Origin of the sequence: Flavobacterium sp. (assembly GCF_025352425.1) — a bacterium.
GTDB lineage: Bacteria > Bacteroidota > Bacteroidia > Flavobacteriales > Flavobacteriaceae > Flavobacterium.
Genome location: NZ_JANXTI010000031.1, coordinates 115,344 through 173,014 on the forward strand (window position 1 = coordinate 115,344; position 57,671 = coordinate 173,014).

The window sequence follows — 57,671 nt, forward strand, 5'->3', positions numbered from 1 at the left end:
TAGCATTTGACATTTCCGTAGCGATAATGTTTTTCTTATCGTCAAGTATAGATACGCTTGCATTTGGCAAAATTTCGCCTGTTTTAGCGTTTGTAACGACAATTAATACATCAACAGCACAAAGTGGATTAACGATAAAGATATCATCGTTTCCGTTTCTGTTACTGGATAAGAAACCAATTTTTTTACTTTCGTTAAATGTGAAAGCAAAATCATCTTTTTCAGTATTTACCGGTTTGCCAAGATTAGTTGCTTCTGAATTATTTGACAAATCAACTTGATATATGTCTAATCCGCCTAAACCTTGTTTTCCGGCTGAAGCAAAATATAATGTTTTGTTATCATCAGCAATAAATGGGAAGTTTTCGTTTCCTTCAGTATTTACTTTGTTCCCTAGGTTTTGAGGTTCTCCATAGGATCCGTCGGTATTAACAGCTACTTTCCAAATGTCGTTTCCGCCAAGGCTTCCAGGTCTGTTAGAAGAAAAGTACAATGTTTTGCCGTCTCTGCTTAAACTTGGATTTCCTGTAGAATAAGCTTTGTCATTAAATGGTAAGGCAGAAATGCTTCCCCATGAGTCTCCATTTTTAGTGGCGCTGAAAAGATACACTTGACTAAATTTGGCATTTGCTTTTTTATCCTTTGGTGTAGCCTCATGCTCTTTGTAGCTTTCACTCGAAAAATAAGCTGTTTTCCCATCAGAACTTATAGTTATTGGCCCATCATGCCATTTCGAATTTAACTCGGTTACAGTTGAAGCATTGGTAATTGTTCCATCTTCATTGTAATCTGCTTTATAAATATCTAAGAATGGTTCATCTGTCCAGCCGTAGTTTTTACGTGCACCATTTCTGGCACTGGCAAAATACAAACTGTTGTCATACAACACTGCTGCGAAATCAGATTTGTCGCTACTGATGTCAGAAGATTTAACATCAAATAATTTTGTTTTATCCAATAATCTAGGAATGTAATTTGGATTTTCATTAAATGCTTTTGCTCTCAAATCATTTGGAACTGCCGTAGCAAATTTTCTCATTTGTTTGTTAGCATCTTCATATTTTCCTTCTGCTTTCAACATTTGAGCATAACGGTAGTATGTTTCTGCATCTTGTTGGGTCTCGGTAGCTTTTGCATACCATTTAACCGCTTCAGCCGAATTGAACATGTTATAATTGGCATCTGCTAGCTGCTTGTAAACATAAGGATCGGCTTTCCCGTTTTCCACCAGTTTCTGATATTCTTTGGCAGCGTCGATATATTCAAATCGGGCGAATAATTTATCTGCTAATTTGGTGTTTTTATTTTGCGCCGAAACCGTAAAACTGATGGCTACAAAACTTAATACTATATATAAATTTTTCATTTTTAGAATTACTTTATAGGTTAGAAATATCTTGGTGAACGTGATACTTTTTTCGGGAAGTTTAAATCAAATAACAGCATTACTTCATGTGAAGCTGGTGTTACAACATTTAAATCTGAAATAATGTGATCATACGCATATCCGATTCTCAGGCTTGGCGTTATGGCAAAATTTACCATTGCTCCAAATGAGTCTTCCAATCTATAAGTTGCTCCTAATTCTAGCTTGTCAAAAAACATAAAGTTAGTGGAAACATCAAAAGATGTAGGTGCATTTAAGGACGATTTAATCATCGCAAACGGTTTGAACTTTAAGTTAGGATTGATATCAAACACATAACCTCCGGTTAGGAAATAATGAATTACATCGGTTCCGTATTGCCTCCCGTCGAAATCTAAATATTTAGATTTTAACATATTTGGCACCGAAAAGGCGATATAATATTTATCTGTATAATAGAAAAGTCCGGAACCAATATTTAAAAAAGTATTATTTGGGTTTCCAGATCCAAAAACACCATCATTAGGATTAGGTAACGTTGGATAAATAGTGTTGAAATCAATTTTGTGCATAGTAGCTCCGGCTTTTAATCCAAATGCCAATCTACGTTCGCCACCTAAATTCAGAGTATAAGAGAAATCTGCGTAAAAATTATTCTCTTCTACCGGCCCGATTTTATCTGAGATAACAGAAAGTCCCAAACCAACATTTCTACCAACAGGAGCATGTATAAAAAACGTACCAGTAGTAGGTGCATCTTCAATTTCAACCCATTGTTTTCTGTAGAGCAATCCTCCGGATACACTCTCTTTTGAACCAGCATAAGCTGGATTCATCACACTCATATTGTACATATACTGTGTGTAATGCGGATCTTGCTGTGCTCTTAACTCTGTAATCGCTAAAGCCAATATCGCAATGAAATATACTTTCTTCATTTTGTTTTGTTTTATTTTGAATGTAAATTATATATTATGTTATTGTGCTCTATTGATGTAAATCCATCCTGTTTTTGTATCACCATTATTTCTATCAATGATGAAATAATAAGTTCCATCAGGAAGTTCTTCACCTCCATCTGATTTTCCGCCCCATTCATTAACATAATTATTGCGTGAATAAACTTTCATTCCTAAACGGTTAAATATAGTTAATTTTTTAACATCAAAACCTGTTAAGTCAAAAGTGTCATTCAAACCATCGTTATTAACTGAAATACCTTTTTGTATAATACAGAACACTGAATCTACATTGAAAGGAATTGACTGGGTAGAACAGCCATCCACAGTTATCGTTACAGTATATTTTCCAACGACTGTTACTGTTAAACTTTGTGCATTTCCAACGATAGCCCCATTAGCATTTTGCCAAACATAACTTGCTGTTTCAGGAACAAATGAACCATTAACCGGCGTAGCAGTTAATATATAATTCACACTTTGACATCCACCCGTAAGTTCAATAGTAACCGGAGCTATTATCATTATTTGTGTGCTGTTAGTTCCAGCCACCTGACACGTTGCGGTATTGGCGGCAATTGCATAGGTAATTGTATAAGCTCCCGGCGTGCTGTTTGGAATATTTATTTCTCCAGTTGTGCCATTAATTGCCAATCCTGTAGTTGAACTAAATGTTCCACCTGTTGTAAACCCTGTAGCTAATGTAGGTAATTGCAAAGCAACACTATCTGAAGAACAGAAAGGGGTGTCATAGCTAAACCCTGTTACCGGCGTAATTACAGGATTGATAACAATATCGAATGTATTAGTACCACCAACTAAGCAGGTAGCAGCATTTGCATTTGATGTGTATGTTATTGTATAACTTCCAGCAGTACTTGTTGCCAAATCTATCACACCAGTTGAACCGTTAATTGACAATCCAGTTGTGGAGCTAAACGTTCCGCCAGTTGTAAAGCCGGCGGCTAAAGTTGGTGATAAAGTAGCCTGGGCATTTTGACAAATAGGAGTTGTATAACTAAATCCAAGGACAGGGTTTATAACAGGATTAATTACTATTGTAGCATCACTAAAACCTGCAGAAACACATGTTGTCGTATTGAAAGCAACGCTATATCTGATAGTATGTAATCCAGGTGTTGAATTAGCTAAATCTATCTCACCAGTAGAGGTACTAACAAATACTAATCCGGTAGTTGTAACTTCAGAATATGTTCCTCCAGTTGTAAACCCAGAAGCAGAAGTATTTGGCAATGGATTAGGCGTTGCATTCTGGCAAACGGGAGTTACATAAGTAAATGTGGTTACAGATGGAGTAGGATTCACAACATCTATAAATACATTTACAGGTGCGGAAAAACAACCAGTTGATGTGTCTTTAACCACTAAAACATGATTTCCAGGCGCTAAATTACTAAATATTATTCCAGATGTTGTTCCGGTTAGGAAAGGGCCATTGTCAATGCTATATTGATAATTAGAAACTGTATAAGAATAACTTCCTACATTGGTATAATCTTCCGGGTCTAAAGCTGTCCAATCAGCAGCATTCCAAGTTGTATTAGGAATTGTTGAAGTGTTTAATCTTCTATAGGTATAACCGGGCTGACCACTTGGAGTAAATGTCGAACCATCGGTAACACCCCATACATCAACTTCAACATCAGCTGATGTTGTCAACCTAATATTATCATTATTATTTACTCCACCACATCCTGCAAAAGTTTGATTCGGAACAACACCAACGATATTTGAATCATTACTTACTTTAATTACATTGGTAGCATTATTAGCAATCGTTCCTGTTAAATTTAGGTTACAAGATAAATTTTCTGTGGTTGGAGGTGAACCCCATGTGTAGAATTTCAATTTGTAATTAGCTAAATTTACCGGTGCACCAGTTGCATTATATATTTCAACATAAGTTAAAGAACCAGCATTCGCATCGGTAACTTCAGAAATGAACAAATCAGAAACTGGTGAACCACCAACAGAAGCTGGTGAAGTGACACTAATTGATCCTGTTGGCGTTGTACAAGTAGACTGCGTAACAGTATACGTTGGTGCCGGAACAGTATTTATTGTCACGTTAAATGATTTTTCTGTGATACAACCATTTGTTCCAACAGCGTATATGTATACAGGTTGAGAACCGGTTAGTGGAATACTTATATCCAAAGGAGTTCCAACTCCACCAGCAGCAGCATAATAATCACCAACCGCTAATGCAGGTAAAGTAAATGTATCACAAGCAGTTACTGAAGGCTGTAAAACTATAGGGGAAGCCAATATTTCAACCTGAGTTTGAGTAGTATAAGCTACGCAACCACCCGTTGCCGGAATAGTATAAGTTACTGTGTAAACTCCAGCGGTACTGGCAACAGGTATAATTTCCCCTGTATTTTGATTCAGCAATAAACCAGCAGGTGTTGAAGAATATGTTCCTCCGGGAGTACCCGTTCTTACAACACTTTGAGATGAAGTTATACTATTACAATATGTAGCTGCAGGATATGAAATAGTTGCACTTGCAGGCGCAGTTATAATAACAGTTCTTGTAGTTGTAATAAATGGTATTGTAGTACAAGGTCCACCAATAGTCGTTGCCGATGTACTAGTAACTACGTAAGGACCTGGAGTACTTGCCAATAAATCAATTGTTCCGGTAGCAGAATCAATAACTAATCCCGGAGTAGATGTATATACCCCTGCAGAAGCGCCAGGTGCTAGGACCGGAGTAGGATTAGCTGCATTTTGACAATAATAGGTAGAAGGATAATTAAATGTATTTATAGGGAAACAAGCTGTTGTCCCTCCTCCTGAATTGGTTTGAGTAAATGTTACGGTTCCCGCTTGATTTGAAAAGTTTGTTATCATAATAACATAAACCTCACATAACTGAGCATTAGGGATACACATAATTTCAGTCGGTGCTGCAGAATAACTACAAGCATGAAGAGTTCCATTACAACCTTGGGCAGGTGTTAAAGGCGGTTGTTGACCCGCAAGCGGATTCGCAGGAACTCCTGAACAAGCAGTACTTAAGTCTGTAAATGGTCCCCAAGCAACATAATCAACGTCTCGTGGAACCCCACCAGTATCAACTTGCGATATTAAATAACTCAATGGGCCTGCTTGATTTACCTGTAAAAAGAAGAATGCAGGATTAGGGGAAGTGAATAAGCATCCTATTTGACCCAAACTAGGGACATTGGTTGAATTTGCGTATGTAACGGTCTGACCAGTACAAAATGCCGGTGCTTCTGTACAAGGTAATGTTCCTATACACAAATCAAAGTTTGTAAATACAGGAACTGTGCTTGTTGAAAAAACTCTGATATAGTAAGTTGTTCCGGGAACTAAGTTTGCTCCTGAATTACAGCCAACTTGCGTTAAGCCACCACAACTACCTTGGTAAATAGCATAACTCAAAGCTGTAGCAGGAATAACGTTATTAAACGAAATTATATGAGTAACAGAAGTAGCGGTAAATGTAAACCATACGTCATCATTAGCAGCACCCGCGCCTCCACAAGTTGTAGTCGGAAGTGATGCTGTTGCTCCTGATAAGGTACCATGAGTTGTTTGAACGCAGTTTAAATTTTGATTAACTATAGCAAATATTGCATTCGCACACTCATCATTAACAGGCAATGCTGCAAAATTAAAGGCTGACCATTCACTCGTATCTGTTGGAGAGCAAATTGCTCTAACATAAAACACGTATGCTGTTCCTGCTGATAAACCATTTGCAGTGTATGGACTTGTTGCCGGAATACCGTTTCCTGTTGGAACTGGTGAACCTGCCGGCAATACAAGTATTTCCCAAGCTGTTGCTGTTGAACCATCAGGATTCGGTAACTGAGTCCAGTTCAATACAGCAGATGTTTGAGTTATGTTAGTTGCTGAAAGTAAGGTTGGTCTTGCACAGGTTGGAGCGGGAGAACAAGTTACATTTGCAACCCATCCAGGATTGTTTACTGAGCCATCGCTTCTGAAAACAAAAGTTAAACAGCCCTCAGGAGAGGTAGAAGTAAATGGACCAGGAATAGTTGTACCCCAATATGACCCTGGAATACCACCAGGCACGTTTGCTGGAGGATTTGCAGTTGCGATTTGAGTCGAAGGATTAACTGTATTTCCGTCATAAACATACAGACCATCCCAGTTTGCTTCCGTATTAAAAGCGGTAAAGGTTACTGTTACTATTTCACCGGGAGTTGTTGGACAAATAATTGTGGTAACATTCGAATTGTTATTGTAATTTGCTGTAGGTCCTCCTTCATCGGTAAAAGTACCACCGCAAACAGGTGGAGCTACCAGCGTAGTGACTGTTCTTGGTCCGCCCCAAGTACTACTGTCTGTTGTACTACAAACTGCTCTGATATATATATCATAACATGTTGCAGGGGTTAACCCTGTAAGGGTGAAAGGATTTGTTGAGACATTCACAAAACCTGTTGAAGCAGCAGTTGGAGCTGGTGAACCACAAGGTAAAGCTAAAACTTGCCAAGCTGATGCGACAGTGGTATCAGGATTAACAGGTTGTGTCCAGTTCAATATAACAGAATTATGAGTAAGCGTATTAGATGTAATTGCCGCGGGAGTTCTACAAGTGGGCGGCGGAGCGCACGTTACATTTGAAACCCATCCAGGATTATTAATTGAGGCATCACTTCTAAATCTGAAAGTTAAGCAGCCATCCGCACTTGTTGAAGTGAAAGGGCCAGGAATTGTTGTTCCCCAATATGATCCTGCCAATGCTCCGGGTACATTTCCAGCTGGATTTGTACTTGCAATTTGTGGTGCTGTAATTGAGTTTCCATCAAAAACATATAAGCCATCATAAGTTGCTTCCGTATTAAACGATGTGAAAGTTACCGTTACAACATCACCTGTATTTATAGGACAAATAGTTACAGTTGAATCTGAAGTATTCGGATAATTTGCAGCCGCACCACCAGCATCAACAAAATTGCCGCCACAAACAGGCGGTGCAACTTGAGTTGTTACGGTTGTTGGTCCTCCCCAAGTACTACTATCAGTTGGACTACAAACCGCTCTTATATATATATTATAACATGTTGCAGAACTTAAACCGGTAAGGGTAAATGGATTAGTAGAGGCACTTACAAAACCTGTCGACGCAGCAGTTGGCGCAGGGGAAGCACATGGTAAGGCTAAAACTTCCCAGGCTGATGCAACAGTTGTATCAGGATTTGCAGGTTGTGTCCAGTTTAATATGACTGAACTCGAAGTAACAGTATTATTAGTTATTGCCGTTGGAGCTATACAAGTCGGTGGCGGACCACAGGTTACATTGGAAACCCATCCAGGATTGTTCACTGAGGCATCACTTCTAAATCTAAAAGTCAGACAACCGTCAGGACTTGTAGAGGTAAAAGGGCCAGGAATTGTTGTTCCCCAATAAGAACCAGCTAGACCGCCTGGTACATTTCCGGCCGGATTTGCACTTGCGATTTGCGGAGCTGAGATTGAATTACCATTAAATACATATAAGCCATCCCAGGTTGCTTCAGTATTAAATGAAGTAAAAGTCACTGTTACGATATCTCCAGTATTTACGGGACATATAGTCACCGTTGAATCTGAATTGTTCGCATAATTGGTTGTTGGACCAGCAGCATCCACAAAATTTCCACCACAAACAGGCGGCGCAATTTGAGTTGTTATTGTTGCAGGACCAGTCCAAGTACTATAGTCTATTACACTACAAGATGCTCTTACATATATATCATAACACGTTGTAGGCGATAATCCAGTAAGAGTAAAAGGATTGTTAGAAGTTGTCACAAACCCTGTTGAAGAACCAGTTGGAGCAGGCGAACCACAAGGTAGAGCTAAAACATGCCAAGAAGTTGCAACAGTTGTATCAGGATTTGCAGGTTGTATCCAGTTTAACACAACTGAAGTAGATAAAACACTACTTGTTGTTAGTGTTGTTGGATTTCTACAAACAGGAGGAGCACCACATGTGATATTACTTACCCATCCCGCTGCAGTAGTCGTAGCATCTGAGGTAAACACAAATGTTAAACATCCACTAGCAGCAGAAGATGTAAATGAAGGAGGCAAAGCCGTTCCGGATAAGTTGGCCAAAAGAGGTGCGGTTGCATCATTTCCATCATATATTTTTAAAAAGTCAGTACCAGCTTGTGTATTGAATGAAGTAAACGTTACAGTTACAACATCTCCCGTGTTTACAGGACAGATAGTAGTTGTTTGATTAGCATTACTAGGATAATTAGCAGCTAATCCACCAGTATCCACAAAATTACCTCCACAAACAGGTGGTGAAAGCTGCGTTGTAAATGTTGTCGGACCTGCCCATGTACTGCTGTCAGTAACGCTACAAACCGCTCTTATATATACATCATAACATGTTGCAGATGTTAATCCCGTGAGCGTGTAAGGATTGGCAGAAGTATTAATAAATCCTGTTGAACTGGCATTCGGAGCAACAGAACCACAAGGCAAAGCCAAAACTTGCCATGCCGATGCAACACTTGTATCAGGATTTGCGGGCTGTGTCCAGGTTAATGTTGCTGAGTTGGAAGTCACAGCACTTGGAATTATCGCGGTAGGCTTTCTACAAGTTGGTGGCGGAGCACAAGTTACATTACTTGCCCAGCCTGCAGCATTAGTTGTGGCATTTGAGGTAAACACAAAAGTTAAGCATCCTGAAGTTGAGGAAGCCGTATACGCAGGAGGTAAAGCTGTCCCAGAAAGTGTAGCTAATAATGGTGCAGTTGCACTATTACCATCATATACTTTTAAAAGGTCAACACCATTTTCCGTATTAAACGACGTAAAAGTTACAGTAACTAAATCGCCCGGATTTGTGGGGCAGATAGTTGTTGTGATGTTGGCGTTATTGGCATAATTTGCACTAACACCACCTGAATCAACAAAGTTACCACCACAAATTGGAGGCGCTACATTGGTTGTAAAGTTGGTGGAAGCCACAGACCATGGACTCGAGATTCCGGTTGTACACACTGCTCTGACCTGATATGAATATGTTGTATTTGGCGATAATCCAGTAGCAACAAATGGCAAGGCACCCGTATATAGAGGATATGTAATGGGAGAACCTACAGATGGAGTAACAATTATTTCCCAACCGTTCACTGTCCCATTAGGATTTGTCCAATTTAAAGTAGCACTATTTGAAGTTATTGTACTAGATGGTAATGTAGTTGGAGTTAAACACGCAGCATCAATGCTTACATCATCCACTAACCATCGGTCACCACCCAGATTTCCATCGGGCTGTGTATATACTTTCACAAAAGCAACATTAACAGTCAGACCGGCAAAGCCGCTCAGGTCGACAGTCTTTTCAGTATAGATATTAAAATTAGAAGTTGGTATAATTAAGTCATCCTCTGTCCATTGTTGCACTAGTGAATATGCGGAAGGATTAGTTTGCGACCCAGAAGGTGCTATTTTTATTTGATAAATTGTCCCCTGGTTTCCGCTGGTAAACATTCTTGTGTAAAAATGCAATACACCATTAGTTGGAATTAGCACAGTCGGAGTTGCTAAATATTCTTCGGAAGTATTTCCGGCATCAATATTTTCCCGGTTAACATATGCCGCGTTAGCGCCTTGGTAAACAGTCGGAGGAGTTGTTACGGCACTATTAATGCCCCAACGCACACTTGACCCTACACCATTATCAAATACAGCCCAGTTTCCTGTTCCTAAAGTCCAGTTTGTTGAAGGAGGCGTGTCAGGACCTGTAGTGTTCTCAAAACCTTCTAAAGCCATCTGAGAATAACCGCTTAAAGAAATGAATAAAAACAGTAATAGTAAAGTAAATTTTTTCATAAATGAAAATTTAGTTGTTGTTATATTTAATGAAGAAAATTGAAGCCCAAATTTAATAAAATTTATGAATTATTTAAGAATTGTTTCTAAAAAAGCGCACATTTAACAAAAACCCTTAAAGCAATCATAAGAATCGTTGGTAATTATGTGATAAATTAATTCTCAAATGTCTAATTTTGCCAAAGAATCGAAAAAAATGTTAGAAAAAGAAGTTATAAATTTTGAAAGAACCGTAATTGTTGGAATAGTTACGCAAAATCAAAGCGAAGAAAAGTTAACAGAATATTTAGACGAGCTAGAATTTTTAACCTATACTGCTGGTGGAGAAGTTATTAAAAGATTTTCCCAAAAATTAGAGAAGCCGAATCCCAAGACCTTTTTAGGAACAGGTAAAATGGATGAAATTAGTTTGTACATCAAAGAAAAAAATATTTCTACTGTAATTTTTGATGATGAATTGTCTCCATCCCAACAAAAAAATATTTCTAAAATACTTGATTGCAAGGTTCTTGACAGAACAAATTTGATTCTGGATATTTTTGCTCAAAGAGCAGAAACTTCTTATGCAAGAACACAAGTAGAGTTGGCACAGTGTCAATATTTATTGCCAAGACTTTCCGGAATGTGGACACACTTGGAACGCCAAAAAGGTGGAATTGGTCTTCGTGGCCCTGGGGAAACAGAAATTGAAACCGATAGAAGGATTGTTAGGGATAGAATTGCGTTATTAAAGGAAAAAATAAAAACCATTGACAAACAAATGTCTGTACAAAGAGGCAATCGGGGCGCAATGGTTAGAGTTGCTTTGGTGGGATATACCAATGTTGGGAAATCAACGTTGATGAATGTAATTAGCAAAAGTGAAGTGTTTGTTGAAAATAAATTATTCGCTACGTTAGATACAACAGTTCGAAAAGTGGTTATTAAAAACCTGCCTTTTTTGCTTTCAGACACCGTGGGATTTATAAGAAAATTACCAACTCAATTGGTAGATTCATTTAAAAGCACGCTTGATGAAGTTCGTGAAGCTGATTTATTACTGCATGTTGTTGATATTTCTCATCCCGATTTTGAAGAACATATTAGTTCAGTAAATCAGATTTTGCAGGATATAAAAAGCAACGATAAACCTACGATAATGGTTTTTAATAAGATAGACGCTTTTAAAAATCAAGAAATCGAAAATGACGATTTAATTACCGAAAAGACAGCAAAGCATTATACCTTAGAAGAATGGAAGTTGACCTGGATGAGTAATGTAGGAAAAAAAAACACCTTATTTATTTCAGCAACCAATAAAGAGAATTTTGAAGAATTCAGAGAAAAAATATACGAATCAGTTAGAAAAGTACACATTACAAGATTCCCATATAACAAATTCCTGTATCCGGATTATAAAGATGCTGTTGAAAAAGAATAACCTTTAATTTTCTATTGCAGGTAATAAATATACCCAAAATTGAACCAAACATTCCAGTCGTTTGCCCTATTCTCAGGATATCTGGTAGGGTCAGGATTTAAACCGTCAACCCAATTTGAAAAGTAATATTGCAATCTAAAATCAACCATCAAATCTGATAACGCGGTTAATTTGTATCTGCAACCAACGCTGGAAACGATAGACCAAACGGTTCCGCCTTGATTTGTGTATCCATCCTGATACTTGACTGGTAATGTAAATGGACCTATTGGACCAAGTGTTGACCAAGCCTTAGGCTGATAAAAACTAAATTGCCCACCTAAACTGATAAAGGGCGCAAACGAACCTAAAGTGGCTGTAAATTCCCTAACACTTAACGGAAAAAACTCCAACTGCATGCCAATATTGGTCACAGCGGTGCTTCCTCTCATTGCTCGTAATTGATCTGCAATTTGCCCTGTCCTGCTTGGGTCTACATATTTTCCAAAATGTTGTAATTCTGTTTTATTGTAGGAAAGCTCACTTCTTAACTTGAAATGATCATTAAAGTAAGTCTCCGGAGTATAACAATTACATTCAGCTCGGTAGGAGAAATTCAAATAATGAATAATCCCTATAGCATACCCCGTATTTCCCGCATTAGTAGAAAAATCGTGACGTTCACCGTAATCTGATTGAAAAGCAACTGGTCCAAGTATAGCGCCAATTTCATGGGAAAATCCAAACTGAGCATTTACGCTGTTTGATAATCCAAATAACAATAGTAAGGTTATGATAAAATTTTTGGGCATTTGCATTCTAATTTGTTCAAATCTCGACAAATATATAAAAACATAATCAGTTATAAAATAAAATAAAAAATACTTGGCTTATATACGAAAAAATAAAGAAGAAGTTTTAAACGCCATAGGTTTAATTGATTTTCTCCAGTTTTCTTATCATATCCATAAAAACTATGATAATTAAGAAAAATATATTCGGCTGTTTTTGAATAAAATGTATATTTGTCCGATTTTACGAAATCGATTTCTTAAAAATATAAATAGTATAATTTATGTCACAAAGTATTAACGCATTTATGGAATTGGTTGCAAAAAGAAATGGTCACGAACCAGAATTTATGCAGGCAGTTATGGAAGTTGCTGAAACAGTAATTCCGTTTATTGAACAAAATAAAAAATACGAGGGCAAAATGCTTTTGGAAAGAATGGTAGAACCGGAAAGAGTAATCATGTTCCGTGTTACCTGGATCGACGATGCGGGAAATACACAAGTAAACCGAGGTTACAGAATTCAGATGAATTCGGCAATCGGTCCATACAAAGGAGGAATTCGTTTTCACCCTTCTGTAAACTTGAGTATCCTGAAATTCTTAGCTTTCGAACAAACTTTCAAAAACAGCTTAACAACATTACCAATGGGTGGTGGAAAAGGCGGTTCTGATTTTGACCCAAAAGGGAAATCCGATATCGAAATCATGAAATTCTGCCAGGCATTCATGACTGAATTGTCGAAACATATTGGTGCTGATACTGACGTTCCTGCGGGAGATATTGGTGTTGGAGGAAGAGAAGTTGGCTACATGTTCGGTCAATACAAAAGAGTAAGAAACGAATTTACCGGAGTTTTAACCGGAAAAGGAATCACTTTCGGAGGTTCATTAATCCGTCCGGAAGCTACAGGTTACGGCGATGTTTACTTCGCTCAAAGCATGTTGGCTACCAAAGGTCAAAGCTTCGACGGAAAAACGGTTGTAGTTTCAGGTTCCGGAAATGTTGCTCAGTATGCATGCGAAAAAGCAACTGAACTTGGAGGAAAAGTAGTTACACTTTCTGATTCATCAGGTTATATTTATGATGCTGATGGAATCACGCCCGAAAAATTGGCTTACGTAATGGAAATCAAAAACGTAAACTACGGAAGAATCAGTGATTACGTGGGAAAATATCCAAATGCAAAATTCGTTGCAGGCAAACGCCCATGGGAAGTTAAATGTGATGTGGCTTTGCCATGTGCTACTCAAAATGAATTAAACGGGGATGAAGCGAAAACACTTATCGCCAACGGATGTATGTGTGTTGCCGAAGGTGCCAACATGCCTTCAACCCCGGAAGCAGTTACCGAATTCCTAAAAGCAAAAATTCTTTTCGCCCCAGGAAAAGCTTCTAACGCCGGCGGTGTTGCCACTTCAGGTCTTGAAATGTCACAAAACTCATTGCGTTTGAGCTGGACATCAGAAGAAGTTGACCAACGATTGAAAAATATCATGGCAAACATCCACGAAGCCTGCGTAAAGTATGGCACTGATGCAAATGGCTATACTGATTACGTGAAAGGAGCAAACATTGCCGGTTTCGTAAAAGTAGCCGATGCCATGTTAGCACAGGGAATAGTATAATATTAACCAACATAAACCCTAAAAATGCCGTCAGAAATGATGGCATTTTTGATTTAAATATAACAATTAGATAGTTTTTGCGTTATATACTATATTTGTATGCTAATTTTTTTCAGATGAAAAAGTGCTTTTTCTGGCTTTTACTGCTTTTTTACCAAATTTGTTTTTCTCAACCGTTTCAGAATTGGAAAGGTTATTTTTCATACAATCAAATTAAGGATATTTCACAGTCAAGCACTAAAATTTATGCTGCCGCCGAAAATGCTTTGTTTACCAAAAACCTCACTTCCAACGATATTAAAACCATAAATACTATTGATGGTCTTTCGGGACAAACGATTTCAGCCATTTATCACAGTGACACTTTCAACAAAACAATAGTTGGCTACGAAGACGGATTGATGATTGTCATTAACGATGCCGATGGAACCATGTTAAATGTTGTGGATATCATTAATAAAAACATTCCCGCCAATATAAAAAAAGTAAACCATTTCATGGAATATGATGGCATCATATACGTTTCATGCGATTTCGGGATTGTGCAATATAAATTGGCTACCTTAGAATTTGGCGACACGTATTTTATTGGTCCGTCCGGACAGGAAATTAAAGTCTATCAAACAGCAGTTTTTAACGGTGACATATATGCGGTGACACAATATTACGGAATCAGAAAAGCAGCCATAACAAATCCAAATCTGAACGATTATGCACAATGGCAGGTTTTTGATAGTGGCTATTGGAGTGGATTGGTAACTTTCAATAATCAGCTGATAGGAATGAGCGTTAATAATAATATCTATAAATACAATGGTTCTTTTTTCGAACAGATTGGAACAATTGGCCAACCCGGACTTGATATTCGTGCCGCCGGCAATTATATGGTTGTAACTTCGTTAAATAAAGTCTTAGTATTTAATCAATCTTTAAGTCAGATAGTAACAATTCAAAGCAGTCAGATAACTTTAATTCCTGTAACATTTTGCTGTGCTACTGTTGCCAACGACACTATTTATATTGGCACAAATGAAAACGGAATCGTTTCGGCACCCATTACTTCTCCAACCAGTTTTGAATTTATTATGCCCAATGGACCGCAAAGGAATAATATATTTGCGATAGACACTTCATCATCTAATTTATGGGCGGTGTATGGGGGTTATAATGGCGATTATAATCCTTATACTTATTTAAATATAGGGCAACCTGCAAGTTTTGGAATTAGCAAATACAACCAATCGGGTTGGCTGAATATTCCCTATAGTGATGTTTTACAAGCAAGAGCTTTAGTTAGGATTGCCGTAAATCCAAATGACGAAACACAGGTTTATTTTGGCTCTTATCACAACGGATTATTAAAAATCGAAAACGATATTCCAACAACCCTTTATGATAACACTAACAGTACATTGGAGATAAGTGTCGGTACTGAAATATGGGTAAATAGTACAACTTTTGATAAATCCAGTAATTTATGGATGACCGACAGCAGAACAAAAAAAGCACTACAAGTTTTAAAATCCAATGGAACATGGCAATCTTTTGATATGGAAACTATTTTAACCGATTATGCAAGTAACGATTTTTGTAAAATAGCAATCGATAAAAGTGGGACAAAATGGATTGCCTCTTCTAAAAATGGCGTTATTGCTTTTAATGAAAATTCGAGCGTCGGGTTTAAAAAGATAGCAGAAGGAGTCGACTTAGGAAATCTTCCTTCTCAAGATGTTCGGGCAATTGCCGTAGATAACAGAAATCAGGTTTGGATTGGCACAAATAAGGGATTGCGCGTATTGCCTAGCACCGGAAACTATAATAGTGGCGAGCAAATGAAAGCCAATGCAATTATAATTCTGGAAGATGGCCTGGCACAAGAACTTTTGTACGAACAATTTATTACCGATATTGTCGTTAATGGTTCTAATCAAAAATGGATAGGAACAGCCGATTCGGGTGTTTTTCTGTTTTCTTCAAATGGTCAGGAAACGATTTATCATTTTACAAAAGACAATTCGCCCTTACCCAGTAATGTGATAAATGACATCGATATCAATTCAGTTACTGGCGAAATTTTCTTTGCTACCGATAAAGGAATGGTTTCTTTTCAAGGTACATCCACAAGACCTGCGGATAATCTGGACGCGGTATATGTTTACCCAAATCCGGTTCGGCCCGAATTTGTGGGAACAGTTAAAATCGCCGGATTAATCTCGAAAGCCAATATCAAAATCACCGACATAGAAGGGAATTTGGTTTACGAAACCACTTCCGAAGGCGGAACGGTCGAATGGGATACCAAAGCTTTCGGAAAACACAATGTAGCCTCAGGAGTTTATATGATTTTCATTGCTGCTGAAGATGCTTCCGAAACTGCCGTAAAAAAAGTGATGATTATCAGATAATGCTCGTCAAAACCAAAGCCATCGTTATTTCATCTTTAAAATATCAAGAAAAAAGCCTGATAGTGAAATGCCTGACACAGTCTGATGGTTTGAAAAGCTATTTTGTACCCAATGCTTTTTCGGCAAAAAATCAATCCCGAAGTTTCGGGAAAAAAATAGCGTATTTCCAACCTTTATCTATTCTTGAAATCGAAGGTAGTCACAAGAACAAAGGAACACTCGAACATTTCAAAGAAATAAAACTCGCACACGCTTATCAAACTATTTCAACCCATATCGTCAAAAGCACTATTGTGATGTTTCTTTCAGAAATCATTCATCACAGCATACACGAAGAGGAAAAAAACGAAAACCTGTTCAATTTTCTGGAATCGGCACTACTTTGGCTCGATGCCCATAATGAAATGGCAAATTTCCATTTGATTTTGATGTTGGAGATGACAAAGTTTTTGGGGTTTTATCCCGACACTTCTGAAAGTGGTTTTAAATTTTTTGACTGCAAAGAAGGAAACTTTACGGCCTTTCAGGGAACTAATTGCCTTTCCGAACACGAAACTTTTCTGTTTAAAAAACTAATCAATCTAAAATTTGACTCCGATCAAAAAGTCTTTTCGGGCATAGAGCGTCAAATACTACTAAAAATACTGCTCGACTATTACGCCATTCATCTCGATGGATTCAGAAAGCCAAAATCACTTGAGGTTTTAAAAGAGGTTTTTGCTTAAAGTTCTTTGGGCGTTTACCTTCGGGTCGTGCTTTCCGTTCCAATCTTTTTTGTTTTGTCTCCCTGAGCGCAGTCGAAGGGCTTTTTACAAACAAAAAAGGATTTCCTCTTCAATCACTAACGCAAAAAAACCGCAGTCATAACCCATAACTCATAACAATTTATTACTTTCGCAGACTTGATTAAAGAAGGCGACAAAAATGAGTACTAAGTTTACTGAATACAAAGGACTTGACTTGCCTACTGTGGCATCAGAAGTACTGGAGTTCTGGAAAGAAAATAACGTCTTTGAACAAAGCGTGACTTCCCGTGAAGGGGCTACACCTTATGTGTTTTTCGAAGGGCCACCATCTGCAAATGGTTTGCCTGGAATTCACCACGTAATGGCACGTGCTATCAAAGATATTTTCTGTCGTTATAAAACTCAAAAAGGTTTCCAGGTGAAGCGTAAAGCAGGTTGGGACACTCACGGTTTGCCAGTCGAATTAGGCACCGAAAAAGAATTAGGAATTACCAAAGAAGACATCGGGAAAACCATTTCCATCGAAGAATATAACGAAGCATGTAAACGCACCGTTATGCGCTACACCGATGTATGGAATGACCTCACCGAAAAAATGGGATATTGGGTTGATATGGAAGATCCGTATGTGACCTACAAATCCAAATACATGGAGTCGGTTTGGTGGTTATTGAAACAGATTTACAACAAAGATTTATTATACAAAGGTTACACAATCCAGCCGTATTCTCCAAAAGCCGGAACCGGGTTATCTTCACACGAAGTAAACCAACCCGGAAGTTATAGAGATGTAACAGATACCACAGTTGTGGCGCAATTCAAAACTTTAGCAGAAACCTTACCGAGCTTTTTACAAGGATTCGGAACGGTTCACATTTTAGCCTGGACGACAACGCCATGGACGCTTCCAAGCAACACTGCATTGACAGTTGGACCAAAAATCGATTATGTTTTGGTTGAAACTTTCAATCAATATACTTTCCTACCGGTAAAAGTCATTTTGGCTAAAAACCTAGTCGGAAAACAATTCGGGAAAGGATTTTTTGCAAGCACAGAAGCTTCTGATTTTGAAAATTTCAAAGCTAACGACAAACAAATTCCATTCAAAACTTTAACCGAATTCAAAGGAAAAGATTTAGTCAACATTCGTTACGAACAACTGATGCCATTGGTATTACCATATCAAAATCCACAAGATGCTTTCCGAGTAATTTCAGGAGATTTTGTTACTACTGAAGACGGAACCGGAGTTGTCCATACTGCGCCAACTTTTGGTGCCGATGATGCTAAGGTTGCCAAAGAAGCAAAACCGGAAGTTCCACCAATGTTAGTTTTGGATGCAAATGGAAATCCAGTGCCGTTAGTTGATTTACAAGGGAAGTTTATTCAAGGTTTAGGCGATTTATCTGGCAAGTATGTAAAGAACGAATATTACGAAGTAAATGAAGCACCGGAACGTTCTGCAGATGTTGAAATAGCCATCCAGTTAAAAGAAGAAAACAAAGCATTCAAAGTAGAGAAATACGTTCACAGTTATCCACACAGCTGGAGAACTGACGAACCATTATTATATTATCCATTGGATTCCTGGTTCATCAAAGTAACTGAAGTTAAGGACAGAATGTTCAACCTAAACGAAACCATCAACTGGAAGCCAAAAGCAACAGGTGAAGGCCGTTTCGGAAATTGGCTGAAAAATGCCAACGACTGGAACTTATCGCGTTCGCGTTATTGGGGAATTCCATTGCCAATCTGGAGAACAGAAGACGGAACAGAAGAAATCCTTATCGGTTCGGTTGAAGAACTGTATAACGAAATAGAAAAAGCAATTATAGCCGGAGTTGAAACCGTAAATCCTTTCAAAGGTTTTGAAATCGGAAACATGAGCGAGGAAAATTATGATTTAGTTGATTTGCACAAAAACGTTGTTGACGCGATTACGTTAGTTTCTCCATCCGGAAAACCAATGAAACGCGAAGCAGATTTGATTGATGTTTGGTTTGATTCGGGCGCGATGCCTTATGCGCAATGGCATTATCCATTTGAAAACAAAGACAAGATTGACCAGAACAAAGATTTTCCAGCCGATTTTATTGCAGAAGGTGTTGACCAAACTCGTGGTTGGTTTTATACCTTGCACGCTATCGGAACTTTGGTTTTTGATAAAATTGCCTATAAAAATGTAGTTTCAAACGGTTTGGTTCTGGACAAAAACGGACAAAAAATGTCCAAGCGTTTAGGAAATGCGGTTGATCCGTTTACAACATTAGCAGAATATGGCCCAGATGCCACACGTTGGTATATGATTTCGAATGCAAATCCGTGGGACAACCTGAAATTTGATATTGAAGGCGTTGCCGAGGTACGTCGCAAATTCTTCGGGACTTTATACAATACGTATTCGTTTTTTGCGTTATATGCTAACATTGATGGATTTAAATATGCTGAAGCCGAAATTCCGTTAGAAGAAAGACCGGAAATTGACCGTTGGATTTTATCAGAATTACACACTTTGATAAAAGTGGTTGACGAAGCTTATGCGGATTACGAACCAACAAAAGCGGCTCGTGCCATTTCTGATTTTGTTCAGGAGAACCTGAGTAACTGGTATGTTCGTTTGTGCAGAAGAAGGTTCTGGAAAGGCGAATACGAAAAAGATAAGATTGCGGCATACCAAACATTGTATACTTGTTTGATAAACGTGGCAAAACTATCGGCACCCATTGCTCCGTTTTTTATGGACAAATTATATCGCGATTTGGTTAAAACCACTAATAGTGAGGAATTTACCAGTATTCACTTGGCAAAATTCCCTGTTTCGGTTGAAAACTTTGTTGATAAATCACTCGAGAGCAAAATGATGAAAGCGCAAACAGTTTCGTCACTAGTTTTATCGCTTCGAAAGAAGGAAATGATAAAAGTGCGTCAACCGTTGCAAAAGGTTATCATTCCTGCCTTTGACGCTAATTTTAAAGCTGAAATCCTTGCGGTTTCTGATTTGATAAAAGCCGAAGTAAATGTCAAGGAAATCGAACTTTTAGACGATGCGTCTGGGGTTTTAGTGAAGCAGATTAAACCAAATTTCAAAACACTTGGCCCACGCTTTGGTAAAGACATGGGATTGATTGCCAAAGAGATACAGAATTTTTCAGCGGAACAAATTAACGAACTGGAAAGAAATGGGGAACTAATGCTTGTTATATCAGGAAATAACATAATTTTAACATCCGATGATGTAGAAATTTCTTCACAAGATATTCCGGGATGGTTAGTCGCAAATGCAGATGGTATAACAGTTGCATTAGATATTACCTTAACAGAAGAATTGGTAAAAGAAGGAATAGCCAGAGAATTGGTCAACCGAATCCAAAATCTTAGAAAAGACAGTGGTTTTGAAGTAACAGATAAAATTAAGGTTCATTTGCAGCCAAGTGAAGGTTTAGAAAAAGCAGTTGTTGCCAATGAAAAATATATCAAATCGGAAACATTAACAGAAACATTAGTTTTTGTAGATGATTTGACAAACGGAACAGAAATAGAATTTGACAATATAAAAACAAGAATATTAATCTCAAAATAGAATTAAGATGACAGAAGAAAAAATGAGATACTCAGATGCAGATTTAGCAGAGTTCAAAGAAATTATTATAAACAAAATGGAAAAGGCAAAAGTTGACTTAGAGTTGATAAAAAGCGCCTATATGAATGACTTAAACAACGGAACGGATGATACATCGCCAACGTTTAAAGCATTTGAGGAAGGCAGCGAAACCATGTCTAAAGAAGCCAACTCGCAGTTAGCTATTCGTCAGGAGAAGTTTCTTCGCGATTTAAAAAATGCGCTTTTCCGTGTTGAGAATAAAACGTATGGCGTTTGTAAAGTAACAGGAAAGCTTATCTCTAAAGAAAGATTACGTGTTGTTCCTCATGCTACAATGAGTATCGAAGCAAAAAATCTGCAACGATAACAATTTTACTATTTAATAAAGGTAACGCTCCAAAAAGGGGCGTTATTTTTTAGAAAATAATACTATTTTTGCGCCATCAAAATTCAAAAAATGTCATTAAGAAATTCTATTTTAATCATTGCCATTATTTTATTGGTTGACCAATTCGTCAAAATTTATATCAAAACCAACTTCGTTTATGGCGAAGCCGGACAAATTGACGTTGCCAGTTGGTTTAAAATATTATTGATTGAAAACGAAGGAATGGCTTGGGGAACAAAAATTCCCGGAGCTTACGGCAAGTTAATATTGACTGTTTTCAGAATCTTAGCGGTATTTGGAATTGGCTATTGGCTGTATGATGCGAGCACAAAACACAGTACTAATTATTTGATGGTCGCCATTTCACTGATTTTTGCAGGAGCAGTTGGTAACATAATAGATTCAGTTTTTTACGGAGCTATTTTCGATAACAGCTACAACAATGTAGCTACTTTATTTGCTGAACAGCCTTACGGAACCTGGTTTCATGGCAAAGTAGTTGATATGTTGTACTTTCCAATTTTAGAAGGCAATTTTCCGAAATGGCTGCCTGTTTGTGGCGGATATCCATTCAAATTCTTTAATGCTATTTTTAATATTGCCGATATGGCGATTTCTACAGGTGTTGGAATTTTGATTGTGTTTAACAAAAAAGCATTCGCAAAGAGAACGTCGCTTGGAACTAACGGAACGAATGAATAGTGTTTGGCGTAACACAATAATCTAACCGAATATCGGAAGGAGAAACACCGTCAATAACATCTTCAGGTTCAAAGAAGGAAAGTCCAATTTTGACAACATCATCCCGGCATTTTGCTAAAAAGGCATCGTAGAATCCTTTGCCATAACCCACTCTGTTTCCCAGTTTATCATACGCCAAAAGCGGTACAAAAACCACTTCAATTTTAGAATTCGGGACTTCTCCCGAAGCGTCGGGACCATCTATAGGTTCGTAGATATTGTGTTGATTTTTTTGAAATTTAGTATTATCCGTCAGAAGAAAATTCGTCATTTCAAGAGTGTCAAAATTGCTTTTCGCAACAACAATTTCTTTGTCTTTCCCTGCCAAAACCTGAAGCAAAAATTCGGTTTCTACTTCCTTTTGCTCTTCTATCGTGAGAAATAAGTGAAAATAGGTTTTCTCCCAAACATCAAGCTGCAGCATTTTATTGGCAATGGCTAAGCTCTTGTCTTCAATTTCCTCGATTGATAATTGCTGCCGTAAGGCTTTATATTTTGCCCTGAGTTCTTTTTTATTCATACTCTAAATTACGATTCTTTCTTTTTTCTCTTTCCTGTTTTTGGAAAAAAACCTTTAAGGGAAATAATTTTTTGTTCAAACCCATTTTGGTTGCCAAATCTATTTTTATAACCACAATAACGGTAATCAAGTAAGGCATCATTAAAATTATCATAATCGTGCAAAATTTTAATATTCAGCAATAGTGTAGCTACCGATTCGAGTTGGTTGAGTTTATTAGCAGCATACTGTCTTGTTTGGTAATCGGCTTCAAACTCATTCCAGTTTATATCTGGTGAACACAAGTTGGTTTGCGTTTTCTGAATGTCACGCACCTTGTCAATAAAAAGTCGTTTCTGATCACCAATTTTTCCATATCGGCTGCGCTCTTTTGGGGTAAGATTATAGGTATGTGCCTCCACAATATTTAAAATAGTAGTAATGGCTCCGTCAAGCTGCTGTTTTTCGGTTGCTGTAAAATGATTTTTGGCTAAATTGTCTAATGGCATCGCTAAAAAGATTGGTTTTATATGTAAAATTAATAATTTTATTTAAAATATAAATAAAAATTATTATAATGTTAATGTTTTTTATTATTATGATATTAGAAAGTATTAAAATATAAATAAATAGTATTATATAATTAATGAAATTTATTAATATTATACGTTGCCGAAGCATTTTACATCCTGTGAAATAGTATTTGGCAGCTGAAGAATTTAAAGTTAAATTTGTTTGAATTAAATGGTACTTCACACTCTCTGAGAAAATCGCTCCAATACAGAAAAAACCCAAATCCGCAATCTAAATTATAATGAGATTGCTTCATGCATCGCAATGACAATGGAAATCCCTTCACTTGAACTTCAAATACAAACGCTTCCGGACAATCCCGGCGTGTATCAGTATTATGATAAAGAAGGCAAAATCCTGTATGTGGGCAAAGCTAAAAACCTCAAGAAAAGAGTTTCCTCTTATTTTAATAAAAACCATGATAATGCCAAAACGAATGTCATGGTTAGGAAGATTGCTACCATTAAACACATCGTAGTTTCCTCTGAACAGGATGCGCTTTTGCTGGAAAACAACCTGATAAAAAAACTGCAGCCACGTTATAATGTGCTATTGCGTGATGACAAAACCTACCCGTGGATCTGCATCAAAAAAGAACCGTTTCCCCGAATATTTCCAACACGGAGAATGATAAAAGACGGCTCAGAATATTTTGGCCCGTATACCAGTTTCAAAACCGTGCATACCATTATGGATTTGATAAAGGAATTGTACCAACTGCGAACCTGCAATTATGATTTGAGTGAAAATAACATACAAGCCCATAAATTCAAAGTGTGCCTTGAATATCATATAGGCAACTGCAAAGGGCCATGCGAAGGTTTGGAAACACTTGAAGCATATCAGAAAAAAATCGATGCCATCCGACAAATACTCAAAGGCAACTTTAAAGACAGTTTACGCGATTTCAAACGACACATGAATGACTGTGCTTCACAAATGAAGTTTGAGGAAGCACAAAAAATCAAGAATAAGATAGATGTACTCGAAAAGTATCAGTCCTATTCTACAGTACTGAATCCAAAAATTTCCAACATTGATGTTTTTTCGATTGTTTCCGATGAAGCGACCGCCTACGTAAACTTTTTACAAATATCGCATGGTGCTATCATTCGGTCGTTTACATTGGAACTCAAAAAGAAACTGGATGAAACCGATGCAGAATTGTTAGAACTTGCCGTGGTAGAACTTCGGGAGCGGTTTAATTTAACATCCAAAGAAATTATCCTGCCTTTTGCATTGGATTTTGGTCCGACGATAAAAATTACGGTGCCGCAATTGGGTGACAAAAAACAGATATTAGACCTTTCAGAAAGAAATGCCAAATATCAACGACTGGAACAGCTAAAACAAATTCAGATTGTTGATCCCGAGCGGCACACAAACAGAATCATGGCACAGATGCAAAAGGATTTACGTCTTTCGGTTGAACCAAGGCATATTGAGTGTTTTGATAATTCCAATATTCAGGGAACCAATCCTGTTGCGGCATGCGTTGTTTTTAAAGACGGAAAGCCAAGCAAAAAAGACTATCGCCATTTTAATATCAAAACCGTTGAAGGGCCAAATGATTTTGCTTCGATGGAGGAAGTGGTTTACAGAAGATACAAGCGCCTTTTAGATGAAAACCAACCGTTGCCACAATTGATAATTATTGACGGAGGGAAAGGGCAACTGTCATCGGCATTGAAAAGCATTGATGATTTGGGTTTACGTGGGAGAATCGCAATCATTGGCATTGCAAAACGATTGGAAGAATTGTTTTATCCGGGTGATTCTGTTCCGTTATATTTGGATAAAAAATCAGAAACGCTAAAAATTATCCAGCAATTGCGTAACGAAGCACATCGTTTTGGGATAACCCATCATCGGGACAAAAGAAGTAAAACAGCATTAAATTCAACCATAGAACTCATTCCGGGAATTGGCGAAAAGACAATGCTCACGTTACTAAAACATTTTAAAAGTGTCAAAAGATTGAAATTAGCCACCGAAAAAGAAATTTCTGAAGTCGTTGGGGTATCAAAAGCAAAAAAAATTTCCGACTTTTACCAAAACGAATAGTAGATGCATACAGAAGAAAGAGAAAAGAAGCAAGAGCCAAGACCTAAACCGCTTATGCGACAAAAGTCAAGGAAATGTTATTGCGTACTTTTTATTTCTTTCTTCTTTTTTCTTTCTTCTTTTTTCTCCTCAATTGTTGCGCAAGACACGATTAAAAAGACCAGGCCAAAAATTGGTTTAGTTCTTAGTGGCGGTGGCGCCAAAGGATTTGCTCATATTGGGGTGCTGAAAGTACTGGAACAGGCAGGAGTAAAAATAGATTTTATTGGTGGCACAAGCATGGGTGCGGTTGTTGGCGGTTTATATGCTTCGGGCTATAACGCTACTCAAATAGATTCAATTTTTTATAATACCAATTTCAATGAATTGCTTCAGGATTATATTCCGCGTTCATCCAAAAGTTTTTATGAAAAACGGAACGATGAAATGTATGCCCTAACGCTTCCCTTTAACAAACTAAAAATCGGAATTCCTATAGCCCTTTCCAAAGGAATGTATAACTATAATTTGTTGTCAAAACTTACCCATCAAGTGAGATATGTTGGTGATTTCAGTAAACTTCCTATTCCGTTTTTATGTATCGCTACCGATATTGAAAAGGGCGAACAAGTGGTTTTGCGAAACGGTTATTTAGCGCAGGCCATGTTGGCAAGTTCCGCTTTTCCTTCTTTGTTTTCGCCCGTTGAGATTGATGGGCAACTTTTGATTGACGGCGGCGTTACTAATAATTATCCGATAGATGAAATTAGGAAAATGGGAGCCGATATTATCATTGGCGTTGACGTACAGGAGAATTTAAAGGACAGAAATTCCTTGAAGGACGTTACCCGCATTTTGGTCCAAATCACAAATCTGGACATGATAAAAGTGATGAAAGACAAAGTTAGACTCACGGATATCTATATCAAACCCGATATTTCTCACTATGGCGTCATTTCTTTTGATGAAGGAAGGGAAATCATTAAGAAAGGAGAAGAAGCCGCATTTGGAATTTATGAACAACTTAAAAAACTGGGTGATACCACGGGAAGTTATCAGCGTAATTCGGTTAAGATTAAAAAAGAGTATTTACAAGTCAAAAATATCTCAATTAACAAATTAGATAATTACACCAGAGCGTATGTTATAGGGAAACTGCGTTTTAAAAATGGAAGTAAAATAAGTTATGACGATTTAAAAACAGGAATCAATAATATAAATGCGACCCAAAATTTCAGCCGAATTAGTTATACGCTTGAAGAAAATCAAGGCGAAGATGGAATAAAACTGAGTTTGACCGAGAATCCAACAAAGACTTTTTTGAAATTTGGACTTCATTATGACGATTTATATAAAAGTGCTATTTTGGTCAATATCACCCAAAAAAAATCATTATTTAAAAATGATGTTGCCTCTTTAGATATAGGGCTTGGGGATAATATTCGATACAATTTTGATTACTATATTGACAATGGTTTCTATTGGAGCTTTGGTTTCAAATCACGGTACAATGCGTTTAACAGAAACCTTAAAACCGATTTTAGAAATGGAGAATTACTGGCTCAATTGGGTTTAAACAGTATAAACATTGACTTATCGGATTTGACAAATCAAGCGTATCTACAAACAGTTTTCATCCAAAAGTTTTTATTTGGCGCAGGAATAGAGCACAAATTTTTAAAAATAAAATCAGACAATTTAGGACAAATAAATCCCACTTTGGAAAAAAGTAGCTATGCAAGCGTTTTTGGATATATGAAATATGATTCTTTTGACAATAAACTATTTCCCAAAAAAGGATGGTTATTTTGTGGCGACTTTCAATCTTACCTATTTTCGTCTGATTACACTCATGAGTTCAAAAGATACTCTATTGCAAAAGGAGAAATAGGGATTGTCAAATCTTTTTATAAAAAAGTAACATTAAAAGTACAGACAGATGCGGGTTTTGCTATTGGCAATGACAGTGTGCATTTCTTTGACTTCGTTTTAGGAGGTTACGGTTTTAACACTATTAATAATTTCAAACATTTTTATGGTTACGATTTTTTAAGTATTTCTGCCGATAGTTATATTAAATCATGTTTCACTGTAGATTATGAGATTTACAAAAAAAACCATGTGAATTTTGCGGCGAACTATGCAAATATTGAAGACGATTTATTTACGAACGGTGATTGGCTGTCAAAGCCAAAGTATAACGGATATGCTATTGGTTACGCGTTAGAATCGGTTATTGGTCCAATAGAAATAAAATATTCCTGGTCGCCTGAATTGCATAAAGGATTTACTTATTTTACTGTTGGTTTCTGGTTTTAAAAACCTAAAAACTTTTTTAATAAATTTTACACATAAAAAACTATATTTGAAACTATTAATTAACTAAAAAAACCACGATATGTCTATTTGGAAAAGAAAACCTATAGCGCTATTACTTGCCGAAGCGTCAGAATCTGAAAAGGGATTAAAAAGAACATTGACTGCCTGGTCACTTGTTGCTTTGGGAATCGGAGCAATTATTGGTGCCGGACTTTTTGTTAGGACAGCAACAGCCGCAGCTCAAAACGCCGGACCATCAGTTACAATAGGATTTATTGTTGCAGCCATTGGTTGTGCTTTAGCAGGATTATGCTATGCGGAATTGTCTTCTTCTATTCCAATTTCCGGAAGTGCCTATACTTACACTTATGCAACTATGGGGGAATTATTGGCATGGATTATTGGTTGGGATTTAATACTTGAATATGCGGTTGGTGCTGCGACTGTTGGAATTGCCTGGAGCGAATACCTCAATAATCTGCTGGTCAATGTGCTGCATGTCAGCCCAATTCCGTATGAGTGGTGTCATTCACCGTTTCAACATTCAGCAGATGGTATTAATGGTGTAATGAACTTACCGGCATTGGCTATTGTGGCGGTTATTAGTTTGCTTTTGATTAAGGGAACACAAGAGTCAGCATTTGTAAATGGTTTAATTGTAATTACTAAAGTTGCGATTGTTGTAATGATTATTATTTTGGGATGGCATTTTATTAACCCTCTTAATCATACTCCTTATATCCCGGAAGCAACTACTTATACGGATAAAAACGATATTACATATGATTTTGGTGGATTTTGGGGTGTCATTGGTGCTGCCGGAACTGTCTTTTTTGCTTTCATCGGATTTGATGCCGTCAGTACAGCTGCACAGGAAACTAAGAATCCAAAACGTGATATGCCAATTGGGATTTTAGGCTCATTAGCGATTTGTACAGTTTTGTATATCCTGTTTGCGCACGTTTTAACTGGTATTGCAACTGTGGAAGATTTTAGAGGAGAAGGAGGCGAAGCATCAGTGGCGTTTGCAATCCAAAAATATATGATTGGTTATGAATGGCTGGCTCAATTAGTGACTGTAGCGATTCTTTTTGGATTTTCTTCCGTTATTTTAGTAATGTTATTGGGGCAATCTCGAGTATTCTACTCTATGGGTAAGGATGGTTTGTTGCCGAAATTCTTTAGCCACGTGCATACAAAATTCCAAACACCATACAAAGCTAACCTTGTAATTCTTGTTATTGTTGGACTTTTTGCAGCGTTTATTCCTGGAGATATCGTTGGTGATATGACCAGCATCGGAACATTATTTGCCTTTATTTTAGTTTGTATATCAGTATTGGTTCTCCGAAAATCAGAACCGGATATGAAGCGTGAATTTAAAACACCTTTTGTGCCGTTTGTTCCAATTTTAGGAGCTTTGGTTTGTTTCCTTATGATTTTAGGTTTGGGTTGGACGAACTGGCTTCGACTTGGTGTTTGGTTAGCCATCGGATTAATTATTTATTTTACTTACAGCAAGAAAAACAGTAGACTGAATAATCCTGAAAAATAAAGTAAGGTTAAAATAATTGAAAAAGGATTAAAGGGTTTACTCTTTAATCCTTTTTTGTTGCATTAAAAATTGATAATTATCATTTCTGAAAGTTATATTTTTCCGATATTTGTTAGATGAAAAAATGGGATAATCTATTAGCTCACTTAAAATTCCTTATCAAGAGAAATCCGGAATGAATTTATGAATCAATATCATAAATTTAATATCTAACATCTAATATTTTAATAATGCCACTATACCATAAACTCGGCGATTTTCCACAAAAAAGACACACGCAGTTTGAAAAACCAACCGGCGGCTTGTACTACGAACAGCTTTTTGGCACCGAAGGATTTCATGGACATTCTTCTTTGTTATACCACGTTCACAGACCAACCCAAGTCAAGGAAATAACCAAATCATATTCAGTTGAGCCAAAAATTGCTATCGGTAAAAACATCAAATCATTACTTCTAAAAGGGTTTGAATTAAAACCCGAAGACGATTTTCTTGACAGCCGAAAAGCAATGCTTGTTAACCGCGATTGTATTATTGGGCTTGCTGCTCCACGAAAATCATTGACAACTTATTTCTACAAAAACGCCGATGCCGATGAAATGCTTTTCATTCACAAAGGAAAAGGAAAACTCCGCACCATGATGGGAAATATCCAATTTGAATATGGAGATTACCTCATAATTCCACGTGGAATGATTTATCAAATCGAATTCGAAACTTCCGATAATAGATTGTTTTATGTAGAATCTTATGCCCCGTTTTATACACCTAAACGTTATAAAAATAACTCAGGGCAACATTTAGAACATTCACCATTTTGCGAACGCGATTTCAAATTACCAACCGAATTGGAAACACACGATGAAAAAGGGGATTTTTTAATCAAAATCAAAAAAGAAGGCATGATACACGAAATGGTTTATGCCACACATCCTTTTGATGTTGTCGGTTGGGACGGGTATAATTTTCCATACGGTTTCAGCATCCATAATTTTGAACCAATAACCGGTCGTGTACATCAACCGCCGCCAGTGCATCAAACTTTTGAAACGGCGACTTTTGTGGTTTGCTCGTTTTGTCCAAGACTTTATGATTACCATCCAAAAGCAATTCCGGCTCCATACAATCACAGCAATATCGACAGCGATGAGGTGCTGTATTATGTTGATGGCGATTTTATGTCGAGAAACAATATCGAAGAAGGTCATATTACATTGCATCCAAAAGGAATTCCTCATGGTCCGGCACCCGGAGCAATGGAAAGAAGCATTGGCCACAAAGAAACACAGGAATTAGCTGTTATGGTTGACACGTTTCGTCCGTTGATGGTTACAGAAGAAGCCATGCGATTAGACGACGGGAAATATTATAAATCATGGTTAGAATAAGAAGCTAATCCCGCTATCCGTTCCAATCTTTTATTGCTTAGTCACCCTGAGCGCAGTCGAAGGGCTTGTTTCTAAAAGCAATAAAAGGATTTTCACTTCTATCGGGGCTAAAAAATTAAACTTAAAATACAACTCTTCATAACTAGATTACTATGTCAAAAGAAATTAAATCCGTTGAATACGGACTAGAAAAAATATTCGAAGGCGCACAGGATTTCCTTCCGCTTTTAGGAACAGATTATGTAGAATTTTATGTTGGTAACGCTAAACAAGCCGCACATTTTTATAAAACAGCTTTCGGCTTTCAATCGCATGCCTACGCAGGTCTGGAAACCGGAATGAAAGACAGAGCGTCTTATGTTTTAAAACAAGATAAAATCCGATTGGTTTTAACCACAGCTTTAAACAGCGATTCGCCAATTGGAGAACACGTTAAAAAGCATGGCGATGGTGTAAAGATAATAGCACTTTGGGTTGAAGATGCACGTTCGGCATTTGAGGAAACTACTAAGCGAGGTGCAAAAGTATTTATGGAGCCAACTGTTGAAACTGATGAATACGGAGAAGTAATACGCTCCGGAATTTACACTTATGGCGAAACGGTTCACATGTTTGTTGAACGCAAAAATTACAAAGGAGCCTTTTTACCTGGCTATAAAGAATGGAAATCAGATTATAATCCAACTTCAGTTGGTTTAAAATATGTTGACCACATGGTAGGAAACGTAGGTTGGAATGAAATGAACATTTGGGTAAAATGGTATGAAGACGTTATGGGATTTGTAAACTTCCTTTCGTTTGACGACAAACAAATTACTACCGAATACTCTGCCTTGATGAGTAAAGTGATGAGTAATGGCAACGGAAGAATTAAATTTCCAATCAACGAACCTGCTGAAGGGAAAAAACGTTCCCAAATCGAAGAGTATTTAGATTTTTATGAAGGTTCTGGCGTACAACACATCGCAGTAGCGACTGATGATATAATCAAAACAATTGCGGATATGCGTTCAAGAGGAATTGAGTTTTTAAGTACGCCGCCACAAGCTTATTATGATGCAATCCCAGAGCGCCTGAAAGATCACATGCACAAGTTCAAAGAAGACATCAACGAACTTCAGAGATTAGGAATTATGATTGATGCTGACGAAGAAGGTTATTTATTGCAAATATTTACCAAGCCTATTGAAGACAGGCCAACTTTATTTTTCGAAATAATTCAAAGGATGGGCGCCAAGGGTTTTGGTGCTGGAAATTTCAAAGCATTATTTGAATCTATTGAAAGAGAACAAATGTTGCGGGGAACTTTGTAAAACTTTAATTTATTTGAACATAATTTAAAAAAAAGTAATCAAAACTGCTATACTTTATAAGTAACTGTTAAAGTAAATAAATCGCTTGTAACTACGCAAGAGTTTGAATTACATTTGCATCAATCAAAAAAACGGGAGTGGTTTCCTCAATTTTTGGATAAGTTTTCATAATTTATAGTTTTTTGGTTGGTTAATAGCATAAAAACCAGGTCATTATTTGACTGGGTTTTTTTGTTTTAATACATTTGGAACAAAAATTGTAATTACAGTTCAAAAAATAAGTAAAACATGAAAAAAGTCCTCTTCTTATTGTTACTTTTAATGACTGTAAGTTTCGATAACCAAAAACCCGATGCATACGATTCAGGGGAATGGTTCAAGTTTAGAATACATTATGGGTTCATCAATGCAGGCTATGCTACTCTCGAAGTAAAGGAAGCCGTCATAGGAAATAAAAATATATATCACGCTATTGGTAAAGGATATACTGTCGGAATGTCACGGTTTTTCTTTAAGGTAGATGACAACTACGAAAGCTATTTTGATAAAGTTACCAACAAACCTTTTCAATTTGTTAGAAAAATTGATGAAGGGGGTTACACTAAAAATCAGGAAGGGTTCTTTAATCAGGACAACAATAAAGTTTTGGTAAAAGATTATAAAAATAAAACGGAGAAAACGATTTCAGTTACCGAGAATGTTCAGGATATAATTTCGACTTTTTATTTTTTAAGGAACCATCCAAATATCGATAAATTAAAAGTTGGAGAGTCCATCGTTGTAGATATGTTTTTTGATGACGAAGTCTATAAGTTCAAGTTAAAATTTATAGGAAGGGAAAATCTAAAAACTAAATTCGGAACTTCACCAACTATGATTTTTAGGCCGATAGTTCAGTCGGGAAGAGTTTTCAAGGAAGAAGAAAGCCTAACGGTTTGGATTTCAGATGATGAAAATAAAATTCCGTTGCGAATAAAAGCGAGCTTGGCCGTGGGTTCTATAAAAGCCGATTTAGAAAGCTTCAAAGGATTAAAAAATCCATTTATGGTTAAATCAAAATAATTAATGATTAACAAGACAGATTCAGCAGATTCAATATTTGAAGCATTAGATCAAAAATTTGATGCCATAAATCAAAAAACCGAAACCCATCTTGAAGGGTTACTTTGGTCAAAGCCAATAACTTATTGGGATTATATTCAAACCGACGCTTTACTGAATTTGCAAATTCAAAGAACTGTTCTTCCTGATGAAATGGTTTTTATCATGTACCATCAAGTCAATGAATTGTTATTCAAAATGATTCTTTGGGAAATAAATCAACTTTGTAATACCGAAAACCCAAAAACGGATTTCTTTACGGAAAAACTTAGAAGAATCAGCCGCTATTTTGATATGTTAACTACTTCATTCGACATTATGGGAGACGGAATGGAAGTCGAGCAATACATGAAATTCAGGAATACATTAACTCCGGCCAGCGGATTCCAAAGTGCGCAATACCGATTCATAGAATTTTCTTCAACAGATTTAATTAACCTGATTGATTACCGATTCAGGGATTCTATTGACAGAGACACACCTTATTCCCATGCTTTCGAACACTTATATTGGCAAGCTGCGGGAAAAGATTATCAAACCGGACAAAAATCGTTTTTGATTTTAGAGTTCGAAAGAAAATACCGTGAAGAATTTCTTCGCTATATGGAGAAGTACAACACCATCAATATTTGGCAAAAATTTAAGCAATTGCCAGAAGCTGACCAAAAAAACAGCGAATTGGTAAAAGCCATGCGTCATTATGATCACACGGTAAATATTACTTGGGTTATGGGGCATTTAAACGCTGCGAGAAAATATATTGACAGCGGCAAAGGTTCGGGCGAAGCAACTGGCGGAAGCGATTGGAAAAAATACATGCATCCAAAATACCAGCGGAGAATATTTTTCCCGGAATTGTGGAGCGATGAAGAATTGAAAAACTGGGGCGAGGGAGCATAGATTAAGTATGGTGTCAAAAATCTTTCAAAAATTCATTCTCGTTTTTCTTTTGTCAACATTCGTAATCTCGTGTAATAAAGCCACAGAAGAAGAAATAGCTGTTCCAAAAGCCAAACCAAAATTGGTAGAATTCGGATTCAATATGAATGATTTTAACATGGTCAATGATACCATAAAATCAGGTGATACTTTTGGGAGTTTGCTGGAAAAACAAAACCTTAACGGAAGAGAAGTTTACGATATTGTAGACAAAGTAAAAGACACTTTTGACGTTAGAAGTATCCGAAAAGGGAAACCGTATACCATCCTAAGAAGCAAAGACAGAACCAATAAAATTCAGGTTTTTATTTATCAGCCCGACAAATTGAATTTCTATATTGTAGATTTTAGGGATTCAATAATAGCGCATAAAAAAACAAAGCCACTAACGTTTAAAACCCGAACAATTGCCGGCGCATTAAACGGATCGCTTTCTGAAACCCTTCAAAATCTAGAGGTTGATCCTGCGTTAGCTCCACGAATAGCTAAAATTTATGCATGGTCCATTGACTTTTTCAAATTAAAAAAAGGAGATAAGTTTGCCTTAAAGTTTACAGAAAGATATATCAATGACACTATTTATGATGGCGTCGATAGTTTAAAAGCCGCCTTTTTTGAATACAAAGGAAAGAAAGTCTATGCGTTCCCTTTTGCCCCGGATGCAAATACAAAAAAGGAGCAATACTTTGATGAAGAAGGGAAAACCTTGAAAAACTTTTTCCTGAAAGCACCCTTGAAATTTGTAAATATCACTTCCAGATATACTAAAAACCGATTCCATCCGGTTCAAAAAATATGGAAAGCCCACAACGGAACAGATTATGCAGCACCAATAGGAACGCCCATTATGACAACAGCCACCGGCGTTGTTGAGCAAGCAGGTTACACTACAGGTAATGGAAATTTCGTCAAAGTAAAACACGACAAAACCTATTCGACACAATATTTACACATGTCAAAAATATTGGTGCGACGAGGCCAAAGAGTAACACAAGGACAAATCATTGGCAAAGTCGGAAGCACCGGACTAGCTACCGGACCTCATGTTTGCTATCGTTTTTGGAGAAATGGCGTGCAGGTTGATGCGCTAAGATTGAAATTACCAACCTCTACGCCTATGGATTCAAGATACCGAAAAAAATATATGGAATACATGAATCCCTTAAAAATAGAATTGGATAGTGTTTCAGAAGCTTCAATAAAATAATTTTCACTACTACAACGTTGGCGTAAAAGATTACTAAATTTTATACCAATCATATTTGTAAATTTGTCATTCAAAATCTTAAAAATGGGGTTACCAAACATAAATCCAACTACAACAAAGGCTTGGGAAAAACTCAATCAGCATTATGCTCAGATGAAAAATGTTTCCATGACGGAAATGTTTGCCGGAGACAAATCGAGAGCCGAGAAATTTCACATTCAATGGAATGATTTTTTAATTGATTATTCCAAAAATAGGATAAATCAGGAAACACTAAAATTACTTCAGGATTTAGCAAAAGAAATAAACTTAAAATCAGCAATCAACAGTTATTTTTCTGGAGAAAATATAAATAAAACCGAAGACAGAGCAGTGCTTCACACGGCGCTACGTGCTCCACAAAAAGCAACGGTTTTAGTTGATGGACAAAACGTACTACCAGAAATTTTTGAAGTAAAAAATAAAATTAAAGCATTCAGTAACGAAGTTATTTTAGGAACCAGAAAAGGATTTACAGGAAAAGCATTTACTGATGTTGTAAATATCGGAATCGGAGGCTCAGATCTTGGTCCGGCAATGGTCGTAGAAGCTTTACAATTCTATAAAAATCATCTGAATGTTCATTTTGTTTCCAATGTTGATGGCGATCATGTAAACGAAATCATTAAAAAATTAAATCCCGAAACGACACTTTTTGTAATCGTTTCCAAAACATTTACTACGCAGGAAACCTTAACCAATTCAGAAACAATAAGAACCTGGTTTTGGAAATCAGCAAAGCAGGAAGATGTTGCCAAACATTTTGTGGCGGTTTCAACCAATATTAAAAAAGTAACGGATTTCGGCATTAACTCTGAAAACATCTTCCCAATGTGGGATTGGGTTGGTGGAAGATTTTCTCTTTGGAGTGCCGTTGGTTTGTCTATCAGTTTGGCGGTTGGATTTGATAATTTTGACGATTTATTAAAAGGCGCTAATGAAATGGATGAACATTTCAAAACGGCAGATTTTGAAGAAAATATTCCTGTAGTTTTGGCATTGCTTAGCATTTGGTACAACAATTTTTTTGGAGCTGAAAGTGAAGCGCTAATTCCGTATACACAATATTTACAAAAACTGGCACCTTACCTGCAACAAGGCATAATGGAAAGCAATGGAAAAAGCGTTGGCCGTGACGGGAAACCTGTAAATTACCAAACGGGAACCATTATTTGGGGCGAACCGGGAACGAATTCACAACATGCATTCTTTCAGTTAATCCATCAGGGAACAAAATTAATTCCAACCGATTTTATTGGATTTGTAAAACCACTGTACGGAAATCAAAATCATCACGACAAGCTGATGTCTAACTTTTTTGCACAAACGGAAGCCTTGTTAAACGGTAAAACGGAAGCACAGGTAAAAGCCGAATTTGAAAAGCAAAACATAACCGGAGAAAAAGCGAATTTTCTACTACCATTCAAGGTTTTCAAGGGCAATAAACCAACCAACACTTTTTTAATAGAAAAACTCACGCCAAAAAATTTGGGTTCCTTAATAGCGTTATATGAGCATAAAATATTCGTTCAGGGAATTATCTGGAACATTTTTAGTTATGATCAATGGGGCGTAGAATTGGGAAAACAATTGGCGACCACGATTTTGGACGAAATTCACGATTCGAAAGTAAAACCACACGATAGTTCAACAGAATTTTTGCTAAAGCACTTCCTGAAAAACAGATAATTATCAAAAACGACAATTTTATTTGCTGGTTTTGTATGCCTTTTTAGTTATATTTGTTACTCTAAAAAATAAAAAAATGTACAATATCGTTCAAAAATTCCATTCAGGCTGGGCTTATATAGCGTTGTTATTATTAATTTTTGCAGTGGTAAATTCATTTCTTGGAAAATCCTCTAAAAAAGAATTTGCCCCAAAAGACAGAAAAATTGCCCTCTTCGGACTTATCGCTACACACATTCAGTTAGTAATTGGTTTAATTTTATATTTTGTATCCCCACTTGGCTCTGCTTCCATAGGACAAATGGCAGAATCGGATGTAAGGCTAACCTGGTTGGAGCATCCATTGGTAAATGTCATTGCGATTGTTCTAATAACTGTTGGCTGGTCAAAACACAAAAAAGCGACAACAAACGAAGCAAAGTTCAACAGTATTTTTATATTTTACGGATTAGGATTACTGTTAATTTTAAGTCGACTTCCTTGGAAACTATGGTTTTAAAAAGCACCTTGAAGTCCTGAACAGGACTTATTCTCAAAGCACACTTTTTAATCCGGCCATCAAATTAAAATACCCTTCATGAGTAACAAGATATTTATACTATTTTTTTCAATGTTTACTGCTTTATCTGTTTTATCCGGGAGCGAGACCCTACAGAAAGACAAAAACAAAGATAAATCAGCAAAAACTTCTGAGAGCACCACAAAAGAGAAGGCAGTATCTTCAGCTAAAATAGACAGCCTAAAAATCAAACTTAAAAACGTTAAATCAGAATTGGATTCATTAATCCTTTCAGATGCAAACCTAAAGTTTAAACCTCTAAAAAAGAACGCCCACGCATCCTACTATCATGACCGGTTTAACGGCAGAAGAACAGCAAGTGGCAAAAGATTTGACAATAATGGATTCACTGCAGCCCATAAAAAACTTCCCTTTGGAACAATAGTAAAAGTGACTAACGAAGCCAATGGAAAATTCGTAATAGTTGAGATTACCGATCGTGGACCCTTTTCAAAAGCACGTGAAATAGATTTAAGCCGAAGAGCATTTATGGACATTGCCTCAAACAAGAATTCAGGCGTTGTAATCGTAAAAATCGAAGAAGTGATTCAGCCAAAATAATCACCAGCTTTTAAAAGGTTTTTTACTCAAATAAACATTATAAAAACGTTCATCATCAGTCACTTCCTTACCAAGCCAACTCGGTTTTTCAAATGATTCATCTTCCGATTGTAATTCGATTTCGGCAATAATCAAACCTTCATTTTCTCCCGTAAAAACGTCAACTTCATAAATGTGATTTCCCACTTTTACTTCGTGGCGAGTCTTGTCAATAGTGCCAATTTCGCAAATAGATAATAGCTTTTCAGCATCGGGCAATGGAATTTCGGTTTCCCATTCAAGCCGCGTAGTTCCTGTTGAATTTCCTTTTCCCTTAATCGTTAAATACGCCTTGTCTTCCTTAATCCTTATGCGAACAGCTCTTTCCGGATTGGAATTCAGATAAGCTTGTACAATCCTTTTTTTGGCGAAAGCCTCATTTATAAAATCATCCGAAAGCACCAAAAATTTACGTTCTATTTCTATCATTTTTTAGGAGCTATTTCCAGCTTTCCACTATATCTTTTTTGGTTTAAAAAAACCAAAAAAGGATGCCATTTCAATCTGGGCTATTTACTTCGTCAGTTTGTTGCACCCGTGTCTTCAAATGCGAAGCATTCACCGAATACTAATAACAAATAAACACTTGGTGAGGTAAATATATTATAAATTTGCGATATGGCTGAACCAATTTCATACCGAAAAATTATCCATATTGACATGGATGCTTTTTATGCATCGGTGGAACAATTGGACAATCCCGAGTTGAATGGGAAGCCTTTGGCTGTTGGCGGAAACGAAACCCGGGGCGTCGTTTCAGCAGCAAGTTATGAGGCCCGAAAATTTGGCGTAAGAAGTGCCATGAGTGGCGTTCAGGCGAAAAGAAATTGTCCCGATCTAATTTTCGTGCCGCCCAGATTTGAGCGTTATAAGGAAATTTCGAAAAAAATCCGAACTATTTTCCATGAATATACCGATTTGGTTGAACCTTTATCTTTAGACGAAGCCTATCTCGATGTCACGCAAAACAAAAAAGGAAATCCAAGTGCATCACTAATCGCAAAGGAAATCAGAAATAGGATATTTGAAGAAGTCGGGATTACGGCTTCAGCCGGAATTTCAGTGAATAAATTTGTCGCAAAAGTAGCGAGTGATTATAACAAACCCAACGGGCAAAAAACGGTAAATCCCGAAGAAGTGGAAAGTTTTCTGGAAAACCTGGAAATAAAAAAATTCTATGGAATCGGTAAAGTAACCAAAGACAGAATGTATCATTTGGGAATTTTTACAGGGAAAGACCTAAAATCAAAACCTAAAGAATTTCTTGAAGAACATTTCAGCAAAAGCGGTTTGCACTTTTATAATATCGTTCGAGGCATTCACAACAGCGAAGTAAAACCCAATAGAATTACAAAATCGGTTGCGGCGGAACACACATTTAACGAAAATCTCACCTCTGAAATTTTTATGATTGAAAAGCTGGAACGTATCGCTTCGGAACTTGAAAACCGACTGAAGAAATATACCATTTCAGGCAAAACCGTAACACTCAAAATCAAATACAGCGATTTTACGACACAAACCCGAAGCAAGACGCTGCCATATTTCATTTCGGATAAAGGATTGTTATTAGAGACCGCTAAAGAGCTTCTCTTTCAGGAACGAATGAAAGAATCAGTTCGGTTGCTCGGGATTTCGCTGAACAACTTAAACACCGAAATCAAGAAAGCCGTTGTGGTACAATTGCGTTTTGATTTTTAGGTATAAAAAAACCAGTCTTGTATAAACGAGACTGGTTTTATATTTATTTAAAAGATTATTTTCTGCTAAGTTTTGATAACAATCGTAAGAACTCGATATACAACCAAACCAGTGTAATCATTAATCCCATGGCGCCGTACCATTCCATGTATTTAGGCATTTTTTGCTGTACGCCTTTTTCAATCTGGTCAAAATCCAAGAATAAATTTAATGCCGCAATGACAATCACAAAAGCACTGATTCCAATACTGAACATAGAGTTTCCATAATGAACAGGTTGGAAGCTGGTAAACATTGACAACAACCATGAAAACAAATAATAAGTTGCAATTGCCAACGTAGCTGCAAGAACTACCGACTTAAATTTCTCAGTAACTTTTACAATTTCATATTTATACAATCCAAAACACACCATAAATGTCACGAAAGTGCAGCTTACTGCTTGTATGACAATTCCGGGATACATTGCTTCAAAAATGGCGGAAATTCCACCGATAAAAAGCCCTTCAAAAATGGAATAACCAGGTGCTAAAAATCCGGAATATTGTGGTTTGAAAGTAGCTATTAGTACTAAAATAAAACCAACAATAGCTCCGCCAATTGCAAAAATAATTGGATTAGCCATCGACCAGGTTACAGCAGCACTAGCCACTAACAAAATCAGCATCAGGAAACTTTTATTTATAGTTCCCGAAACGGTCATCGTTTCATCGCGGTCAATAATCTTTGCTTCATGAACAACTTCCGCAGCTGCTGAAGTGTTTGTAAATGTTTTGTTTTTAAAAAACGGGTTGTTTGAATTCATAATTTCTTGTTTTTAAAATATAAAATTATTCTATTTCCGAAACTCTTAGAGTGTTCACCATTCCCTTATCAGCAACCGGCATAGCTGCAAGATTGATAAGCATATCACCTTTTTTTACGTATCCTTTTTCTTTGGCAATATCATTTACATCGCCAACAGTATCATCAGTGCTTACAAATTTATCATAAAAGAAAGCGTTAACGCCCCAAAGTAAACTTAATTGCGTCAAAATTCTTCTGTTAGAAGTGTACACTAAAATATGCGATTTTGGTCGCCATGCCGAAATCTGGAAAGCGGTATAACCACTATTGGTTAAGGTTGAAATTGCTTTTGCTTTTATTTCGTTAGCCATAATCGCCGCGTGATAACAAATCGATTTGGTGATAAAACGTTTGGTTCTTACGTGAGGCGGGTTTTGCGGTACCAAAATTAACGGAGAATCTTCAACAGCTTCAATAATCTGTGTCATTTTTTCGATTACTTCTACAGGATAATTTCCAACTGAAGTTTCTCCCGAAAGCATTACTGCATCGGCACCATCCATAACAGAATTCGCAACGTCATTCACTTCAGCACGAGTTGGTGTTAAACTGGTAATCATCGTTTCCATCATTTGTGTTGCCACAATTACCGGAATTCTTGCTGTTTTCGCTCTGTGAATTAATTTTTTCTGAATCAACGGAACTTCGTGCGCGGGGATTTCAACTCCCAAATCGCCACGGGCAACCATTAATCCATCGCAGAAAGCAACAATTTTATCAATATTTTCTACGGCCTCGGGTTTTTCTATCTTGGCAATAATCGGAATTTTATAAGAAGAATTTTTGGCAATCAAATCTTGTAATTCTTCTAAATCCGCCGGTGTTCTGACGAATGAAAGCGCGATCCAATCTACTTCTTGTTCTATCGCGAAAAGCGCATCTTTAATGTCTTTTTTGGTCAAAGCAGGAAGTGAAACTTTCGTGTTCGGAAGATTAACACCTTTTTTAGATTTCAATGGTCCGCCCTGAATTACTTTACAAACTACTTCTGTTGTTCCGTTGGTTTCCAATGCTTCAAACATTAGTTTCCCATCATCTAAAAGAATAAATTCGCCTGGATTTACATCGCGCGGAAACTCTTTGTAGTTCATATAAACACGTTCCTTAGTTCCCGGAACATCTTCGGCAGTTTGAAAAGTGATAATATCTCCGGGGTTAACCACCACATCTTCCTTCATTACCCCAACGCGAAGTTTTGGACCTTGTAAATCGGCCAAAATTGCAGTATTGTATCCAAACTCATCGTTCAAACCTCTGATAATATCAATTCTTTCTTTTACATCAGCGTAATCGGCATGAGAAAAATTAACCCGAAACACATTTACTCCGGCGTCAATCATTCTTTTAATCACTTCCTTCGAACTACATGCAGGACCAAGTGTGGCAACGATTTTGGTTTTTTTTCTAGTTGGCATTATACTTAAAAAATTAAATTATTCTTTGACTTTATTTTTTCTACTTCTACATTGTAAACCGTACTTACTCTGTCTATTTTTTTAATGCAATTTGTAATTGATGACACATCAATTTTGACATCACCATTTCCGATTTTCAAAAAATAATCTACTTTTTTAAACTCGGGAATTAAATAAATCTTTGTGGAAAATTTGTTATTGCTTTCGGCAAACAATCCTTGATTACTATTTTGTGAAGGAACGAAAACATCATTTTGATTTTGAACTAAATTCCATGCAATATCTTTCGAATCTTCAAAAACAAATCGCGTAAACTGGGTTTCACCTTCCTTATTGCTAATCTGAATATTGTAATTTCCTTTTTGCAGATTGATCGGCAGATTTTGATTTATATAGTAGGCCAATCGGTAATCTTCTAAAGTAGAGTGAATCGCAATTAACTGATAATCTATTTTTTCATAGGCTTTCTTTTCTTCCTCATCGCTAAATAATTTGTGAACAATAGCCATAAAACCGTAAAATTAGTTGTAAATATAGTTTATCTGTTACAGATTTTAACAAAGAACGGGTTGGCTTAACGATATTTTGTGAACGAAAACGTTATAGCTTTTTGAGAATCTGCATTATTTATTGTCAATTCTTTCCTGAAAAGCAAAATAGGCTCGTTGTGATGCTTTTTCCTCTGCCTTCTTCTTTGATGTTGCTCTTGCTTTGGCAATTACTTTATCATCGATACTGAGCTTGACACCGAAATATTTCTGTCCATCAATCCCATTGTCATCAAAAACATCAAAGTAAAATGATTTTTTTTCCTTTTGACACCATTCAATCAGTAAGCTTTTATAACTAATAACTTTTCCTTCTAGTTTGGCAATGTCAACATACGGAATGATAACGCTTTTTTGAATAAATTTTTCACAAAAATTATAGCCTTTATCGAGGAAAATGGCGCCGACTAATGCTTCAAAAATATTACCGTGAATGTTTTCGCCAAAGTGTTGTGTGGGCACTTTGCTTTCTACAAATCGTATTAAATTCAAGTCTCTGCCCAATTCATTTAAATGCTCCCGACTCACAATTTTAGAGCGCATTTTGGTTAGATAACCTTCATCTCCAGCCGGAGCCTTGTTGTAAAGATGAGCAGCAATTACCGCGCTTAACATAGCATCTCCCAAAAACTCCAATCGCTCATAATTCATCGGATTTCCTATCAAATCCATTTGATTTGTCGAACGATGGGTAAATGCTTTTTGGTAATAAATTAGAGCACGCGGTTTAAATCCTATTATATTTTCAATTTCATTAAAAAAAATCCCGTCCTCTGTTGAACGGGATTTTTGAAATATTTTTTTTAACCTTTTCATCTAGAGATTAAGCTTCAAGTTTTTTGAATAAAACGCAGGCGTTGTGTCCGCCAAATCCAAAAGTATTACTCATTGCCACATTGATTTCTCTTTTTTGGGCTTTGTTCAATGTTAAGTTTAAACTTGGGTCTATGTTTTCATCCACAACAGTATGGTTAATTGTTGGAGGAACGATACCATGTTTCATGGCTAAAATCGAAGCAATAGCTTCAATTGCACCAGCAGCACCAAGTAAGTGACCTGTCATAGATTTGGTAGAATTGATGTTGATGTTTTTAGCATGATTGCCAAAAACAGCACTTATTGCTTTCAATTCAGCGACATCACCAAGTGGAGTCGAAGTTCCATGCGTGTTGATATGATCAACTTGTTCAGGTTTCATTCCAGCATCACGAAGTGTATTATTCATAACCGCGATAACGCCAATTCCTTCGGGGTGTGGAGCGGTTAAATGGTAGGCATCTGATGACATTCCGCCGCCGCCAATTTCACAATATATTTTTGCACCACGCGCTTTAGCATGTTCGTATTCTTCAAGAACTAATGCACCCGAACCTTCGCCAAGAACAAATCCGTCACGGGTTGCGTCAAAAGGTCTTGAAGCAGTTTCCGGACTATCGTTTCTTGTTGATAAGGCTTGCATCGAATTAAATCCGCCCATTCCGGCAATAGTTACCGCAGCTTCTGAACCTCCTGAAATAATAACATCACACATTCCTAAACGAATGTAATTGAATGCATCAATCATGGCATTGGCAGAAGACGCACAAGCAGAAACCGTAGTATAATTTGGACCCATAAAACCATTCCGCATAGAAATGTGGGCTGGAGCAATATCGGCAATCATTTTTGGGATAAAGAAAGGATTGAAACGCGGAGTTCCATCGCCTTGAGCGTAACTAATAACTTCTTCCTGGAAAGTTTCCAAGCCGCCAATTCCCGCACCCCAAATTACACCTACCCTTTGTTTGTCAACATTTGTATCGGTAATTCCGGCATCTGCGATGGCTTCCTGGCTTGCCGCAACAGCATACTGTGCAAACTTATCCATTCGTCTTGCCTCTTTGCGTTCCATATAATCTTCAATATTGAAGCCTTTGACTTCGCAGGCAAATTTTGTCTTATGCTTTTCGGTATCGTAATAGGTAATCGGGGCGGCACCGCTAACGCCATTCACTAAAGCGTTCCAATAGTCAGCGATGTTATTTCCTATAGGTGTAATTGCACCTAAACCTGTTACTACAACTCGTTTTAACGCCATAATTTATTTTTTAGAATCGTATTTAAACAAATAATACCCATGTTTTCTTCAAATATAATCATTAAAGAGACAAGGGTATTTCAATATTTTTGAGATTGGATGTCAATCAGTTTTACTCTTTTCAGTAAAAATAATAAAAATCCGTGAAACTAGTTTAAGTCTCACGGATTTGTAATTATTATTTTTTTGCTTCTTCGATGTAAGAAATAGCTTGACCTACAGTAGCAATGTTTTCAGCCTGGTCGTCCGGAATCTGAATATCAAATTCTTTTTCGAATTCCATAATCAACTCAACAGTGTCTAATGAATCAGCTCCTAAATCATTTGTGAAGCTTGCTTCTGTTACAACTTCGTTTTCATCAACGCCTAATTTGTCTACAATAATCGCTTTAACTCTTGATGCAATGTCTGACATAATTTCTAATTTTAATTTTTAATTTGTTGGCAAAAATAAAAAACTTTATTTTAAAACAACATTTTTGTTAGTAAATGTGACCACGAAAATAAATAAATTATTTCAAAATCTTGTAAAAACATGTTTTAATTCAAGTATTTATTCTTTTTTTGTGCTGTAATTTTATCTTCCCAATGAAATCGCAAAATTATAAATCATCCTTTTTTAAGAACAACTATAATAGGCGATTCCATGTTCCGCTGAAAAACAATATTATCTTCACATGAAAAAGATTTTGCTTTTTGCTTCAGGCACTGGTTCCAATGTGGAAAATATAATTAAATACTTCAAAAACAACCCGGATATTATCATAGTTGGTGTTTTCACGAACAATCCAAATGCCAAAGTTTTAGTCAAAGCAGAAAAATATAATGTCCCTACGCTTATCTTCAATCGGGAACAGCTTACTGAAGGTTTTGTTTTGAATAAAATAGCGGAACTTAAACCCGACTTGATAGTATTGGCTGGTTTTCTGTGGAAAATGCCTGAAGAAATTGTGGCGGCATATCCAAATAAGATTATCAATATTCATCCGGCATTGCTTCCAAAATATGGCGGAAAAGGAATGTATGGCATGAAAATACATCAAACAGTTTTAGACAATCAGGAAAAAGAAACCGGTATTACCATTCATTATGTTAATGAACATTATGACGAAGGCGAATTTATTTTTCAACAAAAAATAGCTATCGAAGATTGCGCTTCCGCAGATGAAATCGCAGCAAAAATCCACGAGCTTGAACACAAACATTTCCCGGAAATCATTGAAAAAGTCATAACTCATAACTCATAATTTTGAACTCACATCAAGTCCACATATACACCGACGGCGCTGCCAAAGGAAATCCCGGAAACGGCGGCTATGGCGTTGTGATGGAGCTAGTGGGAACAACTTATGAAAAAGAATTCTACGAAGGATTCCGACATACTACAAATAACCGAATGGAATTGCTAGCGGTGATTGTGGGATTGGAAAAAATAACAAAACCTAATATGAAAGTTTTGGTTGTTTCTGATTCAAAATATGTTGTGGATGCGGTGGAGAAAAAATGGGTTTTTGGCTGGGAGAAAACAGGATTCAAAGACAAAAAGAATCCGGATTTATGGATGCGTTTCCTAAAAATTTACCGCCAGCACCAAGTCGATTTTAAATGGATTAAAGGGCATAACAATCATCCGCAAAACGAACGTTGTGACGAACTGGCGGTAATGGCTTCGGGTTTACCCAATTTATCTGTGGATGCTTTTTATGAAAAGGAGGCGCAGAAACGGTTGTAGAACTATAGTACCTCAAAGCTATTCTGGTAAATTAACAATGTTTCCCTTTTTCTAAATAGCACTTTTTTATTTTGATAGCTTGGTTTTTGAAGCAGTTGCTTGTCATTGAAATGTAGCAAATTGAATTGTAAATCATCAATTGTGAAATCATCTACTTTTATTTCATAACTGGCAATGAATCCAACAGCTTTTTGTTCAATATAAATTCCGGGGCTTTGTTTTTCTTTGATTTCAGTTTTATGTATGTTGTATAAAGGGAAAAGCAATTGTTCTTGATTTAAATCCTTGATATAAAGTTTGCTGATTTTCTTCCCGTCTAATATTATTTCAATTTGGTTTTTTGGTGTATTCAATAAGCCAGTCCGCTTGTTTCCTGGCAAATGATCAACTGATGGAATGGAGGGTATTTTAAGATAATAATAGAAAAAAGGATTTAATAAAGCCTGTGTTAATGGGACTTTCATTTTTCGAGCTACTTTCAAGCATTCGTTTAAATAATCTTCACTGCACTCAAATTTTTTTAGTGTCCAACTTTCGCCGTGAAGATTGATTTTGAGAGTTTGCATTTAAATTACGGAAATATACTATTAATCCGAATTACATTTTATACACCTGATTATCATCAAGTTCTAAAATTTTTTGGCAGAAAATTCTTTTATAGTCTTTCTTGTTGTTAGTGTGTATTGGAATTATCATTTTAGGATTTATTGCATTGGCGTATTCTTTTAATGTTTCAACATCAGCATGTCCGCTAGTATGGATGTCAATTATTTTGAAATTATTGTTTACAAATAAATTAATAAATTCTTTGGTTTTAGGTTGGTCTTTGTATCCAGACCACATTGAATATATAAGATTCCCATCTTTGATATTCATGCTTTTTAGATCATTTACCATTGATGACCTGACTAGAAGAACATAATTAGAAGGTTTATTTATAATGTCATCTTTGTTTATTTTCTTCGAAGTAAATTTAAAAACCATTTTTTTATATCCATCACCGATTAATTTATTTGTTGGTTTACTATAAAAATAAACTCCCATATTTGGATAGCCATTTAAAATTGAAGGAAGTTTTGCAAAACTAGAAAGTTTTTCTAAAATATGTGCGCCATAAACATCCACAACAAAAGTCTTTTTGGCTCTTAAACAGGCTTTATATATAGAAACCAATCTATCTATATTTTGTGTTGATGTAAATACATAATTTATGGAAGTTGAATTTTTGAAACACTCTAAAAATTCATTTTCTATATCATCCTCCGTTTTTGTTTTTGTGATATTTCTGCCAATTGTTGTTCCTTCCATTATCAAACAATCGATATCTTTTGGAGGGTTTTCAATAAAATTTTTGTACACTTCTTTTTTGCGTCCGTGTGATCTGAAATCGCCTGAATAAAATAGTTTTTTCCCATTTGCTTCTATCAAAAAAGAATAAGCATCAAAGGCTGAATGATCGTTCCAATAAGGAGTAATCGTAAAATCGCCTATTTGAAATTTTTTCCATCGTTCAAAATAATATGGGTTTTCAATCTTGTTTTCCTGATTGAGAAAGATGTTGTTCAATTTTAAAATTTCGTGGGTTGCTTCTCCAATCCAAACAGGTATATCTTTATTCAAATAGTGCATCAATCCATAATGGTCACCGTGAGAATGTGAAATGATCAAACCATTTATTTTTGAATTTTCAGAATAGGCATCTTTTACATTTGGCAAAATACTTTTACTAACAAGTTCGTTTACGCCTAAATTTTCGTATTCTCTAAAGTTGAAAGATTTTCCATTGGTGTTTAATAAAGGCATACCAAAGTCAAGCAATATTCTGCTGTCGCCTGATTGAAGCTCAATACAAGAACCTCCTATTTCGTTAGTGCCTCTGTGGATGGTTAGGTTCATTAAAAATCTATATGTTATATTTTTTTATAGAAATTGGTTTACTCAATTCAATTTTATAATCTTTGTTTCTAATAAGCGATGAAACTAGAGCCTTTTCAATAATAAATTCCTCAACAACATAAAATTCAATATTTTTTATTCCTTCTTTATTCAGTTCTGCATTTATTCTTTTTAATAGATTCTGTAACTCAGGATATTTATAAAACTCTTTAATTTGATTTCCTGATCTCGAATCAGAAAAGGTTAAAACAGCAGGAACAATTGTTGTGCTTTCAGAGCATCCATAATCTAGTTTTAATGAGTTAATCATTTTAAAATGATGTAATCGATAGGTATAAACAAATATTTCAAGAATTGCTTTTAATAAAGATTCTGCGGATTTATGTTTTTTGACTTCAATGAAAAACAAACTATTCTCCTTTTGGGATAACAAGTCTATATCTCCATGATTTTTTTTCCCTTGCCCTTGTTTGGGTTCAGTTAAGGGTACTTCATAATCAATGATTTTGCCAAAATGCTCCAGAGAGATATTGAATAATGCTCTACAAAATCTTTTCTCCATAAATTGATTAGGATCTTTATCTATTTGACAATATCCAATATGAAGATCTTGTTTGAATTTATTTTTTCTCAATCCATCTCCAGTCCATTTAATTAGGTCAAATTGCTTTAAGAGTAGTTGAGAGATTTCTTCAGTATAACTAATTTTTGTACACTTTGTCCATTGGTATATGTTATGCCAATTTTTTGTAACTTCATTAAAATCTTTTTCAATTGATTTCATCGTTAAATATTTTTTATAAATTTAAGTATTTTCATCCGAATCAAATATTTCGAAATTAGTTTTTATTATTTGGAAAAAATTAATTAAGCACAAAAATATATTTCTGCTGATGCTTTCTACGAAAAGGAAGAGCAGAAACTACTTTAATCAAAATCACATTTCGCATTGACTACTATTGACCAGCATTGATTAGTTATGACTAATGCTGACTACTTATGACAGGTAAAATCGCACTTTTTGTAGTGTTTCTTCGGATGTTGTTCGGGTGTTGTTCGGGTTTCGTTCGCAAAATGGGTCGTTTTTGCGAACAGCTTGCGAACAAAGACCAAGCAAAACTGCAAAAATCAGCTGTTTTATTCAGGGTTGCAACAATGAAACTTAAAACTTATCTTTGCGCCTTTAATTTGAGATTGCTTCAAAATCTCGCAATGACAATTCAATGAACAAACTTTTAATAGTAGGAACGGTTGCTTTTGACGCTATCGAAACGCCTTTTGGAAAAACAGATAAAATTTTAGGTGGGGCAGGAACCTTTATCGGGCTTTCAGCTTCGCATTTTAACTTACAATCGGCTATTGTTTCGGTTGTTGGAGATGATTTCCCACAGGAATATTTGGATTTATTGACTTCAAGAAATATAGATATTTCAGGACTTGAAGTAGTTAAAGGCGGAAAGACTTTCTTTTGGAGCGGTCGTTATCATAATGATATGAACTCGAGAGATACTTTGGCTACCGAATTAAATGTGTTGGCTGATTTCAATCCAGTTGTTCCGGAAAATTTTAAAAATGCCGATGTTGTAATGTTGGGAAACCTACATCCAATTGTACAAACCGGAGTTTTGAACCAAATGACACAAAAACCAAAACTGGTTGTTCTTGATACTATGAACTTCTGGATGGATTGCGCCTTACCTGAATTATTGGATGTAATCAAACGTGTTGATGTAATTACAATCAACGATGAAGAAGCGCGTCAGCTATCAGGAGAATATTCTTTGGTAAAAGCGGCAAAGAAAATCCATACTATGGGTCCAAAATACGTAGTGATTAAAAAAGGGGAACACGGCGCGTTGATTTTCCATAACCATGAAATCTTTTATGCTCCGGCATTGCCTTTGGCAGATGTTTTTGATCCAACAGGTGCTGGAGATACTTTTGCCGGTGGATTTGCCGGATTCATTACACAGCAAGGCGACATTTCATTCGAAACAATGAAGACCGCCATCATACAAGGTTCTAATCTTGCATCCTTCTGCGTAGAGAAATTTGGAACAGAAAGAATGTTGACTTTAACAAAACACGAAGTTAACGAGCGACTAAAACAATTCAAATCCTTAACACAATTTGAAATAGAATTAGCTTAAATTTATGCCTCGAAATTTCGGGGCATTTTTTATAGGAAAATAAATTTGAACCATTAAGGTATTAAGAAAATTAAGACTTAATGAACCTTAATATCTTAATGGTTCAAATAATACAATTTTTCAATTGTCAGTATAATAAAACACAACTAAAACTACAACACAATGAGTGACGCCATAAAACACGAATGTGGAATTGCACTTTTACGATTAAAAAAACCGTTGGAATTCTACAAAAAAAAATACGGTTCGGCTTTCTATGGCATACAAAAAATGTATCTGCTGATGGAAAAGCAACACAACCGAGGCCAGGATGGTGCAGGATTCGCTTCGATAAAACTTGATGTAGAACCGGGCGAAAGATATATCAGCAGAGTTCGTTCTAACAATTCGCAGCCAATACAGGATGTTTTCGCCCAAATCAATGAGAGGATCAACGAAGAACTGACATTGCATCCAGAATATCAGGATAATGTCGATTTACAGAAAGCAAAAATTCCATACATAGGTGAATTGTTTTTGGGACACGTTCGTTACGGAACTTTTGGCAAAAACAGTCTGGAAAGCGTTCATCCGTTTTTGCGTCAGAATAACTGGATGCATCGAAACCTGATTTTGGCAGGAAATTTCAATATGACTAATGTAACAGAGCTTTTCAATAGTCTGGTAGAATTGGGCCAACATCCAAAAGAAATGGCGGATACCGTTACCGTGATGGAAAAAATCGGCCATTTCCTAGATGATGCGGTTACGGATCTTTATCAGGATTGTAAAAACGAGGGTTTATCCAAAAGAGAAGCTTCTCCGGTAATAGCCGAGAAATTAGACATAGCAAGAATCCTGAAAAAAGCTTCAAAGGGTTGGGATGGCGGATTTGCCATGGCAGGTTTATTAGGTCATGGCGATGCATTTGTGTTAAGGGATCCTGCGGGAATCCGCCCGACTTATTTTTATGAAGATGATGAGGTTGTTGCAGTCGCATCCGAAAGGCCTGTAATTCAAACGGTATTTAATGTTGCTTTTGAAGATGTAAAGGAATTGAAGCCGGGACATGCCTTAATTATTAAAAAAAACGGAATTATTACGGAAGAGGAAATCATTACGCCGACGGTTAAAAAAGCGTGTTCCTTTGAGCGTATTTATTTTTCCCGAGGAAGTGATGCCGAGATTTATCAGGAACGAAAAGAATTAGGAAAATTGATTCTTCCCGTTGTTCTTAATGCCATTGACAATGATACGGATAACACCGTTTTCTCTTATATTCCTAACACAGCAGAAACCTCTTTTTACGGAATGGTGGAAGCTGCAAATGATTTTCTGAATCAGAGAAAGAACCAGTTCATTTTGGATAACAGAAAAACACTGACAAAAGAAAAACTGGAAGAAATACTTGCAGTAAAAATCAGAACCGAAAAAATAGCAATCAAGGACGCTAAATTAAGAACTTTCATTACCGAAGACAGCAGCCGTGATGATTTGGTTGCCCATGTTTATGATGTTACTTATGGCGTAATCAAACCAACGGATAATTTGGTAATTATTGATGACAGTATTGTTAGGGGCACAACCCTGAAAATGTCAATTATCAAAATGATGGATACATTACATCCTAAACGCATAGTTGTAGTTTCCTCCGCACCTCAAATTCGTTATCCGGATTGTTATGGAATTGATATGGCAAAGCTTGAAGGATTGGTAGCTTTTCAGGCGACATTAGCCCTGCTGAAAGAGCGCAATTTATACCATGTTATTGATGAGGTTTATGCCAAATGCAAAGCACAGGCTAATTATAAAGATACTGATGTTATTAACTATGTAACAGAAATCTATAAACCCTTCACAGACCAGGAGATATCAGATAAAATAGCGAAACTATTGACTTCCGAAGACATAAATGCCCAAGTGAAAATCATCTTTCAAACGGTGGACAATTTACATCTTGCCTGCCCAAAAAATTTAGGCGATTGGTACTTCACAGGTGACTATCCAACAGCGGGAGGAAACCGCGTTGCAAATAAGGCATTTATGAATTTTTATGAAGGGAAAAATGCTCGCGCATATTAAAATTTTAACATTTTCTGAAGTTAAACGATTATTTGTGCATTTCATCTATATTTTTTGTTTTAATAATTACATTCAGATTACATTTGGACTACCATAGCATTAGTAGGTTAAGTTTATGGTAGATTTGGGGCAAAAAGGGTGAACGTAAGTTCACCTTTTTTATTTTATAATTCTTTGAAAATAATTAGAAAAAGGGCATTAACCTCTCATTTGCCTATCATCCCAATATATTTTAACAAAAAATACAATTATTCAATTCTAGTTATTAGTTTTGTTCTACCATAGTATTTAGTAGGTTAAGTAAGTTATGGTAGATTTGGGGCAAACAGGTGGAAGAGATTCCGCCTGTTTATTTTTTGTAACATTGCCAAATAAAAAACCGACTGCTCTCACAATCGGTTCAATGCCTAAAAAACAGATTCTTTTTATTTCTCTGTAGCGTATAATCTAGAGACTTCTGTCCAGTTAATCACATTAAAGAAAGCTTCAATATAATCCGGGCGTCGATTTTGGTAGTTCAGATAATAAGCATGCTCCCATACATCCATTCCAAGAATTGGGAAACCTGTGCAACCAACTTCCGGCATTAACGGATTATCCTGGTTTGGTGTTGAGCAAACGTCAACTTTGCCGCCTTTGTGAACACAAAGCCACGCCCAGCCTGAACCAAAACGTGTCGTTCCGGCTTTTGCAAACTGTGCTTTAAATTCGTCAAATGAACCAAAAGCCGCATCTATTGCATCAGCTAAATCTCCCGAAGGTTTCCCACCCCCGGTTGGCGCCATTACTCTCCAAAACAAATTATGATTATAAAACCCACCACCATTATTTCTAACAGCTGCATTTTTCATATCGAGGTTTATCAAAATATTTTCTATTGTTTTTCCTTCTAAATCGGTTCCTGCAACAGCAGCATTTAGATTAGTTGTGTAAGCGTTGTGATGTTTTGAATGGTGAATCTCCATCGTTTTGGCATCAATATGGGGTTCTAATGCATCATATGCATAAGGTAACTGCGGTAATTCAAAAGCCATGATATCGTATTTAAAAGTTATTAAAAATAATTGAATTCAAATTTATACATTTAACTTCGGAAAAGGAAATGCCTTAATAAATATTTAGTAGTATACTTTTTCGGGGTTCGATTTTTAACATTAAAACCGATAAATGCAATTTATTTTACAGCCTACGTTTCTTCACAACGATTTAATAAAGCTAATTCCGCTTCAGGAATCCGATTTTGACAGATTGTTTGAAGTTGCGTCTAATCCTTTAGTCTGGGAACAACATCCAAATCCGAACCGCTATAAATTGGAAGATTTTACCAATTATTTCAAAGGTGCAATAGAATCGAAAGGCGCTTTTCTTATTATTGACGCTGCCACAAATGAAACCGTTGGCTGCAGCCGTTATTATGATTATAATGAAACTGACAGTTCGGTTTTAATTGGTTACACTTTTATAGGGACAAAATTTTGGGGCAATGGATATAACAAAGCCTTGAAAAAACTCATGCTCGATTATGCTTTTGAGTTTGTGGATAAAGTCTATTTTCATATTGGTGCATTCAACTATCGTTCGCAAAAAGCGATCGAAAAAATCGGCGCGATTAAATTTGACGAATTTGAAGTGGAATATTACGGCGAAACCAGCAAGTTGAATTTTGTTTATCTAATTACTAAAAACTAATGCAAAAACCAGCTTTCTCTATATATGACGCATCGGCGGGCTCAGGTAAAACCTATACTTTGGTAAAAGAATATTTGAAAATAATCCTGCTTTCCAAAAAGCCTGATGCCTATCGCAATATTCTTGCCATTACGTTTACCAATAAAGCCGTGCACGAAATGAAAAGCCGTGTTTTGGAAAGTCTTTCGCAATTCAGCAAAGAAAACCCATCTGAGAAAGCATTGCAATTAATGCAGGTTATCAGTTTGGACACGGGTTTGAGTTTGAATGCTATTGCCGAAAAAGCCAAGAGCATTATCAAAAACCTGATTCATAATTACGCCGCTTTTGACATTTCGACCATTGATAAATTTACACACAAAGTCATTCGTGCTTTTGCACACGATTTGAATCTGCCAATCACCTTCGAAGTTTCTCTGGATACGGAAAGTCTTTTGAATGAAGCAGTTGACGCCATTATTGCCGAAGCGGGAAATGACGTCGAGTTAACAAAATTATTGGTCGACTTCACCATGGAAAAAACTGATGATGACAAATCCTGGGACATTTCGCGGGAAATTATGGAAACAGGCAAGTTAATTTTAAATGAAAACAATCGCGAGGAAATTGGGCATTTTGACAAAAAGAAAATAGCTGATTTTGTTGTTATCAAAAATAAGCTAATTGAACTTTCCGAACAATTAGAATCAGAAACAGTAGCCCTAGCCGCAGAAATGCTGCAGTTGATTGAAAATAACGGCATAGATTTAAATTCGTTTTCGCGACAGACTTTCTCAAATCATTTATTGAGTATTCATGAAAAAAGAGTTAACCTCAAAAACAAGACGTATCACGAATTTGAAGACATTGCAATCAATAAAAATGCAGTTGACAAGGGAATTATTGAAGCATTAATTCCGCAAATGCTTGAGATTTTGGCACTCATTTATAAAAAATTTGAAACAAAGAATTTCTACGAAGCATTTCTAAAAAACATCACGCCACTTTCTTTGCTGAATACCCTTAGTAATAAACTGACCGACATTCAAAAAGAACAAGGAATTTTATCAATAACCGAATTCAATAAATTGATTCACGAGCAAATTCAGAATCAACCGGCGCCTTTTATTTATGAGCGTTTAGGTGAAAAATACAAACACTTCTTCATTGACGAATTCCAGGATACTTCCGAAATGCAATGGCAAAACCTCATTCCGCTGATTGACAATTCGCTTTCGAGCGAAGATTTATTAGGCGAAAGAGGTTCACTGATGATTGTTGGCGATCCAAAGCAATCTATTTACCGTTGGCGAGGCGGAAAAGCAGAGCAATTTATCGAATTGAGTAAAGAAGAAAATTCTTTTTTACATCATATAAAAGAAGTAAAAGCATTAGAAACAAATTGGAGAAGTTATTCAGAAGTTATCGATTTTAACAACAATTTCTTTGGCTTTATAGCTAATGAATTTAAGCATGAAGATTATAAAGATTTATATCAAAATCACAGCCATCAATTATTAAATTCTAAAAAAGGCGGCTATGTCAATATTTCGTTTGTGCCTAAATTGGATAAACCAGCATTTGAAGAAGACGAAAATCCGGCAAAAGAAGAGTTGTATTTATTGGCAACATTAAACACTATTCAAAAAGTAAAAGCCAACGGATTCAGCTATAAAGATATTGCCATTTTAACCCGAAAAAAAAACAACGGAATTGCTATTGCCAATTATTTAACGCAAAAAGGAATCCCGATTTTGTCTTCTGAGAGTCTGCTGATTGGTTCTTCTTCGGAAGTGCAATGTATTATTGCGGTTTTATACTATTTGAAAAACAATAACGACCGCGAATCAAAAGCAAATTCCCTGTATTATATTGCCTCAAATTGTCAGCAAAATATGCCTATCCATGATTTTATTGCTCTCGGAATGGAACAAAATGATGAAGGTGATTTTGAGAAATGGTTAGCCAGTTTTGACATTCATTTCTCGTTTAAAAACACCAGGAAAAAGTCATTGTATGAAGCTGCCGAAAGTATCATTTCGAAAATTATTCCAATCGAAAAACGAAATGCTTATGTGCAGTACTTTTTGGATATTGTGCTTGAACAAGATTTAAAAAAGCAAGCCGGAATATCCGATTTTCTGTCTTATTGGGATACTAATTCCGGTAAGTTGAGCATTCCGTCACCCGAAGGCAAAGAAGCAGTGCGTATTATGACCATCCACACTTCAAAAGGATTGGAATTTCCTTTAGTAATTTTTCCGTTTGCCGAAGAAGATTACAGCAAAGGGCCAAGAGAAAAAATTTGGCTTAATGCCGATGAAGAACAAGTTGGGCTGGCCAAAGTTTTAGTCGATAAAAACAGCAACGTTTCTGGTTATGGCGAAGAATCGGCGCTAATCTACAATCAGAAAAAACAGGAGGAATTATTGGATGACATCAATGTTTTATATGTAGCAATGACACGTGCTGAAGAACAGTTATATATTATTTCCGGTATGCAGAGCAAAAGCAAAACTTCGGGGGAATATCCAAATAACATGGCATCGTTTTTTATTAAGTTTTTGGCAGAAAAGAAGCTGTTTGCCGAAAATAAATTGGAATATGAGTTTGGCAAAGCCGAAAAAATATCAGTAACAAAAGAAACAAAAGATGAAACCGAAACTATTCCAAAACTTTCGACAACATTAAATCCGAAAAGCATCAAAATCGCACAACGCGAAAGCCTGATGTGGAATACAAAACAGCAAAAAGCCATCGAATACGGAAACATTCTGCACGAGATTTTGTCATTCATTAAAACCAAAGATGATATTGATTTGGCATTGATAAAAGCTATTGAAAACGGATTGATTGTGTGTTCGCAAAAAGATGCCGTTGCCAGAACTATGCATGAAATTGTAAATCATCAGGAACTGAAATCATTTTTCTCAAAAGAACACAAAATCTTAAACGAAAAAACCATAATTCAAAAAGAAGGTAATCTTGTCAAGCCTGATAGAATGGTACTTTCTGCAAATAATGAAATTTACTTATTGGATTATAAAACAGGTTCACACCAACCCAAATACCAATTGCAATTAGAAAATTACCAAAACGCCATTGAAAAAATGGGTTTTAAAGTCGCTAAAAAAACATTGGTTTATATTGGGGAAACTTTGGAAATAGTAAATTTGTAGTCACAAACAAATAACACAACATGTACGGAAAAATTCAACAACACTTACAAAATGAATTGGATACCATTGAACAAAATGGGATTTTCAAAAAAGAAAGGATCATTACATCTCCTCAAGGAGCAGAAATCACTGTGAACGGCAAAACGGTTTTAAATTTTTGTGCCAATAATTATCTGGGATTGTCTTCACATCCGGAAGTGATTCAGGCTGCAAAAGATGCTTTGGATACACATGGTTTCGGAATGTCATCGGTGCGATTTATTTGCGGTACACAGGATATCCACAAAACCCTTGAAAAAAAGATAGCCGATTTCTATGGGACAGAAGACACTATATTATACGCAGCAGCCTTTGATGCAAATGGTGGTGTTTTCGAACCTTTATTGAGCGAAGACGATTGTATTATTTCAGATAGTTTGAACCATGCTTCGATTATTGATGGAGTTCGTTTGTGTAAAGCCGCGCGTTATCGTTATGAAAATTCCAATATGGAAGATTTGGAAAACCAATTGAAAAAAGCAGTTGAAGCCGGACATCGATTTAAACTTATTGTCACTGACGGCGTTTTTTCAATGGACGGACTGGTGGCGCCATTGGATAAAATCTGCGATTTAGCCGATAAATATGACTCACTTGTAATGGTTGACGAATGCCATGCTGCAGGATTTATCGGAGCCACAGGAAAAGGAACATTGG

43 protein-coding genes (2 of these 43 cut by a window edge) are annotated in these 57,671 nt (G+C 36.4%); 26 read left to right on the plus strand and 17 right to left on the minus strand.

The window, feature by feature from the left end:
• The 3 genes in view from Q0Q99_RS04445 to Q0Q99_RS04455 are tightly spaced (at most 39 nt apart) and all read right to left on the minus strand, a layout consistent with a single transcriptional unit that may run on beyond the window.
• Window positions 1-1,366 carry the 5' portion of an OmpA family protein gene (locus Q0Q99_RS04445; protein ID WP_293892043.1) on the minus strand. Its footprint begins 503 nt before the window's first position, so the window shows 1,366 of its 1,869 coding nt (coding positions 1-1,366); the start codon lies at window positions 1,364-1,366; its stop codon lies beyond the left edge, outside the window.
• Between the two features lie 20 nt (window positions 1,367-1,386).
• Window positions 1,387-2,304 (minus strand): type IX secretion system membrane protein PorP/SprF, encoded by a 918-nt coding sequence (locus Q0Q99_RS04450; protein ID WP_293892045.1) that lies wholly within the window; start codon window positions 2,302-2,304, stop codon window positions 1,387-1,389.
• Between the two features lie 39 nt (window positions 2,305-2,343).
• Window positions 2,344-10,179, minus strand: coding sequence for a fibronectin type III domain-containing protein (locus Q0Q99_RS04455; RefSeq protein ID WP_293892047.1), 7,836 nt, complete (start codon window positions 10,177-10,179; stop codon window positions 2,344-2,346).
• A gap of 196 nt (window positions 10,180-10,375) precedes the next feature.
• On the opposite strand from Q0Q99_RS04455, the gene hflX reads away from it, so the two are divergent.
• The gene (gene hflX / locus Q0Q99_RS04460) at window positions 10,376-11,599 is read left to right on the plus strand and encodes a GTPase HflX (protein ID WP_293892187.1); all 1,224 of its coding nucleotides are present in this window, start codon (window positions 10,376-10,378) and stop codon (window positions 11,597-11,599) included.
• A gap of 11 nt (window positions 11,600-11,610) precedes the next feature.
• Here the strand turns inward: hflX and Q0Q99_RS04465 are convergent, their stop codons facing one another.
• Window positions 11,611-12,390: a glutamate dehydrogenase gene (locus Q0Q99_RS04465; protein WP_293892049.1), complete on the minus strand. Its 780-nt coding sequence runs from the start codon at window positions 12,388-12,390 to the stop codon at window positions 11,611-11,613.
• A gap of 263 nt (window positions 12,391-12,653) precedes the next feature.
• On the opposite strand from Q0Q99_RS04465, the gene gdhA reads away from it, so the two are divergent.
• The 6 genes from gdhA to Q0Q99_RS04495 all read left to right on the plus strand — a co-directional run bounded on the left by gdhA (window position 12,654) and on the right by Q0Q99_RS04495 (window position 21,839).
• A complete protein-coding gene (gene gdhA, locus Q0Q99_RS04470) occupies window positions 12,654-13,997 on the plus strand; it encodes an NADP-specific glutamate dehydrogenase (RefSeq protein ID WP_293892051.1) in 1,344 nt (447 codons plus the stop codon).
• 116 nt (window positions 13,998-14,113) lie between these two features.
• Window positions 14,114-16,402 (plus strand): T9SS type A sorting domain-containing protein, encoded by a 2,289-nt coding sequence (locus tag Q0Q99_RS04475; protein ID WP_293892053.1) that lies wholly within the window; start codon window positions 14,114-14,116, stop codon window positions 16,400-16,402.
• Complete coding sequence (gene recO / locus Q0Q99_RS04480) at window positions 16,402-17,127, plus strand: DNA repair protein RecO (RefSeq protein ID WP_293892055.1); 726 nt, start codon at window positions 16,402-16,404, stop codon at window positions 17,125-17,127. The genes Q0Q99_RS04475 and recO overlap by 1 nt, the downstream gene beginning before the upstream one ends.
• Before the next feature lie 199 nt (window positions 17,128-17,326).
• A complete protein-coding gene (gene ileS, locus Q0Q99_RS04485; RefSeq protein ID WP_293892057.1) occupies window positions 17,327-20,728 on the plus strand; it encodes an isoleucine--tRNA ligase in 3,402 nt (1,133 codons plus the stop codon).
• Window positions 20,729-20,735: 7 nt separating this feature from the next.
• Window positions 20,736-21,116: a TraR/DksA C4-type zinc finger protein gene (locus Q0Q99_RS04490; RefSeq protein WP_293892060.1), complete on the plus strand. Its 381-nt coding sequence runs from the start codon at window positions 20,736-20,738 to the stop codon at window positions 21,114-21,116.
• A 90-nt stretch (window positions 21,117-21,206) separates the two neighbouring features.
• A complete protein-coding gene (locus Q0Q99_RS04495; RefSeq protein ID WP_293892063.1) occupies window positions 21,207-21,839 on the plus strand; it encodes a lipoprotein signal peptidase in 633 nt (210 codons plus the stop codon).
• Here Q0Q99_RS04495 and Q0Q99_RS04500 read toward each other — a convergent pair.
• Window positions 21,820-22,398: a 5-formyltetrahydrofolate cyclo-ligase gene (locus Q0Q99_RS04500; RefSeq protein WP_293892066.1), complete on the minus strand. Its 579-nt coding sequence runs from the start codon at window positions 22,396-22,398 to the stop codon at window positions 21,820-21,822. The genes Q0Q99_RS04495 and Q0Q99_RS04500 overlap by 20 nt on opposite strands.
• An 8-nt stretch (window positions 22,399-22,406) precedes the next feature.
• Window positions 22,407-22,886 (minus strand): hypothetical protein, encoded by a 480-nt coding sequence (locus tag Q0Q99_RS04505; RefSeq protein WP_293892069.1) that lies wholly within the window; start codon window positions 22,884-22,886, stop codon window positions 22,407-22,409.
• 334 nt (window positions 22,887-23,220) lie between these two features.
• Between Q0Q99_RS04505 and uvrC the strand changes: the two genes are divergently transcribed.
• The 11 genes from uvrC (at window position 23,221) to Q0Q99_RS04560 (ending at window position 37,663) form a co-directional block, all read left to right on the plus strand.
• Window positions 23,221-25,014 carry an excinuclease ABC subunit UvrC gene (uvrC, locus tag Q0Q99_RS04510; protein ID WP_293892072.1) on the plus strand — a complete coding sequence of 598 codons (1,794 nt, stop codon included), beginning with the start codon at window positions 23,221-23,223 and terminating at the stop codon, window positions 25,012-25,014.
• Window positions 25,015-25,017: 3 nt separating this feature from the next.
• Window positions 25,018-27,312, plus strand: a complete 2,295-nt coding sequence (locus tag Q0Q99_RS04515) for a patatin-like phospholipase family protein (RefSeq protein WP_293892075.1) — start codon at window positions 25,018-25,020, stop codon at window positions 27,310-27,312.
• Between the two features lie 79 nt (window positions 27,313-27,391).
• A complete protein-coding gene (locus tag Q0Q99_RS04520) occupies window positions 27,392-28,867 on the plus strand; it encodes an amino acid permease (RefSeq protein ID WP_293892078.1) in 1,476 nt (491 codons plus the stop codon).
• A 230-nt stretch (window positions 28,868-29,097) separates the two neighbouring features.
• Complete coding sequence (locus Q0Q99_RS04525; protein ID WP_293892081.1) at window positions 29,098-30,255, plus strand: homogentisate 1,2-dioxygenase; 1,158 nt, start codon at window positions 29,098-29,100, stop codon at window positions 30,253-30,255.
• A gap of 152 nt (window positions 30,256-30,407) precedes the next feature.
• Window positions 30,408-31,568, plus strand: coding sequence for a 4-hydroxyphenylpyruvate dioxygenase (gene hppD / locus Q0Q99_RS04530; protein ID WP_293892084.1), 1,161 nt, complete (start codon window positions 30,408-30,410; stop codon window positions 31,566-31,568).
• 288 nt (window positions 31,569-31,856) lie between these two features.
• The gene (locus Q0Q99_RS04535) at window positions 31,857-32,630 is read left to right on the plus strand and encodes a DUF3108 domain-containing protein (protein WP_293892087.1); all 774 of its coding nucleotides are present in this window, start codon (window positions 31,857-31,859) and stop codon (window positions 32,628-32,630) included.
• Window positions 32,631-32,633: 3 nt separating this feature from the next.
• Window positions 32,634-33,569, plus strand: a complete 936-nt coding sequence (locus tag Q0Q99_RS04540) for a tryptophan 2,3-dioxygenase family protein (RefSeq protein WP_293892090.1) — start codon at window positions 32,634-32,636, stop codon at window positions 33,567-33,569.
• A gap of 7 nt (window positions 33,570-33,576) precedes the next feature.
• A complete protein-coding gene (locus Q0Q99_RS04545) occupies window positions 33,577-34,815 on the plus strand; it encodes a M23 family metallopeptidase (RefSeq protein ID WP_293892093.1) in 1,239 nt (412 codons plus the stop codon).
• Window positions 34,816-34,899: 84 nt separating this feature from the next.
• Entirely contained in the window at window positions 34,900-36,543 is a 1,644-nt protein-coding gene (gene pgi / locus Q0Q99_RS04550; RefSeq protein WP_293892096.1) for a glucose-6-phosphate isomerase, read from the plus strand.
• 76 nt (window positions 36,544-36,619) lie between these two features.
• A complete protein-coding gene (locus Q0Q99_RS04555) occupies window positions 36,620-37,042 on the plus strand; it encodes a hypothetical protein (protein WP_293892099.1) in 423 nt (140 codons plus the stop codon).
• A 246-nt stretch (window positions 37,043-37,288) separates the two neighbouring features.
• Window positions 37,289-37,663, plus strand: coding sequence for a septal ring lytic transglycosylase RlpA family protein (locus Q0Q99_RS04560; protein WP_293892190.1), 375 nt, complete (start codon window positions 37,289-37,291; stop codon window positions 37,661-37,663).
• Here the strand turns inward: Q0Q99_RS04560 and Q0Q99_RS04565 are convergent, their stop codons facing one another.
• Window positions 37,664-38,131 (minus strand): CYTH domain-containing protein, encoded by a 468-nt coding sequence (locus Q0Q99_RS04565; protein ID WP_293892102.1) that lies wholly within the window; start codon window positions 38,129-38,131, stop codon window positions 37,664-37,666. It lies immediately after the preceding gene.
• Between the two features lie 189 nt (window positions 38,132-38,320).
• Here Q0Q99_RS04565 and dinB point away from each other — a divergent pair, with 189 nt between their 5' ends.
• On the plus strand, window positions 38,321-39,403 hold the full coding sequence (gene dinB / locus Q0Q99_RS04570) for a DNA polymerase IV (RefSeq protein ID WP_293892105.1): 1,083 nt from the start codon (window positions 38,321-38,323) through the stop codon (window positions 39,401-39,403).
• A 55-nt stretch (window positions 39,404-39,458) separates the two neighbouring features.
• Here the strand turns inward: dinB and Q0Q99_RS04575 are convergent, their stop codons facing one another.
• The 6 genes from Q0Q99_RS04575 to Q0Q99_RS04600 all read right to left on the minus strand — a co-directional run bounded on the left by Q0Q99_RS04575 (window position 39,459) and on the right by Q0Q99_RS04600 (window position 44,704).
• A complete protein-coding gene (locus Q0Q99_RS04575; RefSeq protein WP_293892108.1) occupies window positions 39,459-40,208 on the minus strand; it encodes a Bax inhibitor-1/YccA family protein in 750 nt (249 codons plus the stop codon).
• 25 nt (window positions 40,209-40,233) lie between these two features.
• On the minus strand, window positions 40,234-41,664 hold the full coding sequence (pyk, locus tag Q0Q99_RS04580; RefSeq protein WP_293892111.1) for a pyruvate kinase: 1,431 nt from the start codon (window positions 41,662-41,664) through the stop codon (window positions 40,234-40,236).
• Window positions 41,665-41,669: 5 nt separating this feature from the next.
• Window positions 41,670-42,173, minus strand: a complete 504-nt coding sequence (locus Q0Q99_RS04585; protein ID WP_293892114.1) for an IPExxxVDY family protein — start codon at window positions 42,171-42,173, stop codon at window positions 41,670-41,672.
• A 114-nt stretch (window positions 42,174-42,287) separates the two neighbouring features.
• A complete protein-coding gene (rnc, locus tag Q0Q99_RS04590) occupies window positions 42,288-43,028 on the minus strand; it encodes a ribonuclease III (RefSeq protein WP_293892117.1) in 741 nt (246 codons plus the stop codon).
• Between the two features lie 7 nt (window positions 43,029-43,035).
• On the minus strand, window positions 43,036-44,289 hold the full coding sequence (gene fabF / locus Q0Q99_RS04595) for a beta-ketoacyl-ACP synthase II (protein ID WP_293892120.1): 1,254 nt from the start codon (window positions 44,287-44,289) through the stop codon (window positions 43,036-43,038).
• Window positions 44,290-44,467: 178 nt separating this feature from the next.
• Complete coding sequence (locus Q0Q99_RS04600) at window positions 44,468-44,704, minus strand: acyl carrier protein (protein WP_007137004.1); 237 nt, start codon at window positions 44,702-44,704, stop codon at window positions 44,468-44,470.
• Between the two features lie 262 nt (window positions 44,705-44,966).
• Here Q0Q99_RS04600 and Q0Q99_RS04605 point away from each other — a divergent pair, with 262 nt between their 5' ends.
• Complete coding sequence (locus Q0Q99_RS04605) at window positions 44,967-45,536, plus strand: phosphoribosylglycinamide formyltransferase (RefSeq protein WP_293892123.1); 570 nt, start codon at window positions 44,967-44,969, stop codon at window positions 45,534-45,536.
• A 2-nt stretch (window positions 45,537-45,538) separates the two neighbouring features.
• Window positions 45,539-46,021: a ribonuclease HI gene (gene rnhA, locus Q0Q99_RS04610; protein WP_293892126.1), complete on the plus strand. Its 483-nt coding sequence runs from the start codon at window positions 45,539-45,541 to the stop codon at window positions 46,019-46,021.
• A gap of 2 nt (window positions 46,022-46,023) precedes the next feature.
• Here the strand turns inward: rnhA and Q0Q99_RS04615 are convergent, their stop codons facing one another.
• The 3 genes from Q0Q99_RS04615 to Q0Q99_RS04625 form a co-directional block, all read right to left on the minus strand.
• Window positions 46,024-46,485 (minus strand): hypothetical protein, encoded by a 462-nt coding sequence (locus Q0Q99_RS04615; RefSeq protein ID WP_293892129.1) that lies wholly within the window; start codon window positions 46,483-46,485, stop codon window positions 46,024-46,026.
• A gap of 133 nt (window positions 46,486-46,618) precedes the next feature.
• Window positions 46,619-47,917 (minus strand): MBL fold metallo-hydrolase, encoded by a 1,299-nt coding sequence (locus Q0Q99_RS04620; RefSeq protein ID WP_293892132.1) that lies wholly within the window; start codon window positions 47,915-47,917, stop codon window positions 46,619-46,621.
• 7 nt (window positions 47,918-47,924) lie between these two features.
• The gene (locus tag Q0Q99_RS04625) at window positions 47,925-48,701 is read right to left on the minus strand and encodes a hypothetical protein (RefSeq protein WP_293892136.1); all 777 of its coding nucleotides are present in this window, start codon (window positions 48,699-48,701) and stop codon (window positions 47,925-47,927) included.
• A gap of 439 nt (window positions 48,702-49,140) precedes the next feature.
• Between Q0Q99_RS04625 and Q0Q99_RS04630 the strand changes: the two genes are divergently transcribed.
• A complete protein-coding gene (locus Q0Q99_RS04630; protein ID WP_293892139.1) occupies window positions 49,141-50,067 on the plus strand; it encodes a PfkB family carbohydrate kinase in 927 nt (308 codons plus the stop codon).
• 162 nt (window positions 50,068-50,229) lie between these two features.
• Entirely contained in the window at window positions 50,230-52,128 is a 1,899-nt protein-coding gene (locus Q0Q99_RS04635; protein ID WP_293892142.1) for an amidophosphoribosyltransferase, read from the plus strand.
• Window positions 52,129-52,553: 425 nt separating this feature from the next.
• Here the strand turns inward: Q0Q99_RS04635 and Q0Q99_RS04640 are convergent, their stop codons facing one another.
• Window positions 52,554-53,162 carry a superoxide dismutase gene (locus Q0Q99_RS04640; RefSeq protein WP_293892145.1) on the minus strand — a complete coding sequence of 203 codons (609 nt, stop codon included), beginning with the start codon at window positions 53,160-53,162 and terminating at the stop codon, window positions 52,554-52,556.
• Window positions 53,163-53,295: 133 nt separating this feature from the next.
• Between Q0Q99_RS04640 and Q0Q99_RS04645 the strand changes: the two genes are divergently transcribed.
• The 3 genes in view from Q0Q99_RS04645 to kbl are tightly spaced (at most 20 nt apart) and all read left to right on the plus strand, a layout consistent with a single transcriptional unit that may run on beyond the window.
• A complete protein-coding gene (locus Q0Q99_RS04645; RefSeq protein WP_293892148.1) occupies window positions 53,296-53,817 on the plus strand; it encodes a GNAT family N-acetyltransferase in 522 nt (173 codons plus the stop codon).
• Window positions 53,817-56,975: an exodeoxyribonuclease V subunit beta gene (locus Q0Q99_RS04650; protein WP_293892151.1), complete on the plus strand. Its 3,159-nt coding sequence runs from the start codon at window positions 53,817-53,819 to the stop codon at window positions 56,973-56,975. Before Q0Q99_RS04645 ends, Q0Q99_RS04650 begins: the two co-directional genes overlap by 1 nt.
• Window positions 56,976-56,995: 20 nt before the next feature.
• Window positions 56,996-57,671: the 5' portion of a glycine C-acetyltransferase gene (gene kbl, locus Q0Q99_RS04655; RefSeq protein WP_293892154.1), read on the plus strand. The gene runs 512 nt beyond the window's last position; only the first 676 of its 1,188 coding nucleotides appear in the window; the start codon lies at window positions 56,996-56,998; its stop codon lies beyond the right edge, outside the window.

Bases quoted from the DNA above. Each gene is read 5' to 3' on its own strand.
- Q0Q99_RS04505 (WP_293892069.1), bottom strand. From the start codon at position 22,886: ATGCCATTAGACAATTTAGCCAAAAATCATTTTACAGCAACCGAAAAA.
- Q0Q99_RS04615 (WP_293892129.1), bottom strand. From the start codon at position 46,485: ATGAAAGTCCCATTAACACAGGCTTTATTAAATCCTTTTTTCTATTAT.
- Q0Q99_RS04540 (WP_293892090.1), top strand. From the start codon at position 32,634: ATGATTAACAAGACAGATTCAGCAGATTCAATATTTGAAGCATTAGAT.
- Q0Q99_RS04525 (WP_293892081.1), top strand. From the start codon at position 29,098: ATGCCACTATACCATAAACTCGGCGATTTTCCACAAAAAAGACACACG.
- Q0Q99_RS04645 (WP_293892148.1), top strand. From the start codon at position 53,296: ATGCAATTTATTTTACAGCCTACGTTTCTTCACAACGATTTAATAAAG.
- hppD (WP_293892084.1), top strand. From the start codon at position 30,408: ATGTCAAAAGAAATTAAATCCGTTGAATACGGACTAGAAAAAATATTC.
- Q0Q99_RS04600 (WP_007137004.1), bottom strand. From the start codon at position 44,704: ATGTCAGACATTGCATCAAGAGTTAAAGCGATTATTGTAGACAAATTA.
- Q0Q99_RS04495 (WP_293892063.1), top strand. From the start codon at position 21,207: ATGTCATTAAGAAATTCTATTTTAATCATTGCCATTATTTTATTGGTT.
- dinB (WP_293892105.1), top strand. From the start codon at position 38,321: ATGGCTGAACCAATTTCATACCGAAAAATTATCCATATTGACATGGAT.
- Q0Q99_RS04545 (WP_293892093.1), top strand. From the start codon at position 33,577: ATGGTGTCAAAAATCTTTCAAAAATTCATTCTCGTTTTTCTTTTGTCA.
- rnc (WP_293892117.1), bottom strand. From the start codon at position 43,028: ATGAAAAGGTTAAAAAAAATATTTCAAAAATCCCGTTCAACAGAGGAC.
- ileS (WP_293892057.1), top strand. From the start codon at position 17,327: ATGAGTACTAAGTTTACTGAATACAAAGGACTTGACTTGCCTACTGTG.
- Q0Q99_RS04465 (WP_293892049.1), bottom strand. From the start codon at position 12,390: ATGCCCAAAAATTTTATCATAACCTTACTATTGTTATTTGGATTATCA.
- Q0Q99_RS04455 (WP_293892047.1), bottom strand. From the start codon at position 10,179: ATGAAAAAATTTACTTTACTATTACTGTTTTTATTCATTTCTTTAAGC.
- fabF (WP_293892120.1), bottom strand. From the start codon at position 44,289: ATGGCGTTAAAACGAGTTGTAGTAACAGGTTTAGGTGCAATTACACCT.
- Q0Q99_RS04635 (WP_293892142.1), top strand. From the start codon at position 50,230: ATGAGTGACGCCATAAAACACGAATGTGGAATTGCACTTTTACGATTA.
- Q0Q99_RS04490 (WP_293892060.1), top strand. From the start codon at position 20,736: ATGACAGAAGAAAAAATGAGATACTCAGATGCAGATTTAGCAGAGTTC.
- pgi (WP_293892096.1), top strand. From the start codon at position 34,900: ATGGGGTTACCAAACATAAATCCAACTACAACAAAGGCTTGGGAAAAA.
- hflX (WP_293892187.1), top strand. From the start codon at position 10,376: ATGTTAGAAAAAGAAGTTATAAATTTTGAAAGAACCGTAATTGTTGGA.
- Q0Q99_RS04575 (WP_293892108.1), bottom strand. From the start codon at position 40,208: ATGAATTCAAACAACCCGTTTTTTAAAAACAAAACATTTACAAACACT.
- Q0Q99_RS04475 (WP_293892053.1), top strand. From the start codon at position 14,114: ATGAAAAAGTGCTTTTTCTGGCTTTTACTGCTTTTTTACCAAATTTGT.
- Q0Q99_RS04450 (WP_293892045.1), bottom strand. From the start codon at position 2,304: ATGAAGAAAGTATATTTCATTGCGATATTGGCTTTAGCGATTACAGAG.
- Q0Q99_RS04640 (WP_293892145.1), bottom strand. From the start codon at position 53,162: ATGGCTTTTGAATTACCGCAGTTACCTTATGCATATGATGCATTAGAA.
- Q0Q99_RS04500 (WP_293892066.1), bottom strand. From the start codon at position 22,398: ATGAATAAAAAAGAACTCAGGGCAAAATATAAAGCCTTACGGCAGCAA.
- Q0Q99_RS04535 (WP_293892087.1), top strand. From the start codon at position 31,857: ATGAAAAAAGTCCTCTTCTTATTGTTACTTTTAATGACTGTAAGTTTC.
- Q0Q99_RS04585 (WP_293892114.1), bottom strand. From the start codon at position 42,173: ATGGCTATTGTTCACAAATTATTTAGCGATGAGGAAGAAAAGAAAGCC.
- Q0Q99_RS04620 (WP_293892132.1), bottom strand. From the start codon at position 47,917: ATGAACCTAACCATCCACAGAGGCACTAACGAAATAGGAGGTTCTTGT.
- uvrC (WP_293892072.1), top strand. From the start codon at position 23,221: ATGGAAATCCCTTCACTTGAACTTCAAATACAAACGCTTCCGGACAAT.
- pyk (WP_293892111.1), bottom strand. From the start codon at position 41,664: ATGCCAACTAGAAAAAAAACCAAAATCGTTGCCACACTTGGTCCTGCA.
- Q0Q99_RS04515 (WP_293892075.1), top strand. From the start codon at position 25,018: ATGCATACAGAAGAAAGAGAAAAGAAGCAAGAGCCAAGACCTAAACCG.
- Q0Q99_RS04630 (WP_293892139.1), top strand. From the start codon at position 49,141: ATGAACAAACTTTTAATAGTAGGAACGGTTGCTTTTGACGCTATCGAA.
- Q0Q99_RS04625 (WP_293892136.1), bottom strand. From the start codon at position 48,701: ATGAAATCAATTGAAAAAGATTTTAATGAAGTTACAAAAAATTGGCAT.
- Q0Q99_RS04520 (WP_293892078.1), top strand. From the start codon at position 27,392: ATGTCTATTTGGAAAAGAAAACCTATAGCGCTATTACTTGCCGAAGCG.
- Q0Q99_RS04555 (WP_293892099.1), top strand. From the start codon at position 36,620: ATGTACAATATCGTTCAAAAATTCCATTCAGGCTGGGCTTATATAGCG.
- Q0Q99_RS04565 (WP_293892102.1), bottom strand. From the start codon at position 38,131: ATGATAGAAATAGAACGTAAATTTTTGGTGCTTTCGGATGATTTTATA.
- Q0Q99_RS04650 (WP_293892151.1), top strand. From the start codon at position 53,817: ATGCAAAAACCAGCTTTCTCTATATATGACGCATCGGCGGGCTCAGGT.
- Q0Q99_RS04605 (WP_293892123.1), top strand. From the start codon at position 44,967: ATGAAAAAGATTTTGCTTTTTGCTTCAGGCACTGGTTCCAATGTGGAA.
- gdhA (WP_293892051.1), top strand. From the start codon at position 12,654: ATGTCACAAAGTATTAACGCATTTATGGAATTGGTTGCAAAAAGAAAT.
- recO (WP_293892055.1), top strand. From the start codon at position 16,402: ATGCTCGTCAAAACCAAAGCCATCGTTATTTCATCTTTAAAATATCAA.